This window comes from Vibrio sp. 10N.222.47.A9 (assembly GCF_963872585.1).
Lineage (GTDB): Bacteria > Pseudomonadota > Gammaproteobacteria > Enterobacterales > Vibrionaceae > Vibrio > Vibrio splendidus.
In genome coordinates, this window is record NZ_CAWNBB010000070.1 from 57,672 (window position 1) to 115,342 (window position 57,671).

Sequence of the window (57,671 nt, forward strand, 5' to 3'; positions counted from 1 at the left end):
AAGGGTCACAGATATCAGGAACGATAGTGATGATGGTTTTTGATTCGTTGCGACGTAAATTTCTAGCTAATGTATTGGGTGAGTATCCAGCTTCAAGTACTGCTGTCTCAACTCGTTTACGAGTCGAAACCGAGACTTTTTCAGGGTTCATCAATGCACGTGATACCGTTGCCGTTGAGACGCCTGCTAGCTGGGCAACATCCTTCATTGTCGCCATAAATTAAACCCTCTTTTAAGTTCCTTTGTCGCCTAAGTATTTAAGGCGTGAATAATTAATACAATCGGATAGATATTATGAAAGTGTTGCTAACACTTTTTTTATTGCAATATTTTATTCGTTTCATCCGTGTAAAGTTACGGCTAGATTAACAAAAATCACATGACTAGTGTGAGGTTGCTCACGAGAAATATGAAATATTTGTGAACAAACTTATCATTAGTTTTAACCCAAGTAGGTTTAGCTCAAATCTTGCGGCTCAATATCGAGTGACCAACGGACTTTTTTCGCAGCAGGTAACATATTAATTGCCGGCTTCGCACTCATTAATAACTTCTGCATTAACGAACGAGTCTGAGTTTGTAGAATCAACTGCCAGCGTGATTTACCCGCTCGCTTGGCCAGTGGCGCTGGGGTGGGACCTAGAACCATGCAATATTGGTCAAACAACGGATGCGATTCTAATGTATGACGAACCTGACGCAAGAACTCTTCCACCAAACGTGTGTCATTGGCTTCCGCTCTAAACAGAGTCATAAAGGTATAAGGTGGCAGCATCGCTTGTTTACGCTCGGCCAATGCGGTTTGGGCAAAGTGGTTATAGTCTTTGTGCAGCAACGCTTGTAACAAGCCATGTTCTGGATGGTGAGTTTGTAAGATAACCTCACCCGGCTTACTGGCACGGCCTGCTCGACCGGCGACTTGAGTAAACAGTTGCGCCAACCGTTCAGAGGCGCGGAAGTCACTACTATATAAAGACGCGTCCACATCCAATAACGCCACAAGTGTCACGTCAGGAAAGTGGTGACCTTTAGCAAGCATCTGTGTACCGATAAGAATTTGGTATTCACCTTTACGAATCGACTCTAGCGCGCTTTCTAAGCTGCCTTTGCGGCGGGTGCTGTCTCGGTCAATACGAATGGTTTTGTATTCAGGGAATAGCTGACCAAGTTGAGCCTCTAACTGTTCGGTACCTACACCCACCGTCACCAAGTTAGCTGAACCACAGCCTTGGCAATTGTGCACGATATGCTGTTGCGAACCACAATGGTGGCAGCGCATTTCATTACTGTACTGGTGATAGGTGTAGTAGGCATCACAGCGCTTACATTCGGCTGTCCAACCACAATCGTGACACATCAGTGCGGGAGAGAACCCACGACGGTTGAGAAACAACATCACTTGGTTGCCTGCTTTGAGGTGTCTTTGCATTTCAGCAATCAACGACGCAGACAAGCCACTTTCTAGATATTCACCCTTCACATCCAACACTTTATTGGTGGTCGGCAGCGCGACACCCGCACGTGAAGTAAGGGTGAGATAACTGTATTTACCGATCTGAGCGTTGTGCAGCGTTTCAAAGGCCGGAGTCGCCGAGCCTAACACAACCGGGATCTGCGCTTTATGAGCACGCATGATGGCTACATCACGAGCGTGGTAGCGTAGGCTATCTTGCTGCTTATAAGAGGCGTCGTGCTCTTCATCGACAATGATAATTCCCAGATCAGCGAAGGGAGTGAACAGAGCCGAGCGCGTACCAATCACAATGCCCGCTATTTTGTCTCGCGCTGATAACCAAGCATTCAGTCGTTCAGAATCGTTTAATCCAGAATGAATCACCTCAACAGGCACATTAAAACGACGCTTAAAGCGATTAATCGTTTGTGGAGTGAGGCCTATTTCCGGTACCAAGACTAACGCTTGTTTACCTTGGTCGAGAATCGGCTTGATCATATTCAGGTAGACTTCGGTCTTACCTGAGCCGGTAACCCCCTCTAGCAAGAAGCAACTAAAATCGGTTTGGCTATTTACTGTCGCAATCGCGATCGCTTGTTCAGCATTGAGCTTCGGCTTGTCTTGTTCGTTTTCAAGTTCCACTGGCCACGGTTGGCGCTTTGGCTTTTTCTCTACCGACTCAATCCAACCTTTCTCTTCCAACGTTTTAAGCACCGCGCTCCCGACTTCTTCATCAATGAATTCTTGATGAGGAACCGGGCCGTGCTCAAGCATGTGCATCACTTTGGCTTGCTTAACCGCACGACCAAAGCCTTGCATCAGTTGATCTCTGCCTGATGGGGTCAATTGCCACTCGACAAGCGTTGCGAAGTCGGCAGCTTTGCCTTTTCGTAAAGCGCTTGGTAGAGCATTAGCCAAGGTTTCACCCAGTGGATACTGATAGAACTGGCTGCACCATACCAAGAGTGAGTAGACCGATTCTGGCCAAACGGGTTGGTTGTCTAATAAGGCTTTAATGGGCTTGAGCTTGTCTAGCTCGAATTCAGATTCGTTAACCAGAGCTGTAACAATACCTGTTAAGGTTTGTCGTCCAAAAGGCACAGAGACTCGTCCACCAATAATCGGGAATAGGTGGTTAGGAATCTTGTAATCGAACTGCTTGTCTAGTGGAACAGGCAGTGCCACGCGGGCAATCATTGGACGCATAAAGGGACAGCTTTATCTGAGTTGACGAGAGCGAACAGTCTAATGGATAAGGGCGTTAAATTCGAGGAGCAGTTTGGATGAGAGTATCGAGTTAACGCGGGAAGATAACGAGAGTCCGAAATCTCAGGCCGACAAAGGAAATAAAGAGGCTATTGGTGAAAAATGTATCAAATCAGTTGATCCTGCCTTATAGATTCATTACTATACTGCGCCTTAAAGGTATGGCTTTATCGCAGTTTAGTGATGCAGCGGTGTCTTTATTTTATTTTTTAACTACGTGTGGTGTGCGGCTTAGAATCGTATAGCGACACGGCCTACTTGAGGTTATCCCATGAAAACTGGTATCCACCCAGAATACAAAGCAGTTTCTGCAACTTGTTCTTGCGGCAACACATTTGAGTTCAACTCAACGCTTGCAAAAGAATCTATCCACCTAGACGTATGTGACAAATGTCACCCATTCTACACTGGTAAGCAACGTATCGTAGATACTGGCGGCCGTGTTGATCGCTTCAACAAGCGTTTCGGTGCTCTTTCTAGCAAGAAGTAATTCTCGCTATTTAGACATAAAAAGGACACTTCGGTGTCCTTTTTTGTTGCCTGAAATTTAAGAAAACGCTGAATCTTATTCAACCATCAACTTCTCGAAACGACAGGCAACCCGCTTGAGTTTTGTTTCATAACTTACACCCCACACTCCATTCTTGAAATCCGCTCGAAAGTTCAACAAGCGACAGTAATTTCAACTGCTCACTGGTCTTATTAGTAGTGAAATCTCGTTTTTTAATGAGACAGAGGCTTTAACCACCTAGGAACTTTGAAGTACATCTATTAACATGAACAAGATCCCCCAAATAATAATATCCTAGGAACCTACACCTATGTCTGAAGACAGCCGCCAAGATCAATCCTCTCAAGCGTTATCGCCTCAAGAACAATTCCGTCAGCAAGCTCTTGATTACCATGAGTTCCCAATTCCAGGCAAAATTGCCGTAGAACTGACGAAGCCTGCAAACTCTGCAGAAGACCTAGCACTTGCATACAGCCCAGGCGTGGCTGAGCCTGTTCGCGAGATCGCACAGAACGTTGATAACGTTTATAAGTACACAGGTAAAGGCAACATGGTTGCAGTTATCTCTAACGGTACAGCGATTCTTGGCCTAGGTAACCTTGGCCCTATTGCTTCTAAACCTGTTATGGAAGGTAAAGCGCTACTGTTTAAGCGTTTTGCTGGTTTAGATTCTATCGATATTGAAGTAAAACACCGCACAATCGATGAGTTCATTGATACGGTTGCGAATATCGCAGATACATTCGGTGGTATTAACCTAGAAGACATCAAAGCACCTGACTGTTTTGAGATTGAGCGTCGCCTGATTGAGCGTTGTGATGTCCCTGTTTTCCACGATGACCAACACGGTACAGCAATTGTAACGGCTGCAGGTATGCTGAACGCGATTGAGCTTCAAGGTAAGAAGCTTGAAGAGTGTAAGATCGTTTGCTTGGGTGCTGGCGCAGCGGCGGTTGCTTGTATGGAACTGCTGATTAAGTGTGGCGCTCAGCGTGAGAAGATCTACATGCTTGACCGTAAAGGTGTGATCCACACTCGTCGTGAAGACTTGAATGAATACAAAGCGCTATTCGCAAATAATACGGATAAGCGCACGCTTGAAGATGTTATCGAAGGTGCTGACCTGTTCTTGGGCGTATCGGGTCCTAACCTGCTACCAGCTAAAGCACTCACGCTGATGGCTGATAAGCCTGTTGTGTTTGCATGTTCAAACCCGGATCCAGAGATCAAGCCAGAGCTTGCTCATGAAGTTCGTTCTGACCTTATCATGGGTACAGGCCGTAGCGATTACCCGAACCAAGTAAACAACGTACTTTGTTTCCCATTCATTTTCCGTGGTGCGCTTGATGTGCGTGCGAGCGAAATCAATGATGAGATGAAGCTGGCTGCGGTTAAAGCGATTCGTGAACTAGCGAAAGAAGAAGTTCCGGCTGAAGTACTCGCCGCTGCCGGTGAGACTGCACTGGAGTTTGGCAAAGGCTACATCATTCCTAAGCCAATGGATCCACGTCTACTTCCTCGCGTAGCAAAAGCGGTTGCAGTAGCGGCCGTTGAATCTGGCGTAGCTCGTATTGAGATGCCTGCTAACTATATGGCTTAATGCTTTAATAGCTCAATAGCTCAATAGCTTAAAAGCTGTTGCTCTATTGAGCGAAAAAGAATAATAAAAAACCGACTCATAGGAGTCGGTTTTTTTTATGTCTATCATTCACAGAGCAGCTACCGATAAAGTAGTGGGTGATGTGACAAATAAGGTTCAGCTATAGCGAATCAATATTGAAGGCAGTGACTGAGTTGTTTTTATTCTTCGTCAAACGCTTCGAATTCGATACCCATCTCTGTCATCAGCTTTTTCACTTCAGTCGGGATGTCGTCTGGACGGTCTTTACGGAGATCTTCATCCGTTGGCAGTGGTTGGCCTGTGTACGCATGTAGAAAGGCTTCGCACAGTAGCTCACTGTTTGTTGCATGGCGTAGGTTATTAATCTGGCGGCGAGTGCGCTCGTCAGTAAGAACCTTTAACACTTTTAGAGGGATAGAAACTGTAATTTTTTTTACTTGTTCGCTTTTCTTTCCATGCTCAGCATATGGGCTTATGTATTCACCATTCCAGTCGGCCATTGCGTACCTTCATCACTTTAGTTGTTAGAATAAATTAATAGTGGTGATTTTAGCGGGATTTACTGCCATAAGCAAAGACATATAGACGTCCAGAAGTGTTGACGTCTCACATTTATGAAAGTAAAGTGAATAACATATATCTAACACAGCCGCAGAATGCCGACAAGCCGCTGTGATTCTCAGACGCAAAACTTGTAAGGAAGCACCTATGAGCAGCCGGAAGCCAGCAACAATCGCAGTACGTACTGGTATCGAGTCAGACACGCAACACCATGCCGTTGTCCCACCTATTTATCTTTCGACTAACTATGGGTTTCCCGCTTTTGGTGAAGTGCCAAAGTACGATTACACCCGTTCTGGTAACCCAAACCGTGGTTTATTAGAAACGGCATTGTTTGAGCTTGAATCTGGCAAAGGTGCAGTGGTAACTAACTGTGGCACTTCGGCACTTAACTTGTGGGTATCCGCTTTCTTAGGCGGTGATGATCTTATTATCGCACCACACGACTGCTACGGTGGTACTTACCGCCTATTTAATACCCGCTCGTTAAAAGGTGACTTCAAAGTCTTGTTCGTTGATCAATCGGATCAAGCAGCGTTGGATGCGGCGATCGCGCTCAAGCCAAAGTTGATCTTAATAGAAACGCCATCGAACCCGTTAGTTCGTGTGGTTGATATTGCAGAGACTTGCCGTAAAGCGAAAGAGGTTGGTGCTCTGGTTGCTGTCGATAACACGTTTTTGACGCCTGTGTTCCAAAAGCCTTTAGAGCTGGGTGCTGATTTTGTTATCCACTCAACCACCAAATACATCAACGGACACTCAGATGTTATTGGTGGCGTTGTCGTGACGAAAACTGAAGAGCACGCTGAAGAGCTAGCATGGTGGGGCAACTGTATTGGTGCGACCGGCACACCATTTGATAGTTACATGACTCTACGTGGTATTCGTACGCTAGGTGCGCGTATGCGTGTTCACGAAGAGAGTTCACGTGAAATTCTGACGGCTCTGCAACAACAAGATCTGGTGGGCACTATTTACCACCCAAGCCTTCCTGAACACCCGGGTCACGAGATCGCGAAGAAACAGCAGTTGGGCTTTGGTTCCATGTTGAGCTTTGAGTTTGCGGGCTCTTTTGAAGCACTTAAATATTTTGTAGATAAGTTAGAGCTATTTTCTTTGGCTGAATCACTGGGTGGGGTTGAAAGCCTGATTTGTCACCCTGCGTCGATGACTCACCGTGCGATGGGCGAAGAAGCATTGGCAGAAGCGGGTGTTTCTCAACAACTACTGCGCCTTTCTGTTGGCCTTGAAGATGCGGAAGACCTAATCGACGATCTCAAGCAAGCGTTTGAAAAAACACAACGCTTTATTGCTGAAGGGGAGGTTTAATAATGGCAACCTTTCGCCAGCTACATAAATTTGGTGGCAGCAGTTTAGCGAACCCTGAGTGTTACCAACGCGTGGTCAACATTCTTAGAGAATATTCATCAGCGACGGACTTGGTGGTGGTATCGGCCGCAGGCAAAACAACCAACCGCTTAATTGAGTTTGTTGAAGCGCTCGACAAAGATGGTCGTATTGCTCATGAATGCCTGCAAACCCTTCGTCAGTTTCAACTTGAACTGATTGAGGCTCTGCTTGAAGGTGAAGCCGCCTCGCAACTAACGGCAACCATCCAACAAGAATTTACCGCTTTGGGTGAGCTAACGGCTCCCTTGAGTGAAGCACAAAAAGCACAAGTACTGGGTCATGGTGAGGTTTGGTCTTCACGTTTGTTGGCGACGTTGTTATGCCAGCATGACTTACAAGCGGTTGCTCAAGATGCGCGTGCCTTTTTACGTGCAGAAGCGGGTGCTCAACCTGAAGTTGACCGCGCACGCTCTTATCCTCTGATTAAAGAAGCCTTGGCGCAGCATGCACATTGCCGCGTGGTAATTACAGGCTTTATGGCTCAGAACTGCGAAGGCGAAACGGTACTGCTTGGTCGTAACGGTTCGGATTACTCAGCAACCGTGATTGGTGCTCTGGCTGAAGTTGAACGCGTGACAATCTGGAGTGATGTGGCGGGCGTATACAGCGCAGACCCTCGTTTGGTTTCGGATGCGTGCTTATTACCTCTGCTTCGCCTTGATGAAGCCAGTGAATTAGCTCGTCTTGCGGCTCCAGTGCTACACAGCCGAACGCTACAGCCTGTCGCTCAAAGTGCTATGGATCTCAGCTTGCGCTGCAGCTACCAGCCGGAGGCGGGCTCTACACAGATAGAGCGAGTACTGGCATCGGGGCGTGGTGCAAAAATCATTACTTCTTTGGATGAAGTTCTTATCGTGCAACTGACTTTTGGTCACGGCCATGATTTCGACCGTCTGGAGAGTGAAGTCCTTGAAGGGCTTAAGCGTGCTCAATTAGAGCCGCTTGCTTATGAATTAGAACCCGATCAACACTGCTTGCGCCTTGCTTACACGGAAGAGATCGCTGGTGGTGCATTAGAATATCTACAAGACCACGCGATTGAAGCTGAGATTAAATTGAAAGAAGGTTTTTCTCTGATTGCTGCAGTGGGTGCGGGTGTGACTAAGAACCCGAACCATTGCTACGGTTTCTACCAGCAGCTGAAGAGCTCACCGGTGGAGTTCATTTCAGAAGCGAACTCAGGCTTAAGCTTGGTGGCCGTGATTCGTAAGAGTGAAACATCAAGCCTAGTGAAAGGTATTCACTCTCAACTGTTCCAAGCGCAGAAGCGTGTTGCGATTGCTTTGTGTGGTAAGGGCAACATTGGTTCAAGCTGGTTAAGCCTGTTTGCTGAGCAAAAAGCGGAACTTGAAAAGCGTCGTGGAATGAACTTTGAATTGGTTGCGGTGGTTGATAGCCAAACCTATTGGTTCGACGATCAAGGCATTGATGCGACTTCAGTTGGTAAACGTTTTGATGATGAAGCGATTGCCAACAATGGTAACGACTGGCTAGAGCGTTTAGGTTCTATTCAGGGTTACGATGAAGCTGTGGTACTCGATGTCACCGCAAGCCCTGTGCTTGCAGCAAAGTATCTGCAAATTGCACAACAAGGTATCCACCTGATCTCGGCTAACAAGGTGGCAGGATCTGCATCGAGCGAGTATTACCATCAGGTACAAGATGCTTTCGCTAAGATCAGCCGCCACTGGCTGTACAACGCGACAGTGGGTGCTGGTTTACCTATCAACCACACTGTGCGAGACCTGCGTGAGAGCGGTGACGATATCATTGCGCTGTCTGGTATCTTCTCTGGCACTTTATCTTGGTTGTTTCAACAGTTTGATGGCACGGTGCCATTCAGCGAGTTAGTCGATTTAGCGTGGCAACAAGGCCTGACTGAACCAGACCCAAGAGCTGACCTTGATGGCTCAGATGTCATGCGTAAGCTGGTGATTCTGGCGCGTGAATCGGGTTTGGATATCGAACCTGAAAACGTAAAAGTCGAATCGCTCGTACCTGCAGAGCTGCAAGAGCTATCGGTGGATGACTTCTTCGATAAAGCTTCTATTCTAAGCGAAGAGTTGGCTGAGCGTTTGGAAAAAGCGCACTCTCAACAGAAAGTTCTACGTTACGTAGCGCGTTTGGAGAAGAACGGTAAGGCAACCGTAGGCGTTGAAGCACTGTCTAAAGAGCACGCTCTGGCGAACCTGTTGCCTTGCGATAATATCTTTGCGATTGAGAGCAAATGGTACAAAGATAATCCATTGGTGATCCGTGGCCCAGGTGCAGGCCGTGAAGTCACAGCTGGCGCAATTCAATCTGACCTAAACAGAATGTCTAGCCTGTTTTGATTTTCAGATCGGTTGGTTTAGTGTCTAAATAGCATACTATTCACTAAGATAAATAAGGCTGAAAGCACGATGTGTTTGTCAGCCTTTTTTCTACATTATTTCTGCTTTGCGACCCATCTAACGACTTGAGTTTTGCTCACGATCTACTTGAGAAAAATTCATAATGGATCTGTTGACATTAAATCGTATTCAATACATTCTACAGACATATAGACGTCTAAACGTCGTTTAAGGATTTGAGTTTTAGTGGTTGCTTTTGCCACAGGGAGAGTAAGATGGGATACACACACGCTAGTCATATCGACGCTTTAAATCAGAATATCGCTGAGCTTTCTGACAACATCAATGTGTCATTTGAGTTTTTTCCACCAAGCAGTGAGAAGATGGAAGAGACCTTGTGGAACTCTGTTCACCGTCTTAAAACACTTCAACCAAAATTTGTATCGGTAACTTACGGTGCAAACTCGGGCGAACGTGACCGTACCCACTCAATCATTAAAGAAATTAAGAACCAAACTGGCCTAGTGGCTGCACCGCACCTCACATGTATTGATGCGAGTCGCGAAGAGCTGATTCAAATTGCCGACGATTACTGGGCAAATGGTATCGAGAGTATTGTTGCGCTGCGTGGTGACATTCCTGCAGGCGGCGGCGCGCCAGAGATGTACGCATCTGATCTAGTCGAGCTGCTTAAATCTCGCCATGACTTTGATATTTCAGTGGCGGCATTCCCTGAGGTTCACCCTGAAGCAAAAAGCGCTCAATCTGATCTAATTAACCTAAAGCGTAAAGTAGATGCCGGTGCTAACCGTGCCATCACTCAGTTCTTCTTCGATGTAGAAAGCTACCTACGCTTTCGTGACCGTTGTGTAGCGGCTGGTGTGGATGTTGAGATTGTTCCGGGCATCTTACCTGTTTCTAACTTCAAACAAGCGTCTCGTTTCGCTGCGATGAATAACGTAAAAGTACCGGGCTGGATGGCGAAGCAATTCGAAGGTTTGGATGATGATCCAACGACTCGCCAGTTAGTCGGTGCGAGCCAAGCGATCGATATGGTTCGTACGCTGAGCCGTGAAGGTGTGAAAGACTTCCACTTCTACACGCTAAACCGTGCAGAAATGACCTACGCACTTTGCCATACTCTAGGTGTTCGCCCACAAGTTGCTGCGCTGTAATTAAGCTTCAGTCTTGTTAAAGCGCTATTTGCTGTAAATATCAAATCCGATAGATACAAAAAAGGCTTGGACTCTAAGAGTTCAAGCCTTTTGCTTTTCTAGCTTAACTTAAGCAAGAGCACCAAGTTCAAGCAGTACTTCGTCCGCCCATACAATCCATGCTTCACGGATAAGTAGGTTACGACGAAGAGTTAGACGCTCAAGGCGTGCTTGCTTGTCTAGTGTAGATGGCGTTGCGTAGTAAGCCGCTTCGATTTCTTTGTAGTGAGAAACCAGTTTGCGAGACTCTTCAACTAGCTCAGCAAGTTGTACACGGTAAGCGTCAGCAGGTTGTACAGCACAAGCCATTAGCTTAGCTGAGAACTCGTCACGAACGGTTGGGTGTGCAGTTGGTTGTTCAAACCATTCACCTAGCGCGCCACGGCCTGCGTCAGTGATAGAGTAAACTTTACGATCAGGTTTGCCTTCTTGAGGCTCAAGCACGCAAGTTACCTGGTCGTTCTGAGCCATTTTATTTAGCTCGCGGTAAACTTGTTGGTGGCTAGCTTTCCAGAAGTAACCAATGCTTGAAGAGAATTCTTTTGTGATATCGTAACCAGTAGCATCGCGTGTACTTAAAACGGTTAGAATTACGTGTGGTAATGACATGTCTGAAATCCAAATGGTAAACAGTAAACAAATACTTAGACAACAAGTGTGCTTCTAATGGCACGTTATATTGGTTATGTCTAAGTAGCACCAACTCGGCGGTTGGTTATGTCACCTTACAAAGCCGTTTATCACCTAGGTTGACCAGTTTATAGGTCAAGTTGCTGCAGATTATTTTTTTGGAGTGTTTCCGCAGCGGAGCAGTAGTATATCTAAATAATAAGCATAAAGTAGAATACATGGACAAAATAACCCAAAAAACTGACAAAGTACTTACTAGCTGTTATCTGACGAAATAAAAAGGCCGCACATGGCGACCTTTTGTTCTTTTTGTAGATGAAAATGCTGATCAGGTTATAGTAGGAATCACTAATTAACCAGTGTTTCGCATACCTGCTGCAATACCTGCAATCGTCACCATTAGTGCTTCTTCTAGCTCTGCTGGTGGTGTTTCACACTTACGAGTACGGTAAAGCAGTTCCGCTTGAAGCATGTTTAGTGGCTCAACATAGATGTTACGTAGACGAATTGACTCAAGTCCCCAAGGGTCACTCTGCATCAGGTTCTCGTTGTTCTCTACATTTAGTACCGCTTTGATGTCTTTTTGCAGCTGTTCACGCAGTAACTCACCTAACGGCAGTAGTTCTTTATCAACAAGACGTTGGTCGTAGTACTTCGCAATTTCCATGTTGCACTTCGAGTACACCATTTCCAACATACCTAGACGAGTAGAGAAGAATGGCCATTCGCGACACATCTCTTCAAGTAGCGCTTGATGGCCTTGATCGACTGAGTATTGGATTGCTTCACCTGCACCTAACCATGCTGGAAGTACCAAACGGTTTTGGCTCCAAGAGAAGATCCATGGAATCGCACGTAAGCTTTCTACGCCACCGTTCGGGTTACGTTTTGCTGGGCGAGAACCGAGTGGCAGTTTGCCGAGCTCTAGCTCAGGTGTCGCTTGACGGAAGTAAGGTACAAATTTCTCTTCGCCACGAACCACGTTGCGGTAAGCCTCACAAGAAACTTGAGAAAGCACTTCCATTAGATCGCGCCACTCTTGCTTTGGCTCAGGTGGCGGCAGAAGGTTTGCTTCTAGAATCGCACTTGCGTATAGGTTGAAACTGTTTACGGCAACATCTGGCAAGCCAAGTTTAAAGCGGATCATTTCGCCTTGCTCTGTTACACGTAAGCCGCCTTTTAAACTCTTAGGTGGCTGAGAAAGAAGTGCAGCGTGCGCTGGCGCACCACCACGACCAACTGTACCGCCACGACCGTGGAATAGAGTCAGTTCAATGCCTTCTTCTTCACAAACCTTAACCAGCTTGTCCATTGCGTCGTATTGCGCCCAACCTGCAGACATTACGCCGGCATCTTTTGCTGAGTCAGAATACCCGATCATCACCATTTGGTGGTTCTGGATAAAGCCACGGTACAAATCGATGCTCATTAGCTGTTTCATTACTGCTTCTGAGTTGTTCAAGTCGTCCAGCGTTTCGAACAATGGACATACGTCCATGCGGTACGGGCAACCACATTCTTGCAGCAACAAGTGAACAGCCAGCACATCCGATGCTGTACGAGCCATAGAAATTACGTAAGCACCAAAGGCTTCACGAGGTTGAGCAGCAACGACCTTACAGGTGTCTAAAACCTCTTTGACCTGTTCAGATGGCTCCCAGTCGCGCGGTAGCAGTGGGCGTTTTGAGCTTAATTCATTGGTTAAGAAAGCAATTTTGTCTTGCTCGCACCACTGGTCGTAATCGCCAATGCCTAGGTAGCGAGTCAGTTCAGATAGGACATCTGAGTGACGTGTACTTTCTTGACGAACATCGAGACGAACTAAATGCACACCGAATGCTTTTAGGCGACGTAGGGTATCAAGCAGAGAACCATCCGCGATTACGCCCATGCCACATTCGTGCAGCGATTGGTAACACGCGTAAAGTGGTGTCCAAAGTTGGTCGATGTTCTGCAGTGTTTCTTTCTTCGGTACTTCAGCATCATGCAGTTTTGCGTCAAGCACTTCTAGCGTGTTGTTCAGCAGAGTGCGTAGGCTCTTAAGGATTGCACGGTAAGCTTCGTGCTCATCGCCAGCCAATTCACGAACGGCATCATTACACTTCGTCATCGACAGTTCGGTAATCAGCTCGTTCACATCACCTAGGTAAAGATCAGCGGCTTTCCAGCGAGATAGGCGCAGTACTTCTTTGGTGATGGTGTGCGTTACGAATGGGTTACCATCGCGGTCGCCACCCATCCAAGATGAGAAGTGAACTGGGCGCGCATCGATTGGTAGGCCTTCACCAAGGTAACCTTTTAGTCGGCCATCCATATCACGTAGGAAATCAGGCACGGCTTCCCATAGAGAGTTTTCTACAACCGCAAAGCCCCACTTAGCTTCATCAAGTGGTGTAGGGCGTTGCTGACGAATCACATCAGAGTGCCAACCTTGAGCGATAAGCTGCTCTAGGCGACGTTCGGTTTTCACGCGTTCTTTGTGTGATAGGTCGCTTAATTCTAATTTAGACAGACACTCGTTGATCTTAACCAGCTTGTTGATCATGGTTCGACGAGTGATTTCTGTTGGGTGAGCGGTCAAAACGAGTTCAATGTTCAGGTCGCGAACGGCTTGAGCCGCGTCTAGCTTGCTGATGTCATTTTGATTTAGTTTAGAAAATAGAGATTGCAGCACGTCTGGTTCGCAAACATGCTCCTCACAGTGGCGAGAGATGGTGTGGTATTGCTCTGCCATGTTGGTGAGGTTGAGAAATTGGTTAAATGCACGAGCAACAGGAGTGAGTTGTTCGTTCGGCAGGTTTTTGATTTCTTCAACTAGGCTGTCACGGTCAGCTTTGTTGCCTGCGCGGGCGGATTTGGAAAGTTTACGGATAGTCTCCACTTTCTCTAAGATAACGTCACCATGTGCATCTTGGATTGTGTTACCTAGCAAGCGTCCCAGCATGCTTACGTTACTCTTGAGAGCGGCGTATTTCTCGTTCATTGTCATCCTGCCTCGTAAAAAAATTACATCCATTGTTCCTTGTTAAGTACACAATCTAGCGAAAAGTGCTGTATCTAGTCAAATAAAGCATTCTAAGTTTGCAATTATTAGGTTTAAAAATGCGGGAGAAGTAAATTTTTCAAAACTTAGAGAAAAAGTGAAATTTAATTACAAGATCAGGCTGTGTCAGGGATAACAGAATAAAAGCCACCTTTTGGGGTGGCTTTTATACGAAAATATTGGAAGGGAAGTAATAACTAGAAACAATATTTACGGATCGATTTACTCAGAACATCAATTGTTGGGTCAATAAAATCGAAGCTTAAGAACTCATCCGGTTGGTGAGCTTGGTCAATTGAGCCTGGACCTAACACTAAAGTTGGGCATAACTCTTGAAGGAAAGGTGCTTCAGTACAGTAGTTCACGGTTTGCGATTCAGTTTCACACACCGATTCCATGCCACCGATAAATGGGTGATCGTGTTGACACTCGTAACCCGGAATAGGTTCGTGCAGTGGAGTAATCTCAATTCTGCCCGGCCATTTTGCTTCCACTTCTTTAAGTGCGCTGCGCAGCATGTTATCTAAGCCATCTAAGCTAATACCGGGCAAAGGACGAACGTCATAGTGTAGTTCACAGCAGCCACAGATACGGTTAGCGCTGTCGCCACCGTGAATATGACCAAGGTTTAGAGTAGGGCTTGGAATTGCAAAGCCTGGGTGATGGTACTCTTTGATTAGCTTGTCACGCAGCTGCATTAAAGCAAACAGCACTTCATGCATGATCTCAATGGCGTTGACGCCTAATGCCGGGTCAGAAGAGTGGCCTGACTTACCCGTTACTCGCACGGCATTGGCAACATGGCCTTTATGACCACGAATCGGCACGAGGCTGGTTGGCTCACCAATGATGCAGTAGTCCGGTTTAAATGGCGCATTTTCAGTGAAATGACGTGCACCTAACATAGTGGTTTCTTCGTCACAGGTTGCTAATACATAGAGCGGCTTGGTTTGCTTGCTCCAATCCATCTTCTTCGCGGCTTCATAAACGAAAGCGAAAAAGCCTTTCATATCGGCCGTGCCTAATCCGTAGAAGCGGTTGTTGTGTTCTGTTAGTGCGTGAGGATCGAAATTCCAACGTCCTTCATCAAATGGCACCGTATCGCTGTGTCCTGCAAGCAATAAGCCCCCTTCGCCAGAACCCATCTTTGCGACCATATTATGCTTGCCGGGTTCGACCTCTACCACCTCAACACTAAAGCCTACGTCTTTAAACCATTGAGCCATTTTTTCGATCACTTTCTCGTTGCCATGATCCCAGCTTGGATCGGTGGAGCTAATGGAGTCGGTGGAAATTAGGCCTTTATAGACCTCAAGAAAACTCGGTAATTGCATAATAACTTCACTTCTACTATTGACAGGAAAACCATAAGTCGGTAAAACACATATTAAATCATATTTAATGCATAAGAAATCAAATAAAGCTAAAAATTAAGTATGAATAGTCAAATTTGAAATGTAACTTACCTCAAGAATGGATGTGTTGAGATGTTGAAAACCACGATCATTGGCGCAAGCGGCTACACAGGAGCAGAACTGGCTCTAATGATAAATAGACACCCTGAGCTCACGCTATCAGGTTTATATGTCTCAGCCAATAGTGTAGACGCAGGCAAACCTATCGCTGCACTGCACGGTAAGTTAGCTGGCCTGATTGATATGCCAGTGCAACCTTTAACAAATCCGGAAGAAGTGGCTAAACAGTCTGATGTGGTTTTCTTAGCCACTGCACACGAGGTAAGTCACGACCTAGCGCCAATCTTCCTTGAGAACGATTGCCAAGTGTTCGACCTATCGGGTGCATTCAGAGTTAAAGGCGAAAACTTCTATCAAGAGTTTTACGGTTTTGAACATCAACACGAACAATGGCTAGACAAAGCGGCTTACGGTTTAGCTGAATGGAACGAACAAGAAATCAAAGAGGCTCAGCTTGTTGCAGTCGCGGGTTGTTACCCAACCGCATCCCAACTGGCGATTAAGCCTTTGGTTGAAGCGAAGTTACTGGATGAAAATCAATGGCCAGTGATTAACGCGACCAGTGGTGTCACTGGAGCAGGCCGCAAGGCGAGTATGGTCAACAGCTTCTGCGAAGTAAGCCTGCAAGCTTATGGTGTATTCAACCACCGTCATCAACCTGAAATGGCTGCACACCTAGGATGTGATGTGATTTTCACCCCGCACCTAGGCAACTTTAAGCGTGGCATTTTAGCGACTATTACCATGAAACTGGCTGACGGTGTGACAGAACAACAGATACAAGAGGCCTTCGAGCAAGCTTATCAAGGTAAACCAGCTGTGAGATTACTCGAAGAGACATTGCCAAGAATTCAAGATGTAGAACAAACACCTTTCTGCGATTTAGGCTGGAAGGTACAAGGTCAGCACATCATCGTTGTTTCAGCGATTGATAACTTATTAAAGGGTGCATCTAGTCAAGCGATGCAGTGTTTAAATTTACGTTATGGTTTTGTACCATTAACTGCGTTAGTGTAAGGAAATCTAGATATGAGCCTTAATAATCAACCATTAATCATAAAGTTAGGTGGCGCTGCGCTATCTTGTGGTGAAACACTTAGCAAGTTATTTGGTGCGATTTCAGCTTACCAACAGCAGGCACAGCGACCAATCGTGATTGTTCACGGCGGTGGTTACCTTGTTGATGGTTTGATGAATAAGTTGAGCCTTGAAACTGTTAAGAAAGAAGGGTTACGTGTTACTCCTTATGATCAGATTCCTGTGATCGCTGGTGCACTAGCGGGCACGGCCAACAAATTGCTTCAAGGTCAGGCGATTAAAGACGGCATCAACGCCGTTGGTTTGAGCCTAGCTGATGGTGGTCTATGTAAAGTCAGCGAGCTAAACCCTGAATTGGGTGCAGTAGGAAAAGCGGAGCCGGGCGACTCAACCGTCCTGCAAGCGATTCTTAATGCTGGCGCACTGCCAATCATTAGCTCGATTGGTTTGACTGAGCAAGGCCAACTGATGAACGTCAATGCAGACCAAGCTGCTGTAGCTGTAGCTGGCGCGCTTGATGCTGAACTGGTACTGCTTTCTGATGTCAGTGGGGTATTGGATGGTAAAGGCCACCTGATTCCAAGCCTTAATCAGCAACAAGCCGATGACCTTATTAAAGGTAAAGTGATTACCGATGGAATGATCGTGAAAGTACAAGCTGCACTAGAAGCGGCTAATGACCTAGGACGACCAATTGAAGTTGCAACCTGGCGATACCCAGACAAGCTGACACAACTTTTTGCAGGTAAGAGCATAGGAACACAGTTTTTACCTCAGTAGACCTCACTACGAGTGACTACTTAAAGAATTTAGATAAATAAATTAAATATATAATTATTAAAGTGATTTCCAACGCTGACCGCCATGTGCAGTATGGAAACTAGGAGAAAGAAAATGAGCAAAGTTAACGTAAAGAAAGTTGTAGTAGCCTACTCTGGCGGTCTAGATACATCAGTAATCATCCCATGGTTGAAAGAGAACTATGACTGCGAAGTTATCGCATTTGTTGCTGATGTAGGCCAAGGCGATGAAGAGCTGATTGGAATCGAAGAGAAAGCAAAAGCTTCTGGTGCGTCTGAGTGTTACATCGCTGACCTTAAAGAAGAGATGGTGGCAGATTACATCTACCCAACGCTTAAAACAGGTGCTTACTACGAAGGTAAATACTTGTTAGGTACTTCAATGGCTCGTCCAATCATTGCGAAAGCTCAGGTTGAAGTTGCACGTAAAGTAGGTGCAGACGCTCTATGTCACGGTTGTACAGGTAAGGGTAATGACCAAGTTCGTTTTGAAGGTGCATTTGCTGCACTAGCACCAGACCTACACGTAATTGCACCTTGGCGTGAATGGGATCTAGTAAGTCGTGAAGAGTGTCTAGATTACCTCGCAGAGCGTAACATCCCTTGTACGGCTTCTCTTACCAAGATTTACTCGCGTGATGCAAACGCATGGCATATCTCTACAGAAGGTGGTGTTCTAGAAAACACATGGAACGCACCTGATGAAGATTGCTGGGCTTGGACTGTAGACCCAGAGCAAGCGCCAAACGAATCTGAAACAGTGACGCTTAAAGTTGAAAAAGGTGAAGTGGTTGCGGTTGATGGCGAAACAATGACGCCATACAACGCGCTGGTTTACCTAAACGAGAAGGGTGCTAAACACGGTGTTGGTCGTATCGATATCGTAGAGAACCGTCTTGTTGGTATGAAGTCTCGTGGTTGTTACGAAACTCCAGGTGGCACAATCATGATGGAAGCACTACGTGCAGTAGAGCAATTGGTTCTTGATAAAGCGGCATTCGAATTCCGTGAAGAGCTGGGTGTTAAAGCTTCTCACCTTGTATACGATGGCCGTTGGTTCACTCCGCTATGTAAGTCAATTCTTGCAGCAACAGATGAGCTAGCACAAGACGTGAATGGTGAAGTGGTTATCAAACTTTACAAAGGCCATGCAACCGTGACTCAGAAGCGTTCTGACAACAGCCTGTACTCAGAAGAGTTTGCAACCTTTGGTGAAGATGAAGTTTACGACCAAAGCCACGCTGAAGGCTTCATCCGTCTTTACTCGCTATCAAGCCGTATCCGTGCTCTGAATAGCCAAAAGTAATCCGAACAATGAGTTAGTGAGCTAGCCTTTAGCGAAAGATTGAAGGCCAGTAAGCAGGCATCATTATGCTAAGCCCATTTACTATTGATTAGTGAATGGGCTTTTTGCTTTCTGTTTGTTTAATAAATCAGCTTCGGTTTTTACTGTCGAATGGCATATAATTCGCGCTCCACGCTGAAAATAATCAATGGATTGAGCCTTTGGTGAATAAATATGTGAAAATAATGAATTAATACTTTATTTTCATTTTGAATTGCCGTAAGTTTAAACCATCAGAAAAATACTGAATCTTAATCAGAATTATCATTTGCAAAAACAGTGAGCACTGTGCAATTAGGAGATACACAATGGCATTATGGGGCGGTAGATTTACCCAAGCAGCAGACACCCGGTTCAAAGATTTTAACGATTCTCTTCGTTTTGATTACCGATTGGCTGAGCAAGACATTGTGGGCTCTATTGCCTGGTCAAAGGCTCTACAATCGGTCAACGTTCTAACAGAAGAAGAACAGCAAAGACTAGAGCTTGCACTGAACGAGCTAAAACTTGAAGTGATGGAAGATCCTGAACAGATCTTACGTTCTGATGCAGAAGATATTCACAGCTGGGTTGAGCAACAACTTATCGGTAAAGTCGGTGATTTGGGCAAAAAACTTCACACTGGCCGTTCTCGTAATGACCAAGTGGCGACCGACCTTAAACTATGGTGTCGTCAACAAGGTAACCAACTGCTACTAGCGCTTGATCGTCTGCAAAGCCAAATGGTGAATGTCGCTTCTCAGCATCAAGAAACCGTGCTTCCTGGCTACACTCACTTACAACGTGCTCAGCCGGTAACTTTTGCTCACTGGTGTTTGGCTTACGTTGAAATGCTTGAGCGTGATTACTCACGTTTGAATGATGCGATTAAGCGTCTAGATACATGTCCGCTGGGTTCTGGTGCCCTTGCAGGAACTGCTTACCCGATGGACCGTGAAGAGTTAGCTCACAACTTAGGTTTCCGTCGTGCAACGCGCAACTCTCTAGATTCAGTTTCTGACCGTGATCATGTGATGGAGCTGATGTCGATCGCTTCTATTTCAATGCTTCACCTTTCACGTCTTGCTGAAGATATGATTTTCTACAACTCAGGTGAATCGAACTTCATCGAGTTAGCGGATACCGTGACGTCAGGTTCCTCTCTGATGCCACAAAAGAAAAACCCTGATGCGCTCGAACTTATCCGTGGCAAAACTGGCCGTGTTTATGGTTCATTAGCCGCAATGATGATGACAGTGAAAGCTCTGCCTTTGGCGTACAACAAAGACATGCAAGAAGATAAAGAAGGTCTGTTCGACGCTTTAGACACTTGGAATGATTGTATGGAGATGGCTGCTCTTTGTTTTGACGGCATTAAAGTGAACGGCGAACGTACACTTGAAGCAGCGAAACAAGGCTACGCGAACTCAACCGAACTGGCTGATTACCTAGTAGCGAAAGGCATTCCTTTCCGTGAAGCTCACCATATTGTTGGTGTGACGGTAGTGGCGGCGATTGCTAAAGGTTGCGCATTAGAAGAGTTAACCATCGCAGAGATGAAAGAGTTCTCTGAGGTGATTGAAGAGGATGTGTATGACATCCTGACCATTGAATCGTGTCTTGAAAAACGTAGCGCGCTAGGCGGTGTATCACCACAGCAAGTGGCTTACGCGGTTGACCAAGCTGAGAAGCGTTTATCACAGCGTGACACTTCCATCGTGAAGGTTCGTCCTGCTCGTCTGACGGATATTGAAGCGTTGGAAGGCATGGTGGCCTATTGGGCGAACATGGGTGAAAACCTACCTCGTTCTCGTAATGAACTGGTGCGAGATATTGGCTCGTTTGCTGTCGCAGAGCATCATGGTGAGGTGACCGGTTGTGCATCACTCTATGTGTATGACTCTGGTTTAGCGGAAATTCGCTCGCTCGGTGTTGAGGCTGGGTGGCAAGGTCAAGGGCAGGGTACAGCGATTGTGCAGCACTTGGTTGATAAAGCACGACAAATGGCCATTAAGAAGGTGTTTGTGCTGACTCGTACTCCAGAGTTCTTTATGAAGCATGACTTCTTACCGACATCAAAATCTCTGCTGCCAGAGAAGGTGCTGAAAGATTGTGACCAGTGTCCTCGTCAACACGCGTGTGATGAAGTGGCCTTGGAAGTTAACTTGGTAGAACAGATCATCGCTAAGGTTAATGTTGCATAAAGCATTGATTTTATAGCCCCTAAAAAAAAGATCAAAAAATTGATCTTTTTTGGGAACAAATTAAGAAAAGTCCGGTCTATTAAAGTACCACTGCTTTTTCTTAGAATTTTCTAAGAAAGCCCTAGAATCGATTGGTTCTGGGGCTTTTTTCTATCTGCTGTTTGGGAAATGATGATGGCTTGCTAAGTCGGGTCATTTAATTGGGCATCTAGCCTTTATCGCTTATCTAGTCGTTATCACTTATCTAGCAACGTCTCTCTGTTAACGCTTTTTGTTCCTTAAAGGCAGCACGACAAACTTCATTATCCAATGCAACGACAGCAAGCCACTGAACGCAAAAGCGGCCATCATCAACGCGATGGCATTGATGGTTTTTGGGTCTTCTTTGAAAAACAACCACCATGCTCCCCAACTTAAAATCGACAACACCATCAGCTGATTCATACAGCGCTGGCAGCGGCCGAGTTTGTTACGGATTTTTTCACTTTTATTGCAATGAATGCATGTCATCTTAGGTTTGATTCGCGTTATGCTTGTTGCCTTGATAATAACACGTCACAAGATATTGGATCACGGTGACACAGAGAGAGAAAGTCGATGATTGAGCGCCAAGAAACCAAACAACGCATGAGCCGTATTGTTAAACACAACGGCACTATCTACCTATGTGGCCAAGTGTGTGCTGATGCAACCAAAGACATCACTGAGCAAACACAAACGATGCTGGATAAAGTGGAAGCCCTACTTGAGCAAGCGGGTAGCGACAAGGAACACATGCTGTCAGCAACGATTTACTTGAAAGACATGAAAGACTTCCAAGAAATGAATGCAGTTTGGGATGCATGGGTTCCAGAAGGTCACGCTCCAGCTCGCGCATGTGTGACGGGCGACATGGCTCGCGAAGCGCTACTTGTTGAGATCTCTGTGATTGCTGCTGAGAAGTAATCGCTAAGCCTTTAGCGACAAGTAATGGCTTCAAGAGATTCCAGATACCTCGTCCCTCGGCTCTGGAATGACGATGCTCGAAGCCAAAAACAAAAAGGAAAGCCAATGGCTTTCCTTTTTAGTATCTAGTCTTTGTTGATAGACCAAACTGCTAGTTTTTCAACGACCTGAGATTAACAACCAGGGCCACAATCTAGACAGTGTTTCACCATCTCTGGACCAAGGTGCAGTTTCGCATTCAGGTCACGTAGCGCTGTTCGTACACCTTCTTCAATTACTGGGTGGTAAAATGGCATATCCAACATTTCAGAAACCGTCATCTTTTTCTGGTGTGCCCATGCGAGTAAGTGAGCCAAATGTTCTGCGTTTGGTCCCATCATCTCAGCACCAAGGAAACGGCCTGTACCTTGCTCGCCGTAAACGTGCAGAATACCTTTGTTGCGTAGCATCACTCGTGAACGACCTTGGTTCTCGAAAGACACTTCACCGGTTGCGAAACAACCACATGTGCCTAAGCGGGTTATGATCTCTTTGTATGTTTCACCCACCATCGCGATTTGTGGGTCAGAGAATACCGCAGAGATTTTAGAGCGGCGTAAGCCTGCGCGAATCTCAGGGAAGCGACCTGCATTATCACCCGCAATACGTGCTTGGTCTGCTGCTTCATGCAGTAGAGGCAGTTGGTTGCTTGCATCTCCGGCAATAAATACCGATGGTAACGATGTTTGTAGCGTGTAGTGGTCGGCGATTGGCACACCACGTTCATCAAGTTCTAGAGAGGTATTCTCTAGGCCAAGCTTATCAGTGTTAGGACGACGGCCTGTTGCTGCCAGCACATACTCAACGATGTTAGTTTCTAGTTCACCTTGCTTATTGATGAACTGGATTTCAACGCGATCTTCACCTGATTCAGTGGTAATGCGCTTCATGCTTTCGATTTTTACGTCAGCATCTAGGTAGAACTCTTCATTGAAGGCTTTATCTGCATACGCCATGATTTCAGGGTCGGTTACTGGACCCACTTGACCACCCAAACCGAACAGTTTGGTCTTCACACCTAAGCGATGCAGTGACTGACCAAGCTCTAGGCCAATAACGCCCGGGCCAAATACCGCAACCGATTCTGGTAAATCATCCCAGCTGAACACGTCATCGTTAATGATCAGGCGGTCACCAAGTTCATTCCAAACTGCAGGGTATGCAGGGCGAGAACCGGTCGCGATAACAATTCGCTTAGCGCTGACAACCGTGTGGTCATCGATTTGTAGCGTGTTGTCGTCTAAGAACTTTGCGTAGCCAGAGATCTTGTCTTGTTCTGGGATTTCATCAACACCTTCTAAAACAAAACCAACAAAACGGTCACGTTCAAATTTCACTCGGTCCATCACTTCACGGCCGTTAATCACGATATCACCTTGTGGGTGAACGCCAAAAGCCGGAGCTTTCTCGATGTGATGTACACTTTCTGCAGCTGCAATAAGCAGTTTAGATGGCATACAACCAACACGAGCACAGGTTGTACCGTAAGGGCCGCCTTCAATCATCACTACACTGTCAGTGTGTGCTTTTGCAGCGCGGTAAGAACCTAGACCTGCCGTACCGCCCCCGATAACTGCTACATCTACATTGACTTGTTTCATAATAATTTTCTCGCAATGGCTAAATTTAGTGTGAACGAACCCCTCCAACTCTGGTGATTTTGTTGAGAGTCAGGATTGCGGGTCAGTTTTGTGATTCTGTTTTATTAGGTTTAGCTTGTGATTCAGCTTTTTGTTACTAACTGCTTCTTGTTACTAACTATAGGTTAGTTAAAAGTTGGCGAGTCAGAAGCTGTATCTTTTTCCAAAGCTCAGATAAGAGTGGTTTGGAATAGCTAACCCACAAGAGGGTGGGTTAGCTGGTATTACTAAGCTATTTAATTGCTTAGGTTATTTAATTGCTAAGCGTTTATTAGCGACTAAGTGATTAACCTAGGAAAGTTTCTAGTTCTTCGCTACCACCGATGTGTTTGCCACCGATGAATACTTGAGGAACGGTAGTGCGACCAGAGATTGCACGTAGGCTTACTGTTGTTGCGTCTTTACCTAGAACCACTTCTTCGTAGTTTAGACCTTTGTCGATTAGGTTCTGTTTTGCTTTCATACAGAAAGGACAGCCTGGCTTAGTGAATACTGTGATTGACTCTTGCTCTTTGTGTTCAGGAGCAAGGTAGTTAAGCATAGTATCAGCATCAGAAACCTTGAACGGGTCGCCTGGTACGTCTTCTTCGATGAACATTTTTTCTACCACGCCGTTTTTAACCAGCATGCTGTAGCGCCATGAACGTTTGCCAAAGCCGATGTCGTTTTTCTCAACTAGCATACCCATGCCGTCTGTGAAGTCGCCGTTGCCATCTGGGATGAATGTGATTTTTTCAGCTTCTTGGTCTGCTTTCCATGCGTTCATTACGAACGTGTCGTTTACAGAAACACAAAGGATGTCATCAACGCCGTTTTCTTTGAATACAGAGTGCAGCTCGTTGTAACGAGGTAGGTGGCTTGAAGAACATGTTGGTGTAAACGCACCTGGCAGGCTGAATACGATAACTGTCTTGTCTTTGAATAGCTCTTCCGTCGTTACATTAACCCATGCATCACCTTGGCGAGTTGGGAATGTTACTTGAGGGATTGATTGACCTTCTTTAGATGCAAACATATTGATTTCCTTAAATAGTATTTTAATTTTGTTCTATCAGAGCTTAACGTTTTTCTTTGCTCTGTTTCGTTTCGTTGAGCCCATTATTAGATAAATCCTTTGATAGCTCTAATCGTTTGATGTTATGGTTTTGATAGGTAAATTCTATCAAGAGCATTTTTCTTTTAAATGTTTCTATTAAAACCCTTGTTCTTATTAAAACCTGAGGTAAGAGACTGAGCATGAACATTCGTGACTTTGAATACTTGGTGGCGCTCGCTGAGCACAAACATTTTCGAAAAGCAGCAGAAGCGTGCTTTGTAAGTCAGCCGACATTGAGCGGTCAGATACGCAAACTGGAAGATGAAATTGGACTTCAATTAACCGAGCGTAGCCCAAGGAAGGTAATATTTACAGAATCAGGTTTACAACTTGTTGAGCAAGCCAAGCGCATTCTCAACGAGGTAAAGACGTTTAAAGATATGGCAAGTGGACACGGTGAAGCGATGACGGGGCCGATGCACATTGGTTTTATCCCAACCGTTGGCCCGTACATTTTGCCTAAGATCATACCTTATCTAAAAGAGAGTTTCCCCGATCTTGAGCTTTACCTGCACGAAGCGCAGACACATCAGTTAGTGAGCCAGTTAGAAGATGGCAAGCTTGATTGCTTGGTGCTGGCTGCGGTAGATGAAACGGCGGCGTTCAAAGAGATTGATGTCTATGACGAACCATTAAGCGTTGCCGTACCGTGTGATCATGAATGGGCACAGCAGGACGCTGTCGATATGCTGCAATTAAATGGACAAACCGTACTTGCGCTGGGTGATGGTCACTGCTTACGAGATCAAGCTTTGGGCTTCTGTTTTGCTGCGGGTGCAAAAGATGATGAGCGCTTTAAAGCGACCAGCTTAGAAACGCTGCGTAACATGGTAGCGGCAGGGGCGGGCATTACCTTGTTACCTCAGTTATCGGTTCCAAAGGAAAAGCAGAAAGATGGCGTGTGTTACGTGCCAGCGGTGAATCCAACACCTTCACGTCGCATTGTTGTTGCTTATCGACCGGGCTCTCCGCTAAAGGGGCGTTTTGAGCAACTGGCTGAGGCTATCCGAACTCAATTGGAAAAAACGGTTTAGCACTCGAGTTTAGAGCGGAGTTCGTTCAGATGTAGATATAAAAAAGGGTTGATATGAATTCATATCAACCCTTTTTTGTTGGTTCATCTTACTCGGTTCAACAAACCCTAGCTAGAATAGCTCTTCTACTGCTTCGCCTGATGACGTTGAGTAGATGTCATCATTGAAACGTTCAGTGATGTACTCAGTTGGCTCTGTGCCTTTCTCGAAGTACTCGAACATTGATGAGCTATCGAACTTATTAGTCAGTAAGCCAGTTTCACGGTCGATACGAACACGAACGATGTTCTCCGGAATCTCTTTACGCTCAGCAGGAACGCCCGCTAACGCCGTACCCATGAAATCAACCCATGCAGGCTCTGCCGTTTTAGCGCCCGCTTCGGCACCGGTAATCTGGCTCTTGCCAAGGTTAGAGTTCGCTTTAGTTCGACCTAGGTTACGGTTGTGGTTATCAAAACCAACCCATACCGTTGCCACCATGCCAGGGCCGTAGCCGCTGTACCATGTATCTTTCGAGTCATTGGTTGTACCGGTTTTACCGCCAATGTCACGACGCTTCAACGGCTGAGCTCGCCAACCTGTACCATTCCAACCTGTACCAGCACTCCAGTCACCGCCGCCCCAGATGTTGCTGTACATCATTTCACGAACAAGGAATGCGTTCTGCTCAGAGATGACTTGAGGCGCGTATTGCACTTTGGCATCCACATCTTGCTCTGCAAACTCATCGGCCATTGGGTCTGTGGCAACCTTATGATCGCAATTGTCCTTACAAACCACTTTTGGTGTCGCTTCGAATTCAGTCTCACCAAATGGCGTTTCAATACGGCTGATGTAGAAAGGTTCAACGTAGTAGCCGCCATTAGCGAATACTGAGTAACCTTGAGCTACCTTCATTGGCGTTAAGCTACCCGCACCTAGAGCAATGGTTTCAGAACGAGGTACTTCGTCAATATCAAAACCAAAACGAGTTAGGTAGTTACGAGTATCATCTAAGCCAACTTCACGCAGCACACGCACAGCCATTACGTTTTTAGATTGAGCTAAGCCAATACGTAAACGCGTAGGACCCACGTAGGTCGGTGGTGAGTTCTTTGGTCGCCATGCGGTACCTTGGCTCTTATCCCATTGATTAATAGGCGCATCGTTGATCAGTGATGCCAACGTTAGGCCTTTATCAATGGCCGCTGAGTAGATAAATGGTTTGATACCAGAACCCACCTGACGAATAGATTGCGTCGCACGGTTGAATTTGTTGTGAACAAAGTTAAAGCCACCCACCATCGACAATACCGCACCGTTGTTCGGGTTCATTGCAACAAAAGCAGTGTTCGCATTGGGTACTTGGCTTAGTCGCCATTCAACAGGTGTTTCTGACTTCGCCTCTGCTGACTCTTCTGTCGGTTCTTCAGATACTTCGTCTCCTGTAATTGCTTCATGGCGAACCCAAACTTGTTCACCAACAGCAAGAATCTCTTTCGCTTGAGAAGGGGCTGGTCCTTGGCGATTATCCGTTAGGAATTTACGCGCCCAGTTCATGCCTTGCCACTCAATAGTGCCTTCACCTTGGTTTTTAACCCAAACTTGAGCACTTTTCGAATCAACCGCGGTAACAACAGCAGGGACTAAGTCACCATAGGTTGGTTGAGACTTAAGGTGTTTAACGATTTGTTCCTGATCCCAAGCTGATTGTGCCGTTTGCCATAATACTTTTTCTGCACCACGGTAGCCGTGACGTTCATCGTAGCCAAGTAGGTTCTTAATCGCCGCCTGGTTCGCTGCCTTTTGCAGTTTTGAATCAACGGTCGTGTAAACCTTCATACCTGATGTGTAAGCGGCTTCGCCATAGCGTTCAACCATCCACGCACGTGCTACTTCAGCAACATACGGCGCGCTCAGTTCAATCTCTGCACCGTGATATTTCGATATCAATGTCTCGCTACGAGCTTCATCGAACTCTGCTTGAGTGATGTATTTCTCGTCTAACATACGACGTAATACCACGTTACGACGGTGAGTCGCGCGCTCAATCGAATAGATAGGGTTCATCGTGGACGGTGCTTTTGGCATACCCGCCAGCGTAGCAATTTCACTCAGGGTAAGCTCAGGGAGATCTTTACCGAAATAAACACGCGCTGCCGCGCCAAAACCGTACGAGCGGTGACCAAGGAAGATCTTATTTACATAAAGCTCCATGATCTCTTCTTTGCTAAGCAGTTGCTCGATATGGATCGCAATGAAGATCTCTTTGATCTTACGCATGATCTTTTTCTCATTAGATAAGAAGAAGTTACGCGCAAGCTGCTGAGTAATGGTACTCGCCCCTTGTTTGGCTGAACCCGACATTGCAACGACGAGCGCTGCACGGGTGATACCAATTGGATCAATACCTGGGTGTTCGTAAAAACGGCTATCTTCGGTGGCAATCAGAGCTTCAACTAAGTGGCGAGGAATCTCGTCATAAGTCACTGGGTTGCGACGCTTTTCGCCAAATTGAGAGATCAACTTACCGTCTTGACTGAAGACTTGCATTGGCGTTTGGAGCTTCACGTCACGCAAAGTGGCAACATCAGGCAACTCTGGTTTTACGTAATAATAAAACCCAAAAATTGTACTGACTCCAAGAATCATGCAAATCAATGTAAATATGAATAATCGCTTTATGAACTTCACCGGATAATCCCTGATTAGTTAAGGCTGATAAGCAGCAAACCCTTGTACTCTAGGCTAAAAACTTAGCTTTCGTTTATTAACGCTTATTTAACTAATAATCACAACCCCTAGATAATCAACGAAATGCTTGGCACTTCAGGAGCTAGGTCACATGGGTTCATCATTAATTACAGGTATAGATATAAATCATCACAGCATCAAAGCCGTGGTACTAAAACCCGTGGGGGAGTTGTATGCCCTAGTGGGATACAAAGAGCTGCCGATTTCGGACGACATTTTTACAGCTAACCATACTTTGGAGTATCAGAAAACTGTTAAGAAACTTAAAGAACTTAGGAAAGGGCTGCCTTTTGGCTGTTGCAACGTCGCCATTTCAGTACCTGATAACACGGTGATCAGCAAAGTACTGCAAATAGAGAGTGAGTTAGAAGACAGAGAAAAAGAGTTTTCGATCTATCAAACCTTTGCTCATCAATCTCCCTTTCCGATAGAGGAGCTGAGTTTAGATTTTGTAAAGCTAGAAGACAAACGATTTGGTAAAGGTTCGACAAGCAGTTATCAGGTATACGCCACTCGTAAAGAAGTGGTGGATAGCCGAGCGGATGCTTTGACCAAAGCTGGTTTTAAACCTGTGGTGGTAGACACGCAGGCGCATGGGTTGCTTAACATCTGGCAAATGGCATCACGACTGTACCCCGAAAAGAAAAACTGGCTGCTGGTGGATGTGGGAATCGACCAAACGTCGTTAGGCATTATTCCACAAGGTTTGGCACCGTTTTATAAAGATATCGCTTTTGGTACCAAAGATCTTCGCAGCCATGGTGCGACAAGTGATATCGAGAGTGTGTTCGCCACCACTGAAGATACACATCAATTTATTGTTAATTTGATTGAGAAGCTCAAGCGTCAATTACAGCTCTATTCATCAGGAAATGCACAGCAACCTATCTCAGGGATCTGGCTGATGGGTGAGGGCGCCAGCATTCCTATGGTAACCGAAGAGCTAGAACGTCAATTTCAGTTGAGTTGCGAGTCACTGAACCCTTTGTCTCTATTTGAGAATAAGGTGGCGAAGCGACGTCGATTACCAACGAACTGGCAACATTTCGGTATTGCGGCGGGTATGGCGATGAGTGGACTCAAGTGGCAGGGAGAGAAGCATGTTGCATCAAATTAACCTGCTGCCGTGGCGTGATGAGATTCGCGCTCAGCATAAGAAGCGCTTTATCCATCTGATCATTCTTGGCGTCATCATCGCGCTTGCAGGGCAATGGGCGGTTGGTCACTATTTTTACGACCAACAAGCCAAGCAGCAAGCACGTCTTAGTTACCTCAATCGATATATTGCCGAGCTCGACCGACAAATTCAGTCATTAAAGGTCGCAGAGCAGGAGCATAAAGCGATTCTGACTAGGCTTGATGTAGTCGAATCGCTACAGCTTGGCCGCAATAAGACCACCGACTTTATGAACTTGATGCCGGAGCTGATTCCCGAGGGTGTGTATGTCGACAAGATAAAGATGAATGGTCAGGAAATTGAAATGTCGGGCATTAGCGACAGTACTGCTCGTCTCGCTACGATGTTGGATAACCTCGAGCGTTCAGATTCTCTGAAAGGGGTCGAGATGCACTCTATCGTTCATAACCGCAAGCGCTTTAATAAAGAGTTTCAGACCTTCAAGGTCTCTTTTGTGTTTAGCCCTGTGTCTTTAGAAAGCACAACCGCGAGCAGAAAAGAGAAGGGGGCGCATCATGGCTAACCTTCAAAATAAGATTAGTTGGCAAAACAGGATGAGTTTGCAAGATCTCGATGTTGATGAGATCACCGAATGGCCATTGTTGCCTCAGCTTCTCGTGATTCTGGTGTTGATAGTGTTAATCCAAGGTGTTGGCACTTGGCTTTATGTGCTGCCGCTCGACGATGAACTGCAACAGATGAAGCAACAGGAGCAGACCTTAAAAGCGACCTTGAGAATAAAGGCCAATAAGGTTGCGGCCTTACCTAAGCTTCAGAGCCAGCTGGATGAGCTAACTAGCCGTTATGACTATCTATTGGAGCAATTGCCCGTTCAAAAAGAGCTAGCCAGTATGTTGGCCTCTGTGAACGAGCTTGGATTGGATAATAAGCTGACATTTACGCGAATTGACTGGGGGCAGAAGCAGAACAAAGAGTTTCTCTATCGTTTACCGCTCAACATCGAGCTGACGGGTGACTACCACGAGATTGGTGATTTCTCTGCGGCCATTGCTAAGCTGCCACGCATCATCAGCTTTGATGACGTGAATTGGCAGCGAGTCAGTCAAGAAAGTAGCACGCTGCACTTCAGGGTTCGAGCTTATACCTACCAATTTAAATCGGAGGTCAATGATGAAACCCAATAGCGTGTTTTATTCAACATTATTATTGCTTGTGCTCACGGGCTGTAAAGCGAATGAAGATTCGTTAGAAGACTTTGTAGTGCAAGTTGAGGCCAAAGCGAGAAAAGAGGTGGAACAACTGGTTCCTGCGACTGAATTTTTGGCCGCTACTTATCAGCGCCGAGCCTTTCGTCCTCCGTTTGAACTGCCTAAAGAAGCCATCGTGCAAAATCAGCCTTTAGTTAAGAAAGACTGTTGGCAACCTAGCGCGCGTTCTCGTAATGGAAAATTAGAAAAGTACCCGTTGAGTAAGCTTCGTTTAAGAGGCGTCATGGGAAGCGGAACAAGTGTGTTTGGGTTAGTGCAAACACCCAAAGGGAACGTGGTAAACGTCAAAAAAGGCCAGTTTATCGGCTTAAACAACGGCCGAGTTACTAAAGTGACGAGCCAGTACGTTCAGATTAATGAAACTCTTCCAGATGGCTTAGGTTGTTGGCATAAGCGCAACGTTAGACTGGCTCTGAAGTAAACCAATGTCACATGATGTGGATATGAGATGTAAATATGATTAAAGGAATAAGTGGATTAGTGAGCAAGGCTCTACAAGGTTTTGCTGTGTCTGTGATGTTAGTCTTTAGTGTGCTCGGTCACGCCGAGAGCTTACCTAATCAATTGGAGAATATTGATTTTAGGGTAAACAAAGATAAAGACGCCGTCATTATTATTGAGCTGGCAACCAGCACCGCTGTGGTGGATGTTCAACGTGCTCAGGAAGGGTTAAGTATCGAATTACTCAATACTCAAGTTAATGACGATAAGCTTTATCTTTTGGATGTGAAGGATTTCGCGACCCTAGTGGAAGGTATTGAAGTCTATAAAGAGACGCCCAGCACACGACTGTTGGCGACGATCGCTGGTGACTATCAGTATGAATATAACCTAAAAGGTCGCTTCATAGAGGTGGTGATCAGCAAGCCTGTTATCAATGAAGCGACCAAAGAGAAAAGCGTTTTAGAAAAAGAGGGCAAACTGATATCGATTAACTTCCAAGATATCCCGGTACGAAATGTCCTGCAGCTGATTGCTGACTACAACGATTTCAATCTCGTGGTGTCTGACTCAGTAGCGGGTAACCTCACTTTACGTTTAGATGGCGTACCTTGGCAGCAAGTTCTCGACATTATCTTGCAAGTTAAAGGACTAGATAAGCGCGTTGATGGCAATGTTATTTTGGTGGCGCCAAAAGCAGAACTCGATCTTCGAGAGCAACAAGCGTTAGAGAAATCTCGCTTGGAAGAGGAGTTAGGGGAGCTTAAGTCGGAAATCATCAAGATTAATTTTGCTAAAGCCACCGACATTGCCGACATGATTGGCGGTGAAGGTGCGGTGAGCATGTTGTCCGATCGTGGCTCGATCACCATTGATGAACGCACCAATTCCCTATTGATTCGTGAACTGGCAGAAAACATTGCCGTGATACGAGGCATCATTGAATCTTTGGACATCCCCGTGAAGCAAGTCCAGATAGAGGCGCGCATCGTAACCGTTACCGAGGGTAACCTTGATGAGTTAGGGGTGCGTTGGGGTGTTTCTTCCACCAACGGTAGCTTCAAAGTTGGCGGCTCGATAGAGGGCAACCACCCATCGCAAATTACGCCGTATGACGATAATGGTGGGAATAGTGCGATTGACGATTTCCTCAACGTTAATCTAGGGGCGACATCTCCTAATGCATCAAGCATTGCGTTTCAGGTGGCCAAACTGGGTTCAGATACCTTGCTTGATCTTGAATTGTCGGCACTACAACAAGAGTCAAAAGCTGAGATTATTTCCAGCCCTCGTTTAATCACCACCAATAAAAAGCCCGCTTATATTGAGCAAGGTACTGAAATTCCTTATTTAGAGTCGTCTTCAAGTGGTGCTACTTCGGTCGCATTTAAGAAAGCGGTGTTGAGTCTTAAGGTGACACCACAAATCACGCCCGACAATCGTTTGGTATTGGATTTAAGCGTGACTCAAGATAGGCCAGGGCAAGTAGTAAAAACGGGAACGGGTGAGGCTGTTGCCATTGATACTCAACGCATAGGGACGCAAGTACTTGTTAATAATGGTGAAACAGTCGTACTTGGTGGGATATTTCAGCACAGTGTGAGCAGTACAGTGGACAAAGTTCCTCTGTTAGGAGACTTGCCAGTTTTGGGTGCATTATTCCGTCGTAGCTATGAAAATGTGGGTAAAAGTGAACTACTTATTTTTGTTACACCCAAAGTTGTGATTCAGTAATGAACAATTAGATTAAAAATAAAGTTGCATTAGTGGCACCTAACCTTGATAATTTCGGGTCTTATCACGAATTATCTGTGAGGAATCGGTGCCACGGGCCTTTTAATTTCAGTACTTGTACTGACCTACCTTGTGGCGATGTCATTGAATTAACGTTGTAAATTACTGCTAAAAACATGGCTGAGAAACGCAATATTTTTCTTGTTGGCCCAATGGGCGCCGGCAAAAGTACAATTGGTAGACACCTAGCTTCCCAACTTCATATGGAGTTTCTAGACTCTGACACTGTGATCGAAGAGCGCACTGGCGCAGACATCGCATGGGTTTTTGATGTTGAGGGCGAAGATGGTTTCCGTAAGCGCGAAGAATCTGTAATCAACGATCTGACAGAAGAACAAGGTATTGTTCTTGCGACAGGCGGTGGTTCAGTGCTGAGCAAAGAAAACCGTAACCGTCTATCTGCACGAGGCATTGTTGTATACCTAGAAACAACAATTGAAAAGCAACTTGCTCGCACTAACCGCGACAAGAAACGCCCTCTACTTCAAACAGACAACCCGCGTGATGTGCTAGAAGATCTAGCTGTATCTCGCAACGCACTATACGACGAAGTGGCGGACTACACAGTTCGTACCGACGATCAAAGTGCAAAAGTGGTAGCCAACCAGATCGTAAAAATGCTAGAAGAACGTTAAGTTCATTTTTTCGGAGAGCAAACCCATGGAACGGATTACGGTCAATCTAGCTGAGCGTAGCTACCCTATCTCTATTGGCGCCGGGTTATTTGAAGACCCGGCGTACCTTTCTTTTTTATCAGGCAAACAGAAAGTTGTTGTTATCAGTAATGTGACAGTAGCGCCTCTTTATGCCGATAAAATTTTATCGTTGTTGGATCAAGTAGGCTGTCAAACTTCTCTTTTAGAGTTGCCAGACGGTGAGCAATACAAAACACTTGAAACGTTCAACTCAGTGATGAGCTACATGCTTGAAGGAAATTACAGCCGCGATGTGGTGGTGATTGCTTTGGGTGGTGGTGTTATCGGTGATTTGGTCGGTTTTGCTGCCTCTTGCTACCAGCGCGGTATTGATTTCATTCAAATCCCGACGACCCTTCTTTCTCAAGTGGACTCCTCTGTAGGCGGTAAAACTGCAGTGAACCATCCCCTTGGCAAGAATATGATCGGCGCTTTTTACCAACCAAAATCTGTCATCATCGATACTAACTGCTTATCAACGCTTCCAGAGCGTGAGTTCGCAGCGGGCATTGCTGAGGTGATCAAATACGGCATCATTTACGATGAAGTCTTCTTTGATTGGTTGGAACAGAATCTAGAGAAACTTTATCAACTTGATGAAGACGCACTGATTACCGCGATTGCTCGTTGTTGTGCGATTAAGGCTGAAGTGGTTGCTATAGATGAAAAAGAGTCAGGAATCAGAGCGTTATTGAACCTAGGTCATACATTTGGTCATGCGATCGAAGCAGAACTAGGCTATGGTAATTGGCTACATGGTGAAGCTGTGTCGTCAGGCACTGTAATGGCAGCGAAAACCGCTCAATTACAGGGACTGATCTCTCAGCAGCAACTTGAGCGAATTATTTCTATACTCAAGAATGCGAAACTGCCAATCCATACGCCAGAAAGCATGTCTTTTGAAGACTTTATGAAGCACATGATGCGTGATAAAAAAGTGCTGTCTGGTCAGTTACGTTTGGTATTACCAACAAGTATTGGTACCGCTGAAGTGGTCGCTGATGTGCCTCAAGACATCATTAAACAAGCGATTGATTTCTGCCGTACTCTTTAAATTTGGTTGTGAGGTTGCCTAGCTAAACTCTAGGCAGCTGAAGCGTTTTACTGATCGATCTTATCAGTAGGGATCCCCAATGAGTTTGGCTCATGAATTAAGAGTATTAGAGTTAGAGTCTCAAGTTGAGCTGCTAGAGCGCTTACAGCTTTTGACTAACTTTGGTTCAAACCTTGTAACGGTTGCGGGCAAAGCTGGCTCTGGCCGATCTTGGTTGGCTCAACGCTACCTTGAAGCATGGTCGACAGAAAAAAATCAGTGTTTACTGCTTTGTCACCCAAGCCAAGACGATCAACAACGTCGCGCGCTTATTCTTAGCCAAATTGTTTCTGATCCCCTGTTTAATCAACATGATTCTTTATCAGATAGCCTTGCAAGGCTACTGGATGGAGAGTCGTGTAATGTGGTTATCGTTGTAGATGATGCCCATCGACTGTCTGAGCTATTGGTATCCGAATTATGGATGTTGGTACTTGAAGCTCAATCAAACCCTCAATGGACGATCAATATCGTTCTCTTCTCGGAAATTGGCCATCTAGACACGCTACTAACACGTCTTAGTTACGGGCAACCACACAAGCCTATAGACCTCGAGATCGATGATCTTTCTCAACCAGAAGCGGAACATTTCTTTGAATCCCTAGTGATTCGATATGTTGATGATGAGTCTGAAACTCGCGTGCGACGTGCGTTTAATAAAGCGCAACCTTTGCCTGGCGAGTTAATGGCTTTAGGAGAATTGAAAGTGGAAAAAAGGATTATTATTCGCTCAATTATTGGCTCACCCATCAATATCGCGATTGTGGTGGCCTTGTTGTTGGTTTTAATTGGTGGTGGCTATTGGTGGATGTTCAGTCAACCAACCCCTGACGATAAAGCGCAATCACTTATCGCTCCCATTGAACAAACCGCTATCCCAACGTTTGAAGTGGAAAGTGGTACCGAGCAAGCCGGAGTCGACGGATCTTCAGATTCTGAAGCCGAAGCTGACATGAGCTATCAAGGTGCTGACGATGACAGTTCATCTTTACCACCGGTTGTGGTGGAAGGTACAGCCAGTGTTGGCGAGGTGAAACAAGAGCAGCAACGTGTTGTGATTACTTCTGATGTGGTTGATGCCTTGCTTGATGACAAGCCGAAAAGTGCCGATACCAGTGCGATTGATGCTGCCGTAGAAGAAAACACAGGTGCCGCGGTTAGCGCGCAACCTGATGCGGCGAAAAACGAGTCACAAGCTTCAGTTGATGAAGATACTGACCTAACGGAATCAACACCGCCGACGAAAAAGATCACCTTCTCATTTGCTCGCGAAGAGTTACAAGCTATCTCGCCACGCGCTTATACCTTACAGTTGAGCGCGATGACGTCATTAGAAGATGTTCAGTCTTTTATTGAAGAATATGACGTCGAAGACAAGGTTCGTATTTATCCAACACTTCGTAACGACACCAAGTGGTTTATTATCACTTATCAAGATTATCCAACGATTCAAGTCGCGCGAGATGCCGTAAGTGCGTTATCAAAACCACTTCAGCAGTTGGAACCTTGGGCAAAATCGATGAATCAAGTGCATCGAGAGATAGAACGTGCGAAATAACCCTGAGCTTAGCCTCAAAATATGTTACATTCCGCAGCCTTATTTTTGAGTTGATAGATAGAGCAGTAAATGAAAAAGCAGCGTGCCTTTCTAAAATGGGCTGGTGGTAAATATGGCCTAGTTGAAGACATCCAACGTCACCTGCCACCTGCTCGTAAATTGGTAGAACCGTTTGTCGGTGCCGGCTCAGTATTTCTGAATACTGATTTTGAACAGTACCTGCTTGCAGATATCAATCCCGATCTTATCAACCTATACAATCTACTTAAAACCGATCCTGAAACCTATATCACTGAAGCGAAGCGTTGGTTCTGTCCGGAGAATAACCGTAGAGAAGTGTTCTTAGATGTTCGCGCTGAGTTCAATGGTACAGATAACGTCATGTATCGCTCGTTAGCTTTCTTGTATATGAACCGATTTGGCTTCAATGGCTTGTGTCGTTACAACAAGAAGGGCGGTTTTAACGTTCCATTTGGTTCTTATAAAAAACCTTACTTTCCAGAAGCTGAGTTGGAGTTTTTTGCTGAGAAAGCGAAGAAAGCGACGTTTGTTTGTGAAGGGTATAGCGAGACCTTTAGCCGCGCCCGTAAAGGCTGTGTGGTTTATTGTGATCCTCCTTATGCGCCATTGTCTAGTACTGCTAACTTTACCTCTTATGCGGGTAATGGCTTCAGCTTAGATGATCAAGCGGCCTTGGCTGATGTTGCAGAAAGAGCGGCAATGGAACGAGGCATCCCTGTCTTGATTTCAAACCATGATACGACCTTAACGCGCCGTTTATACCATGGTGCGGAACTGAACGTGGTCAAGGTTAAGCGCACCATTAGCCGTAATGGCGCAGGGCGTAATAAAGTTGATGAGTTACTGGCACTTTTTCATAAAGAGAAAAACCAGCAACACGCTTCAACAGAATTGTAGTCGTCACCATAACCCTCGAACTCATTAAATTGAGTGACCAACGGGTACTTTCATAAACTAATCTTTCGAACTGCTAGAATCTGCTTAGGTGCTTAGGTAGAATTGCACACCAAATAGTCTTGGGATTGAGTCTTGTATTCGTGTACGAGATGTCACAAGGCGGTGATATTCGCAATTTACTCACTCTTAAGAGGTTTGGTATGAAAGATTTTCTAATCGCTCCATCGATTTTGTCTGCAGATTTTGCTCGTCTTGGTGAAGACGTAGAAAAAGTACTCGCAGCCGGTGCCGACGTTGTGCACTTCGATGTGATGGATAACCACTACGTACCTAACCTGACTTTTGGTGCACCGATCTGTAAAGCGTTACGCGACTACGGCATCACAGCTCCTATCGATGTTCACTTAATGGTTAAGCCAGTAGACAGCATCGTACCTGAGTTTGCTAAAGCCGGCGCATCAATGATTACCTTCCACGTTGAAGCGTCTGAGCACGTTGACCGTACTCTACAGCTAATCAAAGAACACGGCTGTAAAGCGGGTGTCGTACTTAACCCAGCAACGCCACTTTCTTGCCTTGATTACATTTTAGATAAAGTAGATATGATTCTACTAATGTCTGTGAACCCTGGCTTTGGCGGTCAATCTTTCATTCCTCACACTCTCGATAAGCTGCGCGCTGTTCGTAAACTTATTGATGAATCAGGCCGCGATATCCGCCTTGAGATTGATGGCGGCGTGAAGGTAGATAATATCCGTGAAATCGCAGAAGCGGGCGCAGATATGTTTGTTGCAGGTTCCGCTATCTTCAATCAACCAGATTACAAAGAAGTGATTGATGAGATGCGTGCAGAGCTTGCAAAAGTAAACGCATAATCGTAAAACTACAGATAGATTGAATATTAAGGGGCTAATTGGCCCCTTTTTTACGTCTTGGAGCTCAACTCATAAGACGAACATAATAAATAGGAAAGTAAGATGTCATTAAGCTCAATAAAACTGATTGCCTTTGATTTGGATGGAACCTTGTTAGATAGCGTGCCTGATTTGGCTGTCGCCGCTGACCAAGCTTGTCAGGAACTGGGTTTTTCTTCAGTAAGCGAAGAACAAGTTCGCGACTATGTGGGTAATGGTGCTGATGTTCTTATTGGACGTTCATTGAGCCGTAATCTTACGGTTGATCCAAGCCTTGAGCCTGATCTTTTGAAGAAAGCGCGTATCCTGTTTGATGACTTCTACGAGCAAGGCGGCCATAAGCTGAGTCACCTTTATCCATCGGTTAAAGAGACGTTAGCTGAGCTAGACAAAGCGGGCTTCACCATGGCGCTTGTCACCAACAAGCCATCGAAATTTGTACCAGATGTTCTGGCGCAGCACGGTATCGATAAGTACTTTGTTGATGTGTTGGGTGGCGACTCTTTCCCAGAGAAAAAGCCGAACCCAGTAGCGCTGAACTGGTTGCTGGAAAAGCATAATGTGAAGGCTGAAGATATGCTGATGGTAGGCGATTCAAGCAACGACATCAAAGCGGCTAAGAACGCAGGCTGCCACTCGTTTGGTCTGACTTACGGCTATAACCACGGTGAGCCGATTTCAGTATCAAACCCTGACTATGTCGCAGACAACATTGCACAATTACTAGATGTCGTTCTAGTTTCAGCATAAAGCGGACAAAAGTTAGCTAGCCTACTAGCAAAATACTTATCAATGAGTACACTGGATGAGCCGTACAGAAGAGCTGTGCGGCTTTCTATTTTAAAGTTAAGAAGCTAAGTTTTTCAGATACTAGGTTAAGAAACTAAGTTAACGAGCTTAGCGAACAAGCAAAGGAATTAAAAGCATGAGCAAGCCCATCGTATTGAGTGGTGTTCAACCATCTGGTGAACTAAGTATCGGTAACTACTTGGGTGCTCTACGTCAATGGCAACAGATGCAAGATGATTACGATTGCCAATACTGTGTTGTAGACCTTCACGCAATTACGGTTCGCCAAGATCCGAAAGCACTGCATGAAGCGACTCTAGACGCATTAGCAATCTGTCTTGCTGTCGGTGTTGATCCAAAGAAGAGCACGCTATTTGTTCAGTCACACGTACCAGAGCATGCTCAACTTGGTTGGCTTCTTAACTGTTACACACAAATGGGTGAACTGAGCCGTATGACTCAGTTTAAAGATAAGTCTGCACGTCACTCAAATGACGTAAACGTAGGCCTATACGACTACCCAGTGTTGATGGCTGCAGACATTCTGCTTTACGGTGCTCACCAGGTGCCAGTAGGTAGCGACCAGAAACAACACTTAGAGCTAGCGCGTGATATCGCAAATCGCTTTAACAACATCTACGGTCCTGAAACGCCAATCTTCCAAGTACCAGAACCTTACATTCCAACAGTGAATGCACGTGTAATGAGCCTGCAAGATGCGACGAAGAAGATGTCTAAGTCGGATGACAACCGTAAGAACGTGATTACTCTGCTAGAAGAGCCTAAGTCGATCATCAAGAAGATCAACAAAGCGCAAACCGATGCAGAAACGCCACCACGTATTGCCCACGATTGGGAAAACAAAGCGGGTATCTCTAACCTAATGGGTCTTTACTCTGCGGCGACGGGTAAAACGTTTGAAGAGATCGAAGCGCAATACCAAGGCGTTGAGATGTACGGTCCATTCAAGAAAGACGTAGGCGCAGCATTAGTTGAAATGCTTGAGCCGATTCAATCTGAATACCACCGTATCCGTGCTGACCGTGCTTACATGGACGCAGTAATGAAAGCGGGTGCTGAAAAAGCGTCTGAGCGTGCTGCAGTAACACTGAAAAAAGCATACGAAGCGGTAGGTTTTGTTACTCGCCCGTAGGGTGAGCTAAAGCCACTCGTTTCAGAATTTAAGCCCAAAGTAGACGCTGTTTACTTTGGGCTTTTTAGTGCCCGTTCCATTTGCTCTCCCAGTAAATCTCTTGTTTGAATTGATGATTCAAGCATTATCTCGCTAACATATTCATAATATTAATGTTGTGTAGGCGCTCTTATTACCTCTCTTTGGGGTTTATAAAATCTTGCTTATTTCTATTTATGTTGGAAATACATAACGTGCCAAACAATTGATGATTATTAAGTGATAAGTTCCTCATTTTCTTGCTAACTGACTTATTCATTTCATAAATAAACCTGATAGTTACCACAAAATACATGACTGCCCATAGACGGCAGTAACTATAAATCGATGAACTCAGGTGAAACGGATGGCTCTTTTACACAAACCTTCATTGCTAGCAGTGGCAATTGGTAGCTTGTTAACAGCAAGTGCACACGCTGATTTGTTTATTTCACAATATGTGGAAGGCGGCAGCTACAACAAAGCGGTTGAGATTGCTAATGACGGCGATAGCAGCATGAATTTAGATGGTTACTCGCTGGCTAAGTCTGCGAATGGCAACGGCTCATGGGGCGCCACTTTACCTTTAGATGGCCACGTTTTAGCGTCTGGTGAGGTACTTGTTGTCGCTCATACGAGTGCGAGTGATGAGATTAAAGCCGTCGCTGACATTCTCAACGCGTCGATTGCTAACCATAACGGTGACGACCCGCTGGCTATCTTGAATTCAGATAACTCGGTACACGATATTGTTGGTTTGATGGGTGATGTGGATTGGGGTAAAGATGTTACTTTGGTTCGAGCGACACAAACTCCTTCGGCAACATTCGATGCTTCACAGTGGGTGTCGTTACCAAAAGACAGCATTGAAGGCTTAGGTTCATTAGACAGTGTTGAACTGCCAGAAGCGTTCACTTGTACACAAGATGGCTCTGACCCAGTATTCACAACCATTCAAGAGATCCAAGGCGAGGGCGCAACATCACCGTTCATTGATGGCTATCCGTACATCACGGACGATGAGTACTTCGTTAAAGGTGTTGTGAGTGCGGTGACAACGGGCATAACCAAAGGTTTCTACCTGCAAGCACTTGAGGATGACTTCAATTCAAGTACTTCTGAAGGTCTATTTATCCACACGAATCAATCGAGCTCAGAACTGGCTGCGGGCGACGTAGTGTGTGTGAAAGGTAAGGTTCAAGAATACTACAGCCATACTCAGCTTAAAGTTGAAAACAACCAATGGCTAAAACAGGGCGAACAACAAGCACCTGAAGCAACGGCGATAGAAGCGCTAGACAGTGATGAGAACTTCGCTGCAACGCTTGAACGCTACGAAGGCATGTTGGTGAAAACGACCGAAGCGCTTGATATGCGTGTGACTCGTACCTTTGGTTATGATTATTCAGGTCGTCGTAACAACATGGTACTGGCACATGAGCGTATTAACATGCAGCCGAACCAGCTTTTCGCAGCAGGTTCTGAAGACGCGAAACAACAAACGGAAGATAACGCAGACCGTCGTCTTTTCGTTGAAACCGATCAAAAAGCGGGTGACGGACAAGTTCCTTTCTATCCAGATTTTGGCCGCACCGATATCGACCAAGATGGCTCAACAGAAGACTACATTCGTATTGATGACACCATTGTTGGTCTAGAAGGCGTACTTACCTACAGCTACGGTGAGTACCGCTTAGTGACAACTAACCAGATCTCGGCTGAGAACTTTGTACGTAATGATCAGCGTACTGACAAACCAGACATGGATGAAGGCGACCTTCGCATCGCGACTTTCAATGTTTTGAACTACTTCAACTCTCCATTTGGCGGTGACGCGAATCAACACGGCAACAACCGTGGTGCGAACACCATCACCGAGTTTGAGATGCAGCAAGAGAAGATAGTGAACGCGATTCTTCGCTTAGATGCAGACATCATTGGTTTGATGGAAATTGAGAACAACGGCTTTGGTGAAGGCTCTGCTATTCAGCAGCTTGTTAACCAACTGAATGACCGCATTGAGCGTAAGAAAGACCGCTATACCTTTGTAGCTGTCGATTCGAACGAAGATGGCGTGACCGACGAGATGGACTCGATTGGTACCGACGTTATTACAACAGGCGTTATCTACCGTAAGAAAGTAGTTAAGCTTAAAGACAGCCGTGTTATCGCGATGCCAAGCCAACAAGCACCAGAAGTGTTAGACGATTCTGGCAAGGTGATTGAAGACGGTAAGAACTACCAACGTGACTCATTGGCGCCAACCTTTAAAGTTAAAGGCACTAAAGAGAAACTCACCGTTGCGATTAACCACTTTAAATCGAAAGGTTCTAAGTGTTGGGAAGATGCAGCACCTGTTGAACAGGGCGGCCAAGGTGGTGTTGACGCCGATAAGCAAGGCTCATGTGAGAACTTCCGTGTGGCTGCAGCAGTTGCTCTGGGTGAAGCGCTAGACGGCATCAAAGGCCATAAAGTGATTCTGGGGGATATGAACTCGTACGGCATGGAAGACCCAATGCTGGTGCTTACGGATTACTCTGAAGAGAAATACGGCAAGCAAATCAAAGCGGCTCGTAACACTTACATTGACGGCGTCGAGCAGTTTGGTGATAACGGTGCGGTGATTACTAAGAACTACGGCTACATTAATGCTGTGGCTCAAAAGCACCCAGATAGCTGGAGCTACTCATACAATGATGAAGTTGGTGCTTTGGATCATTTGTTGATCAGTGACAGCCTGAAAGATAGGGTTGTCGATGCGACCGATTGGCACATCAATGGTGGTGAGTCGACGTTGTTTGACTACAACGAAGAGTTCAAAGGTGACCTACCTAAGTACCAAGATCACTTCCGTTCATCGGATCATGATCCTGCTGTTCTTGAACTGCGAGTAGGTGGTTCATTTGGCTTCGGTGCTCTGATGTCACTATTTGGTTTAGCAATGTGGCGTCGTCGCAAGTAGCTCAATCACAAATAGATTGGCTTGCTATACAAGCAAGCCAATTCAGATAACTTAAGGCTATCTGTAAACAATTAAGGTCAACTTAGGTTGGCCTTAATTATTAGCGAAATGCAGTTTCCACTTGCCTTTCGCCATGGGTATTGCACAATACCGCCCCTATATCTCCCAATCATTTAGTATTTAGCAAACGATTTCGACCCATGTTACTTATCATCGATAACTACGACTCTTTTACCTATAACTTGTATCAGTATTTCTGTGAGTTAGGGGTCACTGTAAAAGTTGTTCGCAACGATGAGATTGATATTGTCGGTATTGAAGCGCTGAATCCTAGCCATCTTGTTATCTCGCCAGGTCCTTGTACGCCTGATGATGCGGGAATCTCTCTACAAGTCATTGAACACTTCGTGGGTAAACTGCCGATCTTAGGTGTGTGTCTTGGTCATCAAGCCATTGCTCAAGTGTTTGGTGGTGAAGTAGTGCGAGCCAGACAAGTGATGCACGGTAAAACCTCTCCAATACGCCACAATGGCAAGAGCGTCTTTCAAGGGCTTAATAACCCTCTAACTGTGACACGTTACCATTCCCTAGTGGTGAAAAATGGCACGCTTCCTGACTGCTTTGAACTGACGTCTTGGACAGAATTTGAAGATGGCAGCATGGATGAGATCATGGGTTATCAACACAAAACCTTGCCGATTGATGCGGTGCAATTTCACCCTGAGTCGATTAAAACAGAGCAAGGACACCAGCTTCTCGCTAACTTCTTAGCGCGTTGATTGTTTAAATTCGACCGTTTCTCCGCCTAAATAAGCCAGTTAAACCTGTTAGTCCATTCGTTAAGCGTTTAAATTCGGGCGCTACGCGTCTCTTACTCCTCTGACGCTGATCACTTTTTATAACATTTCTCCCTCTTGAGGCTAAGTTTTTAGCCTATGCAAAATTATTCGCCTTATTTCGTCTCGAACCCAATATACCGCAATGCCAGTAAGGCTTTGCCGTTGCAGGTTATACGTTTACGTAAAAAAAGCTTCATAAAACAGATTAATTGATGCATAAATAGTCATAGGTAGTGACGTTTAGCTGGTTGTTAGGGATAGCTAAAGAATAATCTACTATTGAAAACGTTAATTAAATGTAAATATAATGCTGCAGCGGGATTATGGCGAGAGAAAATATCTTTGTCTCACTTATGAACCAGTACGCTTATTTGCGAAGCTTGCGGTATCGAAAAGGAATGTACGATGACAGTGGAAAAAAAAGTAGAACGTAGTCTGTTTAATGAGGTGATGGTGCCTTGTTATAACCCAATGGAAATGATCCCGGTAAAAGGGGAAGGCGCACGCGTTTGGGACCAACAAGGCCGAGAATATATCGACTTTGCTGGTGGTATCGCTGTGAGCTGTTTGGGTCACTGTCACCCAGCAATGGTTAACGCAGTTACTGAGCAAGCAAACAAGATTTGGCATTTAAGTAATGTGATGACTAACGAACCTGCATTGCGTCTAGCGAAGAAGCTAACCGACGTATGTTTTGCAGAAAAAGTATTCTTTGCCAACTCTGGTGCAGAAGCGAACGAAGCTGCATTGAAGCTAGCTCGTCGTTGGGCTGCGGATGTGCACGGTCCTGAGAAGTCTGAAATCATTGCATTCAAACAAGGTTTCCACGGTCGTACTTTCTTTACTGTAACTGTGGGTGGTCAAGAGGCTTACTCTGATGGCTTCGGCCCTAAACCGGGCGATGTAACTCACTTGCCTTACAACGATATTGCCGCGCTAGAAGCGCACATCTCAGATCGCACATGTGCAATCATGATGGAACCTCTGCAAGGCGAGGGCGGTATCATCTCTCCAACATCTGAGTTCGTGAACACGGTTCGTGAACTGTGTGACAAGCACAATGCGCTGCTTATCTTTGATGAAGTGCAAACAGGTAATGGCCGTACGGGTAACTTTTACGCTTACCAAGGCCTAGGTGTGACACCTGATATCCTAAGTACAGCGAAATCACTAGGTGGCGGCTTCCCAATCGGTGCAATGCTAACGACCACCGAACTCGCGACACACTTAAAAGTCGGTACGCACGGTTCTACTTACGGCGGCAACCCACTGGCGTGTGCCGTTGCTGAAGCGGTTGTTGATGTGGTTAGCCAACCTGAAACGCTAGCTGGCGTGAAAGAACGCGAAGCTATGTTCCGTGATGGTTTAGCTAAGATTAACGACAAATACCAAATATTCAGTGAAGTTCGCGGTAAAGGCCTATTGCTAGGCGCTGCGCTTAATGAAGCATGGCAAGGTCGTGCTCGTGATGTATTAGTGGCAGCAGGCGAACAAGGCTTGATGGTACTGGTTGCGGGTGCAAACGTGGTTCGTTTCACACCATCACTGGTTATCACTACACAAGAAATTGAAGAAGGTTTATCAAAACTAGACAAAGCAATCGCTACGCTAGTTTAGCCTGAGCGGCGTCATAGGAATGATCGCCATTAGAGCGATCCCATGACGTACTGCTAAAGGCCCAAGATTCTCGTTTTGGGCCTGTTTTGCATCTGGAGGGAATATTGATGCTAGTTGTTCGCCCAATAAAATTATCTGATTACGATGCGTTGCATACCTGCGCGGTTGAATCTGGTCACGGATTCACATCTCTTCCGGTTAACGAAGAACTGTTAACCAACCGTATTACTCATTCTGAATACAGCTTTGCTAAACAAGACGTGACTGAACCTGGTGATGAAGGCTACCTAATGGTTGGCTTTGATACCGAAACCGGAGAAGTCGCAGGTACCACAGGTATCGAAGCCTCAATTGGCTGGGATGTTCCGTTTTACTCTTACCACATCAGCAAAGTGGTGCACTCATCGCAAAAGCTTGGCGTGAATAACGTCGTGAAGCTACTGACTTTCGGCAATAACTACACCGGATGCAGTGAGATCTGCACACTGTTCTTACGCCCGGCTTTCCGTGGTGGATTGAATGGTCGTTTGATGTCTAAGTGTCGCTTCTTGATCATGTCTGAGCACCCAGAGCGTTTTTCGAAAACGATTTTTGCTGAGATGCGTGGTGTATCGGATGCGGAAGGTAACTCACCTTTCTGGCAATGGCTGCAAGAGCACTTCTTCTCGATTGATTTTACGCTCGCCGATTACCTAACGGGTATTGGTAAGAAAGGCTTCATTGCTGACCTAATGCCGAAGTTACCTATCTATGTGAACTTGCTGAGCAAAGAAGCTCAGGCGGTGATTGGAGAGGTTCATGACAATACGCGCCCTGCACTTAAGTTGTTGGAACGTGAAGGTTTCACCAACCGTGGTTATGTCGACATCTTTGATGGGGGCCCAACGGTTGAGTGTGATCTAAGAAATATCGAATCAGTGCGTCATGCGATTCGAGCTCAAGTGACAATTGCAGAGCATTCAAGCTCTAAAGACTTCCTCATTGGTAATACCTCGTTTGAGAACTTCCGCGCAGTAGCCGCGAAAGGCGCGTATGACCAAGCTAGCGACACAGTGATTTTATCATCTGAAGTAGCAAGCGCTCTTGAAGTAAAAGAAGGCGAATTCGTTCGCATGTTGGCTCAATAAGAGCGGCGATTATCTGTCGAAGATTTTAAGGATAGAAGTATGACTCAGTGGATAGCAGGAGAGTGGGTGGCAGGTCAAGGCGACGCCATGACATCAGTAAGCCCATACAATAATGAAGTGGTGTGGCAAGGCGATAGTGCAACACCAGCACAGGTTGAATCTGCAGTAGCAGCGGCGCGTGACGCTTTCTTAGTTTGGAAAAAATTGAGCTTTGCAGAGCGTGAAGCGATTGTGTTGAACTTTGCTGAGAAGGTAAAAGAGAACAGCGAAGAAATTGCACAGATTATTGCAAAAGAGACGGGTAAACCGATTTGGGAAACTCGCACTGAAGCGGGCGCGATGGCGGGCAAAATTGCTATCTCTATTCGTGCTTACCACGAACGTACGGGTGAAGCTTCACGTGAAGCCGCAGGCAACCAAATCGTACTTCGTCATCGCCCATTAGGCGTAATGGCGGTATTTGGTCCTTATAACTTCCCAGGTCACCTACCTAACGGTCATATTGTTCCAGCACTGCTATCGGGTAATACCGTGGTATTCAAGCCGTCAGAGCAGACACCTTGGACAGGTGAGTTTGCGATGAAACTATGGCAAGAAGCTGGCCTTCCTGCTGGCGTGATTAACCTAGTGCAAGGCGCCAAAGAGACAGGCATTGCACTAGCCGATGCTAAAGGCCTTGATGGCGTGCTATTTACGGGCAGTGCTAATACTGGTCATATCCTTCACCGTCAATTCGCAGGTCAACCGGGCAAGATGTTGGCGTTAGAGATGGGCGGCAACAACCCTATGGTGATCAGTGACCAATTTGGTGATGCTGACGCGACGGTTTATACCATTATCCAGTCGGCCTTCATCAGTGCAGGCCAACGTTGTACATGTGCACGTCGCTTGTATGTACCTGTTGGAGAGAAGGGCGATCAACTGCTCGATAAGCTCGTTGCGGCTACCTTGAAGATTCGTGTTGATCAGCCATTCGCTGAGCCAGCACCCTTCATGGGCCCACAAATCTCTGAAGCGGCAGCTAAGTTCATTCTGGACGCGCAAGCTAATCTGCAATCGCTAGGTGGTGTAAGCCTAGTTGAAGCAAAAGCGGGTGAAGCGGCGTTTGTTTCTCCGGGTATTATCGATGCAACCAACATTGCTGAACTGCCAGATGAAGAGTACTTCGGCCCATTGCTGCAAGTGGTTCGTTACCAGTCACTAGAGCAAGCGGTTGAACTGGCTAATGACACACGTTTTGGTTTGTCTGCAGGCTTAGTTTCAACAGACGATTCAGAGTGGGAATACTTCGTTGACCATATCCGTGCGGGCATTGTTAACCGTAACCGCCAGCTAACAGGCGCAAGTGGTGATGCACCATTTGGTGGCCCGGGTGCTTCAGGTAACCTACGTCCAAGTGCGTACTATGCAGCTGACTACTGTGCTTACCCTATGGCTTCAATGGAAGGTGGTGAGACTCAACTGCCAGCTACGTTTAGCCCAGGTATTGAGCTGTAGTTTTGGCTTTTAAGCTATAACTTGATGAATCACAAGCTTATGAGCTCTAGGTTCATGAATAACAGATTCATTGGTTAATTGTGTAATAAGGAAGTGGTGTTATCGCTTCCTTTTTCCATCACGTCCAACACCTAGATTGGGCGGTAGATAATAATAGAACAAGTATGTCACAGGCTGATGGCTGCTGACTCTGTGTCCAGCCTCTCCCTCTCTAATCCAAATTACTAGCTTGCTAGAACCTCTGACAAGGAGTCACCATGACGCCCGATCTACTCTTTAAATCACTATGGGACGATTACATTCACAGGCTTTGCCCATCGGCTGAGAAAGTTCATCATCTGCTGAAAGAAGACGAAGCCCTGATTAATGATCATATTGCACTGCGAACTTTCAATGTTGCACCACTGGGCATTGAAACACTGGCTAAGCCTTTCCTTGAATTAGGCTACAAGGCTTGTGGCGACTACTTGTTTGAGAGCAAGAAGTTAGTGGCTAAGCACTACGAGCACCCAGACCCAAACCAACCGAAAGTGTTCATTAGTGAGTTGAAGGTAGAAGAGTGTTCAAGTGACTTACAACAGATCGTTGCTAAGTTGGTTGAGCAAGTGGACGCAAGCAAGCTTCAAGGTCATGAGTTCTTATTTGGTGGTCGCCTTTGGGATCTGAGCTTCGCGGATTTCCAAGTTCTAGCAAAAGAGAGTGAATACGCGTCTTGGCTAGCGGCTCATGGTTACGGTGCAAACCACTTTACGGTGAGTGTGAACCAGCTCAATGAGTTCGATGAAGTACAGACTGTGAATGACTATTTGAGTGATTCAGGTTTCACTATCAATACATCTGGCGGTCAGGTTAAAGGCTCTCCAGAGGTCTTATTAGAGCAATCATCTACAATGGCAGACAAAGTCCCAGTTTCATTTGTTGAAGGCAACGAGGTGATTCCTGGTGGCTTCTACGAGTTCGCTAAGCGTTATGCGATGGCGAATGGTGAGCTTTATACAGGATTTGTTGCAGCATCGGCTGACAAGATCTTTGAGAGCACCAACGGTTAAAGAAAGATATGAGCACGGGCTTTACCCTAAAGATGCGAGTACGCTTCGCTTCGAGGAAGTTTACAAATAGGATTCAGTGAGTTCTTCTCGTATCTCGCATCTGCTCTCTAGATCTTTAGAAAACAAAAAAGCCACCAAATTTGCATTTGGTGGCTTTCAAATTTTTGGCTCAGTTAATCGAGATTAACGAGTGCCGTATACCACGATAGTTTTACCGTGTGCAGAAATTAGGTTCTGCTCTTCTAGCATCTTCAAGATACGACCTACTGTCTCACGAGAACAACCAACGATCTGGCCAATCTCTTGACGAGTGATCTTGATTTGCATGCCGTCAGGGTGAGTCATTGCATCTGGCTGTTTCGCTAGGTTAAGTAGCGTTTGAGCGATACGACCTGTTACGTCAAGGAACGCTAAGTCACCAACCTTTTGGCTAGTTACTTGTAGACGGTTTGCCATTTGCGCTGAAAGGCGCATTAGGATATCTGGGTTCACTTGGATAAGTTGACGGAATTTCTTGAAAGAAATTTCAGCTACTTCACAAGGAGATTTTGCACGAACCCATGCAGTACGCTCTTGGTCTTCTTCGAAGAGGCCAAGTTCACCAATGAAGTCACCTTGGTTTAGGTAAGAAAGAATCATTTCCTTACCTTCTTCGTCTTTGATAAGAACTGCCACAGAACCTTTAACGATGTAGTACAAGGTTTCTGCCTTTTCACCAGCATGAATCAAAGTACTTTTTGAAGGGTACTTATGAATATGACAGTGTGAAAGGAACCACTCTAATGTTGGATCGGTTTGGGGTTTACCTAGAACCATAATATCTTACTTCCTCTGCAGGGTATGCTTGCCGCTTTCCGTATTTTAGCTAAGCCTGGATTGACTTGTAGGATAAGAGCACTCGTTGAGCGCTGCAAGCTATCTTGTGTTTCGTTTAAGAATAGTATCCTTTTTCAGGTACTATTTCTTGATTTTAATCGTGACCAAGCTACGATTTTTTACGCAAAATTGTGCACATGATCACGGTATGAAAAGTAATCAACCAGAATGACGTCTTGTTAACCTATTTTTCCGGTTTCGATGAGCTGTTGTAGGATGGGCCTTACAATGAGCTCCATAGCAAAACTCATCTTGCCGCCTGGCACCACAAGCGTGTTGTGGCGTGACATAAATGAGCCATCTATCATAGCCAGAAGGTAGGGGAAATCGACGTTTTTGATGCCACGCAAACGTATAACCACGAAGCTTTCGTCTAAACTTGGAATCCCTTTAGCGTTCAGTGGATTAGATGTATCTACGGTTGGGACACGCTGAAAGTTGATGTGAGTACGCGAAAATTGTGGAGTGATGTAATTAAGGTAATCATCCATTGAGCGAACAATAGAATCCATTACTGCTTCGCGTGAGTGCCCACGATCGCGTGTGTCACGAACGAATTTTTGGATCCACTCAAGGTTGACGATTGGCACCATGCCGATCAGCAAGTCGACGTGCTGTGAGACATTGATGTCGCCATCTACCACGCCACCATGAAGACCTTCGTAGAACATCACATCGGAATTTTCTGGGATCTCTTGCCATGGCGTAAAGGTGCCCGGCATTTGATTGTAAGGCACGGCTTCATCGAAGGTATGTAGGTAACTACGGACTTTACCCGTGCCTTCATTACCGTATTGACGGAAGAACTCTTCTAATGCGCCAAAATCATTGGCTTGTGGACCAAAGTAGCTGATGTGCTTACCTTGCTCGCGAGCCTTACGGATCTCGACATCCATCTCTGGTCGAGTGAAGCGATGGAAACTATCCCCTTCAACCCAAGCGGCCTTCACATCCATCATATTGAACATTTTTCGGAAGGCTTCTGAGGTAGTGGTGGTGCCGGCTCCTGATGAACCCGTCACCGCAATAATTGGATGTTTAGCGGACATGACAACCCTTGTCTTTTGAGTAACTTACTTGTTAGCAATCGTTTACCACTATAACACGGCTCCTTTATGAGCGCAGCCTAGAAGCGTTTTGTGACTTGAATATCAACGGTTTCATGCAGCTCAGAAAACACGATGCTGACTTCCTTTGAGGCTAATTGATGTTTCACTTGATCAATCTTGTTTTGCAGTGAAACCTCTACGTCACCGTAGTCTGTGCCTTCACGCAGCACGAATTCTTTAATGAGGTTTTCCAGTGTTTCTGGCGCAATGTCTTGCCATGGGATGATCATAAATACTTCTCTCTTTTATGTTCATAAATAGGTTTATTGATGTGTTGATTACTGTGTTTAGTGCGTCTACTACTCAGTCCTTAAAAAAGGCTCGGCCATTATGCCGAATCTTGGATACTTTCATAGTAAGCAGGTAATGCTTCTTCTAACCAAAACCTTGGTTTGAGCGTGCTACCGGTAATGAACCCCACATGGCCGCCTTTTTGAAACAGGCGATAGTCGATGTTGTCAGGTAACACGAACTTTGGAATTACGTCGTCTGTCATAAACGGATCGTCTTTGGCATGGATGATCTGAGTCGGTAGTTTAATCTTATTAAGTTTAGGAAGTGCTGAGCACTGAGCATAGTAGTCCTGAGCATTCTTGAACCCGTGCAGAGGCGCAGTAATCCGTTCATCAAACTCATACAGCTTGTCTATCTTCTTAATGGTTTCGGCTGTGATACCGAGCTTTTCTTGCAACAGCTTAATCTTTTTCAAGGCATTCGATTTGAGAGAGTTGAGCAGGTACTTTTTATAGAGCTTTGAGAAACCTCGCTCAATACGACTAGAGCAACAAGCCAGATCAAAAGGTGCAGAGACAATCGTCGCCGCCGACAGCAATGGGTCGTCCGCGTACTCAGCCAAATAGTTCGCCAGCATGTTGCCGCCCAAAGAGATACCAACCGCTACCTTAGGGTTATTGGGAAATTGGGCGTGTAGATGTCTTAGGAAAAAGCGCGCATCTTCGACTTCACCAGAATGATAAGCGCGAGCCAAGCGATTTGGTTTTCCGCTGCAACCTCGAAAGTGCATCATCACCGACAGCCAGCCATCTTTAGCAAAGGCATTCATCAGTCCGTTGGCATAAGGGCTTTCAAAGCTTCCCTCTAAGCCATGGAATAGAACGAATATCGGCTTGTTACTTCGAGCCTCATTACTTGGGGTGTCACCCTCTGGTGATTCGCTCCAAGCAAGATCGAGAAAGTCACCGTCGGGTGTTTCTAAGGTTTGCCATTGAGGGGAAAACAATGCCTGCTTTCTAATAAATCGTGGCACCAAGGTTTGTAAGTGCGGATTCGATAGGCCAGCGGCTGCGGTAAATATTGTCATAAAAACAGTCCATGCTTCTTTTATGGGCTTTGATAAAGTGTTGAGCTTTTAGCGAAACGCCCACGTTTTTATTTGAGCTTGGTTGATTCTCGGTATAAGCGCAAGGGTTTCACTGATACGGGCTACAAAAACAAGGAGTAGGTAACTAGTTGAATATTGCCGAGATTGAGCTTCAAACATATTGCCAGTCATGCGCGCCAGTCCCGTGTGAAAACGAAGAGCGATACTACCAAGGTAAGCTTGGGTCTTGATTGAAGATAAGAGAAAGGAAACGCGTTAGGGTTGAGGTGCTGGTTCAGAAAAAGCGTCGTAGAGGTTTTCAGCCCCTAATAAGCGACAGTATTGAAAAGCGAGTGGTGATTGCTGGTTAGCCGTAAGCTGAAGAGAATTAATGCAGTCGACGAGATCAGATTGCTGTTGCTTCTCTAACTGCAGTTCAAATTGGAGCGCTTCACGGTAGAGGGAATCGACGACTTGAGGTTTGAGATGCTTACGCAGCTCTCGATAGCTATGAAGCAGGGTTTCAGAGCGGCTTAAGCACTGTTGTACCTTGTGCCACTCTTCTTCGGCAAAAGACAATTGCTGCTCATCAAGCCATTTGAGAAGCAGCAGTAGATTGACGTTGCCGTGGAACTGGTTTTGCAAAGCTAGGCACGCATCCTTTACACCGCGCACGCTGTAATACTGAAGGCTAAATTGCCATAGTCGTTCCAGTGTTAGTGATATTGGGGCGTGCTCTGGGCTCATAAGCTATCCATATCCTGTTCCATCTGCTCAAGCTCTTCTTGAGTGGACATCCAATCCATTTCAACTTCTTCTAGCTGTGACTTACTGCTCGCTTGGAGAGCGAGTACTTTATTCAGTTTAGCCTTATTTTCAGCTTCATACAGTGAAGTGTCGGATAATTCTTGCTCAGCTTCTTCGAGAGATAGCGTTAACTTATCCATCTGCTTTTCAAATTGAGTCAGCTTTTTACGAAGTGGTGCCGTCAGCTTACGGAACTCTGCTTCTTTACGTTTCTGCTCTTTTTTCGCTGCTGCACTGTTGGCGCCGTCTTTTGCTGGTGCCAATGCTTGTGCTTCTTTGCGCTCAACTTTCTGTTGTTCGGTTAGCCACTTGTAGTAATCGCTTAGGTCACCATCAAACGGTGCAACTTGACGGTCGTGCACAAGGTATAAATCATCGGTAGTCGCACGAAGTAGGTAACGGTCGTGCGATACGATAACCATTGCGCCTTCAAACGTTTGTAGGGCGAAGGTCAACGCCTGACGCATGTCGAGATCCAAGTGGTTGGTTGGTTCATCGAGTAGCAACAGGTTCGGCTTTTGCCATACCAGTAGCGCTAATACCAAGCGCGCTTTTTCACCACCCGAGAATGGCGCCACCTTGTCGAGTGCTTTTTCACCTTGGAAGCCAAAGCTACCTAGGTAGTCACGCAGTTGTTGCTCGGTGTGTTTCGGCGCAATTTGCATCATGTGCTGAAGTGGCGTTTCTTCTGGGTGCAGCGTCTCCAATTGATGCTGAGCGAAGTAACCCATCTTAACGCCTTGCGAATAGCTCAGCTCACCACCTTGCTGTTTCAGTTCGCCTGAAAGCAGCTTGATTAGTGTCGACTTACCCGCACCGTTTCGACCAAGCAGACCGATACGGCTACCCGGAACAAGGTTAAGGCGAATCTTTTCTAGAATCAGGTTGTCGTCGTAACCTGCCGATACTTCATCCATCATCATGATTGGATTTGGTAGCGCGTCCGGCTCTCTAAATTCAAAACTGAATGGGTTATCAAACTGAGCGGGCAACACTTGTTCCATTTTCTCTAGTGCTTTAATACGGCTTTGCGCTTGGCGAGCCTTTGATGCTTTGTAGCGAAAACGGTCAATGTAGCTCTGCATGTGAGACATTTGTTTCTGCTGCTTTTGGAACATTGCTTGCTGCAGGATTAACTTTTGCGCTCGTTGGGTTTCAAACGATGAGTAGTTACCGGTGTATTCATTGAGCTGCTGGTTTTCAACATGCACAATGCGGTTGACGATAGGGTCTAAGAAGTCTCTATCGTGCGAGATAAGAACGAGTGTGCCTGGGTAGTTTTGTAACCAGCGCTCTAGCCACATTACTGCATCTAAATCCAAGTGGTTGGTAGGCTCATCGAGTAGCAGTAAGTCACTACGACATAGAAGGGCTTGCGCTAAGTTCAAACGCATACGCCAACCACCCGAGAACTGGGTTAGGTTCCATGTCATTTGCTCCTGGCGAAAGCCTAGGCCATCCAATAACTCGGCAGCACGTGCTTTGATGCTGTAACCACCAATGGTTTCAATCTTGCCGTGGATCTCTGCGACTAATGTGCCGTTGTCGGCTTGTTCCGCTTTCTCTAGTTGATCTTCAAGGCCACGGTATTCACGGTCGCCATCAATCACGTATTCAATGGCTGTTCTTTCTAATGCTGGTGTTTCTTGAGCAACCCAAGCCATTTCCCAATGAGCTGGTTTACTGAATGAGCCAGCATCAATAGACAGTTCGTCCTTGATTAGGGCGAACAGCGTAGATTTACCACAGCCGTTTTTACCAACCAAACCGATCTTGTCGCCAGGATGAAAAGTCGCAGATGCTTGGTCGAGGAGTGGCTTACCACCGCGGAGCAATTGAATATCAGAGAAAGTAATCATAATTGAAATAGCATAGAAATTAGAGGTGAACAGACGCCTGCATAGTAGGCTGAAACCAGATAAAAGTCGATCACAATGCAATTTGCGTTATGATGCCAATAACATATTAATAACTTTTGCTTAAATTCTTGTGGCCTTGCCACCGTTTAGCCCTCAAAGGAATGTTTCAAAGGAATGAGTAATACTCCCTCGACAGACAAAGCCGTGCCAAAGGTGTTAATAATCTACGCACACCCAGAGCCGCACACCTCTATTGCTAATCAAATGATGGTTAAAAAGGTCGAGTCGCTCGGTCATGTCAAAATTCACGATCTCTACGCCATCTACCCCGACTTCTTTATCGATGTGCCTTATGAGCATGACTTACTCCTAGAGTACGATGTGATTGTGTTCCAACATCCTCTGTTTATGTATTCCTGTCCTTCGTTATTGAAGGAGTGGTTTGATCGTGTGTTAGGAAAAGGATTTGCATTCGGTGAGCAGAGTGCGCTTAAAGGCAAACACTGGCGTAGCGTTATTACTACCGGTGGTAAAGAAGAGGCGTTTGGCGCCGCAGGCTATAATAAATATCCATTACAAGAGATCTTGCAACCATTCGAGCTAACCGCTGCTTTGTGTCAGATGCACTGGATATCCCCCTTAGTTTTACACTGGGCGAGAAATGTTTCGGATATGACGCTTTACCAACACGCAGAAGCGTATCGAAATTGGCTGCGAGACCCGCTACAAGATATAGGAGCGAATGATGGCTCTGACTAATGATTTTCTACAAAGTAGCGTTATATTTTTAGCGGCTGCTGTGGTTGCGGTTCCTATCGCGCAGCGAGCTGGCTTAGGTTCAGTACTCGGCTATCTATTAGCTGGCGTGGCGATTGGCCCGTGGGGGCTTGGTTTAATCAGTGATGTAGAGGCGATTCTACACTTCTCCGAATTCGGGGTGGTGCTGCTGCTTTTCTTGATTGGCTTAGAGCTTAACCCTAAAAAACTGTGGCAGATGAGGGCGCCTATTCTCGGACTCGGTGGCGCGCAAGTGCTGATCACCACCTTGATTATTACCGCTATCGCCTGTTTGTTCGGATTAACATGGCAAACCAGCCTCGTGATAGGTATGGGCTTGGCGCTGTCTTCCACTGCGATTGCCTTGCGTGTTATTGAAGAGCGGGAGCTTGGCGGAAAAGAAGCGGGGCAATCCGGCTTTGCTGTATTGCTTTTCCAAGATATAGCCGTAATCCCTATGTTGGCGATGCTGCCTTTGCTTGCGGGTAATACGGGCGGCAGTTGGGCTGACATGTTGTGGATGCTAGGTGGTGTCATTGGCTTGCTTGTCGGTGGTCACTTCTTATTGAGACCACTGTTCCGATACGTAGTCATGAGCGGTGTGCGTGAGTTGTTCACGGTCGCGGCGCTATTATTGGTGATTGGTATTGCCGTCATCATGCAGCAGATTGGTTTGTCGATGGCACTGGGTACTTTCTTAGCGGGCGTACTTCTGGCTGAAAGTGAGTATCGACATGAGCTTGAAATCGCCATAGACCCATTTAAAGGGTTACTGCTCGGCCTGTTCTTTATTTCGGTGGGTATGGCGGTGAACCTAGGTTTACTGGCAGAAAGTCCATTCGCAATATTGATCGCGGTGTCGTCTCTGGTCGTATTGAAAGGCTTAGTGCTGTATACGCTGGCTCGTATCTTTGGAACACAGGCAAAAGCGCGCAGCCGTATGGCGATGATTCTCAGCCAAGGTGGTGAATTCGCTTTCGTTATTTTTACCGCAGCGAGTGCACAAGGCATCTTAAGCGGCGACCAAGTGTCGTTCTTACTGGTTGTTGTGAGCCTTTCTATGGTGACCACGCCATTGATGCTTAAGCTGCAAGATCGCTTCTTTGCTCGTCAACTCAATCAAATCAGTGAAAGCGCGATGTCTTCGGATGTGGTTGATCGCAGCCCTCGAGTGATTATTGCGGGCTTTGGTCGTTTCGGTCAGATCATTGGGCGTCTAATGTATGCCAACAAGATTCGTATCACCGTTCTTGAAAGTGATGCCAGCCAAATCCATATCCTTAGAAAATTCGGCTACAAGGTATTCTACGGTGACTCAACTCACCTTGAACTATTACGAGCTGCGGGTGCTGATAAGGCCGAAGCCATTGTGCTGTGTACCGACTCTCCGGACGAAATCATGAAAACCGTGGATTTGTGTAAGCAGCATTTCCCGCAGTTGAAGATCTTAGCGCGTGCTCGAAGCCGTGTTGAAGCGTATCAATTACTTAACCATGGTGTAAGCAACTATTCTCGTGAAACTTTCCTTGGGGCTCTCGATTTAGGTCGTCAAACATTGACTGAACTTGGTATGCATCCATATAAAGCGAAGCGAGCAGAAGCACATTTTAGGAAATTGGATAATGGTATGCTCAAAGAGTTGCTTCCTCAGCATAGCGAAGATGCCGAGTTAGCTCAGAGAG

48 protein-coding genes (2 of these 48 cut by a window edge) are annotated in these 57,671 nt (G+C 45.9%); 31 read left to right on the plus strand and 17 right to left on the minus strand.

The genetic code is table 11. The features are described 5' to 3' along the window. Together cytR and priA are read right to left on the minus strand one after the other, a co-directional pair. Positions 1–217: the 5' end (the start) of a DNA-binding transcriptional regulator CytR gene (gene cytR, locus AACT19_RS21375; RefSeq protein ID WP_004729690.1), read on the minus strand. Its footprint begins 788 nt before the window's first position; the window shows 217 of its 1,005 coding nt (coding positions 1–217); its start codon is at positions 215–217; the stop codon falls past the left edge of the window. A gap of 240 nt (positions 218–457) precedes the next feature. Beyond that, the gene (priA, locus tag AACT19_RS21380; protein ID WP_004729689.1) at positions 458–2,659 is read right to left on the minus strand and encodes a primosomal protein N'; all 2,202 of its coding nucleotides are present in this window, start codon (positions 2,657–2,659) and stop codon (positions 458–460) included. A 331-nt stretch (positions 2,660–2,990) separates the two neighbouring features. On the opposite strand from priA, the gene rpmE reads away from it, so the two are divergent. Further along, the gene (rpmE, locus tag AACT19_RS21385; RefSeq protein ID WP_004729688.1) at positions 2,991–3,209 is read left to right on the plus strand and encodes a 50S ribosomal protein L31; all 219 of its coding nucleotides are present in this window, start codon (positions 2,991–2,993) and stop codon (positions 3,207–3,209) included. A 331-nt stretch (positions 3,210–3,540) separates the two neighbouring features. After that, positions 3,541–4,830: a malic enzyme-like NAD(P)-binding protein gene (locus tag AACT19_RS21390; protein WP_017077602.1), complete on the plus strand. Its 1,290-nt coding sequence runs from the start codon at positions 3,541–3,543 to the stop codon at positions 4,828–4,830. Between the two features lie 200 nt (positions 4,831–5,030). Here AACT19_RS21390 and metJ read toward each other — a convergent pair whose 3' ends face one another. Further along, complete coding sequence (metJ, locus tag AACT19_RS21395) at positions 5,031–5,351, minus strand: met regulon transcriptional regulator MetJ (RefSeq protein WP_004729686.1); 321 nt, start codon at positions 5,349–5,351, stop codon at positions 5,031–5,033. A gap of 208 nt (positions 5,352–5,559) precedes the next feature. Between metJ and AACT19_RS21400 the strand changes: the two genes are divergently transcribed. The 3 genes from AACT19_RS21400 to metF all read left to right on the plus strand — a co-directional run bounded on the left by AACT19_RS21400 (position 5,560) and on the right by metF (position 10,330). Continuing rightward, positions 5,560–6,741 (plus strand): O-succinylhomoserine (thiol)-lyase, encoded by a 1,182-nt coding sequence (locus AACT19_RS21400; RefSeq protein ID WP_029222061.1) that lies wholly within the window; start codon positions 5,560–5,562, stop codon positions 6,739–6,741. 2 nt (positions 6,742–6,743) lie between these two features. After that, positions 6,744–9,155: a bifunctional aspartate kinase/homoserine dehydrogenase II gene (locus AACT19_RS21405; protein WP_076648684.1), complete on the plus strand. Its 2,412-nt coding sequence runs from the start codon at positions 6,744–6,746 to the stop codon at positions 9,153–9,155. A 275-nt stretch (positions 9,156–9,430) separates the two neighbouring features. Further along, a complete protein-coding gene (metF, locus tag AACT19_RS21410; RefSeq protein WP_004729683.1) occupies positions 9,431–10,330 on the plus strand; it encodes a methylenetetrahydrofolate reductase in 900 nt (299 codons plus the stop codon). A gap of 108 nt (positions 10,331–10,438) precedes the next feature. Here metF and AACT19_RS21415 read toward each other — a convergent pair whose 3' ends face one another. The 3 genes from AACT19_RS21415 to argE form a co-directional block, all read right to left on the minus strand. Beyond that, entirely contained in the window at positions 10,439–10,978 is a 540-nt protein-coding gene (locus tag AACT19_RS21415) for a PadR family transcriptional regulator (protein ID WP_004729682.1), read from the minus strand. A 373-nt stretch (positions 10,979–11,351) separates the two neighbouring features. After that, on the minus strand, positions 11,352–13,988 hold the full coding sequence (gene ppc / locus AACT19_RS21420) for a phosphoenolpyruvate carboxylase (RefSeq protein ID WP_207551976.1): 2,637 nt from the start codon (positions 13,986–13,988) through the stop codon (positions 11,352–11,354). A 251-nt stretch (positions 13,989–14,239) separates the two neighbouring features. Further along, the gene (gene argE / locus AACT19_RS21425) at positions 14,240–15,376 is read right to left on the minus strand and encodes an acetylornithine deacetylase (protein ID WP_076648686.1); all 1,137 of its coding nucleotides are present in this window, start codon (positions 15,374–15,376) and stop codon (positions 14,240–14,242) included. Between the two features lie 153 nt (positions 15,377–15,529). Between argE and argC the strand changes: the two genes are divergently transcribed. The 4 genes from argC to argH all read left to right on the plus strand — a co-directional run bounded on the left by argC (position 15,530) and on the right by argH (position 20,883). After that, positions 15,530–16,534, plus strand: coding sequence for an N-acetyl-gamma-glutamyl-phosphate reductase (argC, locus tag AACT19_RS21430; RefSeq protein ID WP_076648688.1), 1,005 nt, complete (start codon positions 15,530–15,532; stop codon positions 16,532–16,534). Positions 16,535–16,546: 12 nt separating this feature from the next. Continuing rightward, the gene (argB, locus tag AACT19_RS21435; protein ID WP_076648690.1) at positions 16,547–17,335 is read left to right on the plus strand and encodes an acetylglutamate kinase; all 789 of its coding nucleotides are present in this window, start codon (positions 16,547–16,549) and stop codon (positions 17,333–17,335) included. Positions 17,336–17,449: 114 nt separating this feature from the next. Further along, a complete protein-coding gene (locus AACT19_RS21440) occupies positions 17,450–18,661 on the plus strand; it encodes an argininosuccinate synthase (RefSeq protein ID WP_009848894.1) in 1,212 nt (403 codons plus the stop codon). 347 nt (positions 18,662–19,008) lie between these two features. Next, positions 19,009–20,883 (plus strand): argininosuccinate lyase, encoded by a 1,875-nt coding sequence (gene argH / locus AACT19_RS21445; RefSeq protein ID WP_004729676.1) that lies wholly within the window; start codon positions 19,009–19,011, stop codon positions 20,881–20,883. 261 nt (positions 20,884–21,144) lie between these two features. Here the strand turns inward: argH and AACT19_RS21450 are convergent, their stop codons facing one another. Beyond that, positions 21,145–21,393, minus strand: a complete 249-nt coding sequence (locus tag AACT19_RS21450) for a DUF3624 domain-containing protein (RefSeq protein WP_029235154.1) — start codon at positions 21,391–21,393, stop codon at positions 21,145–21,147. Between the two features lie 87 nt (positions 21,394–21,480). Between AACT19_RS21450 and AACT19_RS21455 the strand changes: the two genes are divergently transcribed. Beyond that, on the plus strand, positions 21,481–21,828 hold the full coding sequence (locus AACT19_RS21455) for a RidA family protein (protein ID WP_004729674.1): 348 nt from the start codon (positions 21,481–21,483) through the stop codon (positions 21,826–21,828). Positions 21,829–22,001: 173 nt separating this feature from the next. Here AACT19_RS21455 and AACT19_RS21460 read toward each other — a convergent pair whose 3' ends face one another. The 3 genes from AACT19_RS21460 to AACT19_RS21470 all read right to left on the minus strand — a co-directional run bounded on the left by AACT19_RS21460 (position 22,002) and on the right by AACT19_RS21470 (position 24,745). After that, on the minus strand, positions 22,002–23,468 hold the full coding sequence (locus AACT19_RS21460) for a dihydrolipoyl dehydrogenase (RefSeq protein ID WP_017077610.1): 1,467 nt from the start codon (positions 23,466–23,468) through the stop codon (positions 22,002–22,004). A gap of 325 nt (positions 23,469–23,793) precedes the next feature. Continuing rightward, complete coding sequence (locus AACT19_RS21465; protein WP_004729672.1) at positions 23,794–24,522, minus strand: glutathione peroxidase; 729 nt, start codon at positions 24,520–24,522, stop codon at positions 23,794–23,796. Positions 24,523–24,565: 43 nt separating this feature from the next. After that, positions 24,566–24,745: a hypothetical protein gene (locus AACT19_RS21470; RefSeq protein ID WP_017080197.1), complete on the minus strand. Its 180-nt coding sequence runs from the start codon at positions 24,743–24,745 to the stop codon at positions 24,566–24,568. On the opposite strand from AACT19_RS21470, the gene oxyR reads away from it, so the two are divergent. Further along, complete coding sequence (oxyR, locus tag AACT19_RS21475) at positions 24,744–25,637, plus strand: DNA-binding transcriptional regulator OxyR (protein ID WP_076648692.1); 894 nt, start codon at positions 24,744–24,746, stop codon at positions 25,635–25,637. The two genes, AACT19_RS21470 and oxyR, sit on opposite strands and share 2 nt — an antisense overlap. A gap of 111 nt (positions 25,638–25,748) precedes the next feature. On the opposite strand, the gene AACT19_RS21480 is transcribed toward oxyR, so the two are convergent. Further along, positions 25,749–28,310 carry a penicillin-binding protein 1A gene (locus tag AACT19_RS21480; protein WP_019350879.1) on the minus strand — a complete coding sequence of 854 codons (2,562 nt, stop codon included), beginning with the start codon at positions 28,308–28,310 and terminating at the stop codon, positions 25,749–25,751. A gap of 151 nt (positions 28,311–28,461) precedes the next feature. Between AACT19_RS21480 and pilM the strand changes: the two genes are divergently transcribed. The 18 genes from pilM (at position 28,462) to AACT19_RS21570 (ending at position 49,240) form a co-directional block, all read left to right on the plus strand. Next, positions 28,462–29,487: a type IV pilus assembly protein PilM gene (gene pilM, locus AACT19_RS21485; RefSeq protein ID WP_029405027.1), complete on the plus strand. Its 1,026-nt coding sequence runs from the start codon at positions 28,462–28,464 to the stop codon at positions 29,485–29,487. Continuing rightward, positions 29,471–30,070 (plus strand): PilN domain-containing protein, encoded by a 600-nt coding sequence (locus AACT19_RS21490; RefSeq protein ID WP_017077615.1) that lies wholly within the window; start codon positions 29,471–29,473, stop codon positions 30,068–30,070. The genes pilM and AACT19_RS21490 overlap by 17 nt, the downstream gene beginning before the upstream one ends. Continuing rightward, a complete protein-coding gene (locus AACT19_RS21495; RefSeq protein WP_004729667.1) occupies positions 30,063–30,692 on the plus strand; it encodes a type 4a pilus biogenesis protein PilO in 630 nt (209 codons plus the stop codon). Before AACT19_RS21490 ends, AACT19_RS21495 begins: the two co-directional genes overlap by 8 nt. Then, complete coding sequence (locus AACT19_RS21500) at positions 30,676–31,197, plus strand: pilus assembly protein PilP (RefSeq protein WP_017085981.1); 522 nt, start codon at positions 30,676–30,678, stop codon at positions 31,195–31,197. Before AACT19_RS21495 ends, AACT19_RS21500 begins: the two co-directional genes overlap by 17 nt. Before the next feature lie 35 nt (positions 31,198–31,232). Further along, complete coding sequence (locus AACT19_RS21505; RefSeq protein ID WP_076648694.1) at positions 31,233–32,951, plus strand: type IV pilus secretin PilQ; 1,719 nt, start codon at positions 31,233–31,235, stop codon at positions 32,949–32,951. A 176-nt stretch (positions 32,952–33,127) separates the two neighbouring features. Continuing rightward, the gene (aroK, locus tag AACT19_RS21510) at positions 33,128–33,646 is read left to right on the plus strand and encodes a shikimate kinase AroK (RefSeq protein ID WP_004729664.1); all 519 of its coding nucleotides are present in this window, start codon (positions 33,128–33,130) and stop codon (positions 33,644–33,646) included. A gap of 25 nt (positions 33,647–33,671) precedes the next feature. Continuing rightward, positions 33,672–34,760 carry a 3-dehydroquinate synthase gene (gene aroB, locus AACT19_RS21515; RefSeq protein WP_004729663.1) on the plus strand — a complete coding sequence of 363 codons (1,089 nt, stop codon included), beginning with the start codon at positions 33,672–33,674 and terminating at the stop codon, positions 34,758–34,760. A gap of 79 nt (positions 34,761–34,839) precedes the next feature. Continuing rightward, on the plus strand, positions 34,840–36,357 hold the full coding sequence (locus AACT19_RS21520; RefSeq protein WP_076648696.1) for an SPOR domain-containing protein: 1,518 nt from the start codon (positions 34,840–34,842) through the stop codon (positions 36,355–36,357). A gap of 69 nt (positions 36,358–36,426) precedes the next feature. Next, entirely contained in the window at positions 36,427–37,275 is an 849-nt protein-coding gene (locus tag AACT19_RS21525; protein ID WP_004729661.1) for a Dam family site-specific DNA-(adenine-N6)-methyltransferase, read from the plus strand. A 200-nt stretch (positions 37,276–37,475) separates the two neighbouring features. Continuing rightward, the gene (rpe, locus tag AACT19_RS21530; protein WP_029222055.1) at positions 37,476–38,150 is read left to right on the plus strand and encodes a ribulose-phosphate 3-epimerase; all 675 of its coding nucleotides are present in this window, start codon (positions 37,476–37,478) and stop codon (positions 38,148–38,150) included. 102 nt (positions 38,151–38,252) lie between these two features. Continuing rightward, complete coding sequence (locus AACT19_RS21535) at positions 38,253–38,939, plus strand: phosphoglycolate phosphatase (protein ID WP_017077621.1); 687 nt, start codon at positions 38,253–38,255, stop codon at positions 38,937–38,939. 175 nt (positions 38,940–39,114) lie between these two features. Then, positions 39,115–40,131, plus strand: a complete 1,017-nt coding sequence (gene trpS, locus AACT19_RS21540) for a tryptophan--tRNA ligase (protein WP_017103608.1) — start codon at positions 39,115–39,117, stop codon at positions 40,129–40,131. A gap of 385 nt (positions 40,132–40,516) precedes the next feature. Further along, on the plus strand, positions 40,517–43,111 hold the full coding sequence (locus AACT19_RS21545; protein WP_076648698.1) for an ExeM/NucH family extracellular endonuclease: 2,595 nt from the start codon (positions 40,517–40,519) through the stop codon (positions 43,109–43,111). Positions 43,112–43,311: 200 nt separating this feature from the next. Further along, a complete protein-coding gene (locus AACT19_RS21550) occupies positions 43,312–43,890 on the plus strand; it encodes an aminodeoxychorismate/anthranilate synthase component II (RefSeq protein WP_004729656.1) in 579 nt (192 codons plus the stop codon). Between the two features lie 465 nt (positions 43,891–44,355). After that, positions 44,356–45,567 carry an aspartate aminotransferase family protein gene (locus AACT19_RS21555; protein WP_004729655.1) on the plus strand — a complete coding sequence of 404 codons (1,212 nt, stop codon included), beginning with the start codon at positions 44,356–44,358 and terminating at the stop codon, positions 45,565–45,567. 107 nt (positions 45,568–45,674) lie between these two features. Beyond that, positions 45,675–46,694 carry an arginine N-succinyltransferase gene (gene astA / locus AACT19_RS21560; RefSeq protein WP_004729654.1) on the plus strand — a complete coding sequence of 340 codons (1,020 nt, stop codon included), beginning with the start codon at positions 45,675–45,677 and terminating at the stop codon, positions 46,692–46,694. 39 nt (positions 46,695–46,733) lie between these two features. Then, positions 46,734–48,191: a succinylglutamate-semialdehyde dehydrogenase gene (gene astD, locus AACT19_RS21565; RefSeq protein ID WP_076648700.1), complete on the plus strand. Its 1,458-nt coding sequence runs from the start codon at positions 46,734–46,736 to the stop codon at positions 48,189–48,191. A 257-nt stretch (positions 48,192–48,448) separates the two neighbouring features. Beyond that, a complete protein-coding gene (locus AACT19_RS21570; RefSeq protein ID WP_076648702.1) occupies positions 48,449–49,240 on the plus strand; it encodes a DUF1338 domain-containing protein in 792 nt (263 codons plus the stop codon). A gap of 183 nt (positions 49,241–49,423) precedes the next feature. Here AACT19_RS21570 and crp read toward each other — a convergent pair whose 3' ends face one another. From crp to AACT19_RS21600, 6 genes are all read right to left on the minus strand, one after another. Next, a complete protein-coding gene (gene crp, locus AACT19_RS21575; RefSeq protein ID WP_004729651.1) occupies positions 49,424–50,056 on the minus strand; it encodes a cAMP-activated global transcriptional regulator CRP in 633 nt (210 codons plus the stop codon). 239 nt (positions 50,057–50,295) lie between these two features. Continuing rightward, a complete protein-coding gene (locus AACT19_RS21580) occupies positions 50,296–51,165 on the minus strand; it encodes a phosphoribulokinase (protein ID WP_004729650.1) in 870 nt (289 codons plus the stop codon). A 77-nt stretch (positions 51,166–51,242) separates the two neighbouring features. Beyond that, entirely contained in the window at positions 51,243–51,455 is a 213-nt protein-coding gene (locus tag AACT19_RS21585) for a YheU family protein (RefSeq protein WP_004729649.1), read from the minus strand. 98 nt (positions 51,456–51,553) lie between these two features. Next, positions 51,554–52,546 carry a hydrolase gene (locus AACT19_RS21590; RefSeq protein WP_076648704.1) on the minus strand — a complete coding sequence of 331 codons (993 nt, stop codon included), beginning with the start codon at positions 52,544–52,546 and terminating at the stop codon, positions 51,554–51,556. Between the two features lie 276 nt (positions 52,547–52,822). Continuing rightward, positions 52,823–53,293, minus strand: a complete 471-nt coding sequence (locus AACT19_RS21595; protein WP_004729647.1) for a TIGR02444 family protein — start codon at positions 53,291–53,293, stop codon at positions 52,823–52,825. Further along, positions 53,290–55,212 (minus strand): ABC transporter ATP-binding protein, encoded by a 1,923-nt coding sequence (locus AACT19_RS21600; protein WP_004729646.1) that lies wholly within the window; start codon positions 55,210–55,212, stop codon positions 53,290–53,292. The genes AACT19_RS21595 and AACT19_RS21600 overlap by 4 nt, the downstream gene beginning before the upstream one ends. A gap of 174 nt (positions 55,213–55,386) precedes the next feature. Here AACT19_RS21600 and kefG point away from each other — a divergent pair, with 174 nt between their 5' ends. Next, positions 55,387–55,971 carry a glutathione-regulated potassium-efflux system ancillary protein KefG gene (gene kefG, locus AACT19_RS21605; protein WP_004729645.1) on the plus strand — a complete coding sequence of 195 codons (585 nt, stop codon included), beginning with the start codon at positions 55,387–55,389 and terminating at the stop codon, positions 55,969–55,971. Next, positions 55,958–57,671 carry the 5' portion of a glutathione-regulated potassium-efflux system protein KefB gene (gene kefB, locus AACT19_RS21610; protein WP_029222448.1) on the plus strand. Its footprint extends 83 nt past the window's final position, so 1,714 of the gene's 1,797 nt are visible here — the first part of the coding sequence; its start codon is at positions 55,958–55,960; the stop codon falls past the right edge of the window. The genes kefG and kefB overlap by 14 nt, the downstream gene beginning before the upstream one ends.

Coding starts and splice junctions, on each gene's coding strand:
- AACT19_RS21500 (WP_017085981.1), top strand. CDS start 30,676: ATGATGAAACCCAATAGCGTGTTTTATTCAACATTATTATTGCTTGTG.
- AACT19_RS21450 (WP_029235154.1), bottom strand. CDS start 21,393: ATGACATGCATTCATTGCAATAAAAGTGAAAAAATCCGTAACAAACTC.
- argC (WP_076648688.1), top strand. CDS start 15,530: ATGTTGAAAACCACGATCATTGGCGCAAGCGGCTACACAGGAGCAGAA.
- astD (WP_076648700.1), top strand. CDS start 46,734: ATGACTCAGTGGATAGCAGGAGAGTGGGTGGCAGGTCAAGGCGACGCC.
- AACT19_RS21555 (WP_004729655.1), top strand. CDS start 44,356: ATGACAGTGGAAAAAAAAGTAGAACGTAGTCTGTTTAATGAGGTGATG.
- AACT19_RS21440 (WP_009848894.1), top strand. CDS start 17,450: ATGAGCAAAGTTAACGTAAAGAAAGTTGTAGTAGCCTACTCTGGCGGT.
- AACT19_RS21490 (WP_017077615.1), top strand. CDS start 29,471: ATGTTGCATCAAATTAACCTGCTGCCGTGGCGTGATGAGATTCGCGCT.
- crp (WP_004729651.1), bottom strand. CDS start 50,056: ATGGTTCTAGGTAAACCCCAAACCGATCCAACATTAGAGTGGTTCCTT.
- oxyR (WP_076648692.1), top strand. CDS start 24,744: ATGAACATTCGTGACTTTGAATACTTGGTGGCGCTCGCTGAGCACAAA.
- AACT19_RS21405 (WP_076648684.1), top strand. CDS start 6,744: ATGGCAACCTTTCGCCAGCTACATAAATTTGGTGGCAGCAGTTTAGCG.
- AACT19_RS21390 (WP_017077602.1), top strand. CDS start 3,541: ATGTCTGAAGACAGCCGCCAAGATCAATCCTCTCAAGCGTTATCGCCT.
- AACT19_RS21465 (WP_004729672.1), bottom strand. CDS start 24,522: ATGTTTGCATCTAAAGAAGGTCAATCAATCCCTCAAGTAACATTCCCA.
- AACT19_RS21525 (WP_004729661.1), top strand. CDS start 36,427: ATGAAAAAGCAGCGTGCCTTTCTAAAATGGGCTGGTGGTAAATATGGC.
- AACT19_RS21535 (WP_017077621.1), top strand. CDS start 38,253: ATGTCATTAAGCTCAATAAAACTGATTGCCTTTGATTTGGATGGAACC.
- astA (WP_004729654.1), top strand. CDS start 45,675: ATGCTAGTTGTTCGCCCAATAAAATTATCTGATTACGATGCGTTGCAT.
- rpe (WP_029222055.1), top strand. CDS start 37,476: ATGAAAGATTTTCTAATCGCTCCATCGATTTTGTCTGCAGATTTTGCT.
- metF (WP_004729683.1), top strand. CDS start 9,431: ATGGGATACACACACGCTAGTCATATCGACGCTTTAAATCAGAATATC.
- argE (WP_076648686.1), bottom strand. CDS start 15,376: ATGCAATTACCGAGTTTTCTTGAGGTCTATAAAGGCCTAATTTCCACC.
- AACT19_RS21595 (WP_004729647.1), bottom strand. CDS start 53,293: ATGAGCCCAGAGCACGCCCCAATATCACTAACACTGGAACGACTATGG.
- metJ (WP_004729686.1), bottom strand. CDS start 5,351: ATGGCCGACTGGAATGGTGAATACATAAGCCCATATGCTGAGCATGGA.
- priA (WP_004729689.1), bottom strand. CDS start 2,659: ATGCGTCCAATGATTGCCCGCGTGGCACTGCCTGTTCCACTAGACAAG.
- AACT19_RS21580 (WP_004729650.1), bottom strand. CDS start 51,165: ATGTCCGCTAAACATCCAATTATTGCGGTGACGGGTTCATCAGGAGCC.
- AACT19_RS21545 (WP_076648698.1), top strand. CDS start 40,517: ATGGCTCTTTTACACAAACCTTCATTGCTAGCAGTGGCAATTGGTAGC.
- AACT19_RS21495 (WP_004729667.1), top strand. CDS start 30,063: ATGGCTAACCTTCAAAATAAGATTAGTTGGCAAAACAGGATGAGTTTG.
- AACT19_RS21400 (WP_029222061.1), top strand. CDS start 5,560: ATGAGCAGCCGGAAGCCAGCAACAATCGCAGTACGTACTGGTATCGAG.
- AACT19_RS21415 (WP_004729682.1), bottom strand. CDS start 10,978: ATGTCATTACCACACGTAATTCTAACCGTTTTAAGTACACGCGATGCT.
- argH (WP_004729676.1), top strand. CDS start 19,009: ATGGCATTATGGGGCGGTAGATTTACCCAAGCAGCAGACACCCGGTTC.
- pilM (WP_029405027.1), top strand. CDS start 28,462: ATGGGTTCATCATTAATTACAGGTATAGATATAAATCATCACAGCATC.
- trpS (WP_017103608.1), top strand. CDS start 39,115: ATGAGCAAGCCCATCGTATTGAGTGGTGTTCAACCATCTGGTGAACTA.
- AACT19_RS21585 (WP_004729649.1), bottom strand. CDS start 51,455: ATGATCATCCCATGGCAAGACATTGCGCCAGAAACACTGGAAAACCTC.
- AACT19_RS21570 (WP_076648702.1), top strand. CDS start 48,449: ATGACGCCCGATCTACTCTTTAAATCACTATGGGACGATTACATTCAC.
- AACT19_RS21520 (WP_076648696.1), top strand. CDS start 34,840: ATGAGTTTGGCTCATGAATTAAGAGTATTAGAGTTAGAGTCTCAAGTT.
- AACT19_RS21550 (WP_004729656.1), top strand. CDS start 43,312: ATGTTACTTATCATCGATAACTACGACTCTTTTACCTATAACTTGTAT.
- AACT19_RS21455 (WP_004729674.1), top strand. CDS start 21,481: ATGATTGAGCGCCAAGAAACCAAACAACGCATGAGCCGTATTGTTAAA.
- AACT19_RS21470 (WP_017080197.1), bottom strand. CDS start 24,745: ATGCTCAGTCTCTTACCTCAGGTTTTAATAAGAACAAGGGTTTTAATA.
- ppc (WP_207551976.1), bottom strand. CDS start 13,988: ATGACAATGAACGAGAAATACGCCGCTCTCAAGAGTAACGTAAGCATG.
- AACT19_RS21460 (WP_017077610.1), bottom strand. CDS start 23,468: ATGAAACAAGTCAATGTAGATGTAGCAGTTATCGGGGGCGGTACGGCA.
- AACT19_RS21590 (WP_076648704.1), bottom strand. CDS start 52,546: ATGACAATATTTACCGCAGCCGCTGGCCTATCGAATCCGCACTTACAA.
- aroK (WP_004729664.1), top strand. CDS start 33,128: ATGGCTGAGAAACGCAATATTTTTCTTGTTGGCCCAATGGGCGCCGGC.
- argB (WP_076648690.1), top strand. CDS start 16,547: ATGAGCCTTAATAATCAACCATTAATCATAAAGTTAGGTGGCGCTGCG.
- aroB (WP_004729663.1), top strand. CDS start 33,672: ATGGAACGGATTACGGTCAATCTAGCTGAGCGTAGCTACCCTATCTCT.
- kefG (WP_004729645.1), top strand. CDS start 55,387: ATGAGTAATACTCCCTCGACAGACAAAGCCGTGCCAAAGGTGTTAATA.
- rpmE (WP_004729688.1), top strand. CDS start 2,991: ATGAAAACTGGTATCCACCCAGAATACAAAGCAGTTTCTGCAACTTGT.
- AACT19_RS21600 (WP_004729646.1), bottom strand. CDS start 55,212: ATGATTACTTTCTCTGATATTCAATTGCTCCGCGGTGGTAAGCCACTC.
- AACT19_RS21505 (WP_076648694.1), top strand. CDS start 31,233: ATGATTAAAGGAATAAGTGGATTAGTGAGCAAGGCTCTACAAGGTTTT.